We start from the raw sequence: 54,658 nt of genomic DNA, 5'->3' as shown, positions 1-54,658 counted from the left end.
CCCGGGTGGCCGTCGGATCGGCCACGCTGACCGCCATAGCCCCGGCGGAGCAGAACGGGCGCGTGTACGTGTGCATCCGGGCCGAAGAGGTGACGCTGGTACCGGCGCCGCCCGAAGCCACCAGCGCCCGCAACCGCCTGCTGGCGCAGGTCGTGCGCGTCGAACCCGAAGGGGCGCTCGTGCGCGTGGAGCTGGACGCCGGCTTTCCGCTGGTAGCGCTGGTGACGCGCCCGTCGCGCGAAGAACTGCAACTCGAGCCCGGCCGTTTGGTCTGGGCCCTCGTCAAGGCACCGGCCGTCCATCTGGTGCCGCGCTAACGCCGACTGACGGCGCTGTCGGGCAGCGTGGCGCGGATCGTCCCCTCCAGATCGATCGTGTCGCGGATGGACCAGAGCAGCAGTTTGGGCCGCCGCACCTCGAACTGCGAAAGCGCGATCGAGAACGCCCCCGTTGCCTCGAAGCAGTTGCCTTCGATGCGCACCGTCACCGGAATCGTGACCGGATGCGTCTGGCCGTGAAAGGTCAGGTTGCCGCCCACCGTCCAGCTTCCTTCGTAGCCGGAGGCCGTACGCTCCCAGCGCTGCACGGAGATGGCGGTCGATTCAAAGAGCACGTCCGGATAGCGATCGGCCTCGACGGCGTCGAGCATGTTCGCGTCGCGGTTGCTGTTGCCGCTGTCGAAGCTGGCCACCGGCACGCGGATCGTGACGGCCGACCGGGCGGGGTCGGCGGGGTCGCTCAGATCGAGCCGGAGCGTGCCGTGGACCGAGCGGCTCGTGCCCGTCCACCCGTGCAGCGGATGATGGCCGTGGTACTGCAGAATACTCTCGGTGCTGTCGACGGCCACCGTGATCGGCTGTGCATTGAGCCCGCCGACCAGAAATCCCAGCAGAAGCCAGCAAATCGAAAAGCGTCGCATGGTGCCCTCTCTCAGTATGGAAGCAGGATGGCCAGAAACGCGGCCGTGTAGGCCCCGAGCGTGATGCGCCCGACCCAGCGGTGCGTGCGCAGCCGGCGCTCGTAGCTGTCGGGCGTCGGCGCCAGCCGGAGATGACGTCCCAGCCAGGGTTGCAGCATCATCCCGGTAAAATGGATCAACGCCAGCCAGCGGTGCAGCTTGATCGAACTGAAGCCGGGCGTGTAGCGGCGGGCCGGCGGTGCTCCGAGCGACAGGCTGGCCGTGGTCAGGTACAGCCCGAACGTGGCGTAGCCCAGCGTGCGGTGGACGGGCTGCAGGTCCTGGTAGTAGCGCGCCCGGTTGCTGGCCAGCACCTCGCCGAGGATCACCTGCGTGGTCAGCGCCGCAAACGTAACCAGCGCCAGCCGCTGGTGCCAGTGCAGCATCGTGCGGCGAATTTCCAGCTCACGTTTGCGGGTGGCAGGCGCCAGGCCCAGCAATCGCACCAGCCCTTTGCGCCCCCAGAGCAGCCGCGTGTTCAGCGGCATGCCGTCGGGCAGGCTGTCGGTGGGGTCGGGCGCGGCCAGCACCGGCGGTGCATAGGCCGATGCAGGCGCCGGGGGCTCTTTCTGTGAAAACAGCGCCTCCGGCGGATGGTGCGCCAGACCGAGCCGCACCTGCAGGGCCGGTTGGGCCTGCGCCAGCGCCACCGTCAGAACGCTTAGCAGTACTCCCACGACGGCGTATCGCATGCGTCCTCCTTCAGCCTTTGGTGATGCGGACGATGTTGCCGTCACGCGCGACGGTGTACGCTGTGAGGGCGCGTGTTGCCGGTCCACGCACCACCTGGCCGCTGGTGTCGAACTGGGAGCCGTGACACCAGCAGGTGAACCGGTTATCCTGAAATGAACTGATTTCACATCCTTGATGGGTGCAAATGGCCGAAAATGCCCGGATCGTTCCATCCACATTCACCACGAGCATATCGGCTTCATCGATGTGCAGAAAACCTCCCGGTTCGGCTACTTTTCTGGCTTCGCTTCCGGTCAGATCCAGCGTAACCGTATTGCCTTCGATTGTGATGCCGCTGTTTTCTCCGGGCGACGGTGGGCCGGGCGGCTGGTCGCCATTTCCTTCCATGCCACTGGTATCACACCCGACCAGCGAAGCGACCACGGTGCCCAGCGACAGCCCTCCGGCCCATCGTAAAAATTCCCGCCGCGAGGATTTTTCCGGCTTCATGGCCTGCTGCGTTTAGTTTGTGCTGTTTTATATACAGCACCTGACGGTATGCGAATGCCTACCGGTGCTGCTTATCAGTAGGCAACCTGGAGGGTCAGCAGCCACTGGCGGCCGGGCAGCAGGCGGTCGGCAGGGGCCGGCGAGGCCGGGTCGATCAGCATCAGACTCCGGTCGTACACGTCCCGGCGGTCCAGCACGTTGCGCACCAGCAGTTGCAGTTGTAGATGCGTCACGCGAACGCGCCTGTGCCACGACAGCCCCAGATCCAGCCGATAGCGTCCGGGTAGCCGATGTGCCTCCGGTCGGTCCAGGTCGTAGCCGCCGACGACCGGCGTGCCGCCGTAGCGGAGGTAGTCGTAGTACAGACGGCGGAAGGCCCAGCGCCGTCCCCACTGCACCTGTCCGCTACCGAAAAGCGTCAGATCGGCCGGGAGCTCTCGGGAAAGATCCAGCCGAACGCGATGCGGCTCGTTCCAGGGCGCCGGTACCATGCGAAGCGTACCCCGGCTGTCGGGATAGGCTCGAAGAGTCTGGTCATAGCTATAGGCCAGCGTGATCCGATCACGCGTATTCCGGTACCGAAGCCGCAGGCTCAACCCGCGGGCCATGCCCCGGCTGTGCCGCAGGAAGTCACGTTGCGCGAGCGGGATGGCTTCGGGCACGGGCCGGCGGGCTGGCAGTCGGGCCAGAAGGCGCGGATAGTCGACAAGCAGCAGGTGCGGCTGTCCTTTCTGATACAGCGTGGTTTCCAGGGTCCAGCGATCACCCCGGGCCAGCAGCAGCTCGCCCGTCAGATGGTAACTCCAGGGCGGGGCGACCGTGGCGTCGGGCGGCAGCCAGAAGAGCACCGACGGCACGATGGCCGTGGCCCCGACGCTCGTCAACTCGAACTGGTTGACGAACTGGCGATAGACCCCGCCGGCCAGCCGCACCGCCAGCGCGAACGGTCCGAATTGCAGATCCCGACGCACGGCCAGTCGCGGCTCGGCATAGACCGTCGCCCGCACGGGCAGCCACGTCAGCCGCACGCCCGGCTCCACGCTCAACCCTTCCACGGGGGTCCATATGGCCGTCAGATAGGAGGCGGGTTGCCAGGCGGTGATCGCATGGCGGAACGGCGCCACGAACACGTTGCCCAGTCGAAAGCGGGCCTGCACCTGCTCCACCACAAGGCCACCCTCCAGTTGCCACCGTGCCGACGGGCTGTAATGCAACGAGGCTTCCAGCGCCAGCTCGCGGATGGTGTTGCGCTCGGACGTGCCCGGCGCCCGGGCCAGTTCCTCGCGCAGCCGGGCTTCGAGCGCCTCCCAGGCGGCCGGGTCACCCAGCGGCGCCGTCCCTTCGCGGGCCCGGTAATGGTAGGTAGATGTGTGCCAGCTTCCCCGGAACTGCACTCCCAGCAACACGCGCGCGCCCAGCAACCGGTCGTAGCGCAGCCGAAATGCCTCGTTGAGCCAGCGATAGGCGTCATCCGTCAGGATGAGCCGGGCCGAATCAGCCCCGGCCGCTGCATAACGGGTCTGCTGACCGGCCTCCAGACGGTTTGTGCCCCGATAGGCGGCCACGTGCAGCGTCTGAAACGGATCGGGCTGCATCCGTCCGGCTACGTGCAGATCCGAAAACGCCGCGCGCGGCGTCCAGTGGTAGGCCTGCAGCCCTTCCCGGGCGATGGGTTCGCCCAGCCAGCGGGCGGCCATGAGCGGGTCGATCGTGTTCCACTGGCGGAGCAGCGTACGCAGGCCCGGTTCCTGATACAGGTCCCAGACGCTGTGCCGGAGAGCCACCAGCGCGGTCGCGTTCTGGTAGCGTCCCCGAAGGCGAACGTTGGCGGCCAGCGGATCGACGCGGGCCACCGCATCAAAAGGCCCCGCCACGTTCAGATCGTGCTCCAGTTCGATCACGCCCGCCAGCTGGCTCCCCAGCGCCACCCCGTAGCCGGCCCGATGGACGGTCAGGCGCCCGATCGCCAGCGGACTGAAGGCGCTCAGGTAGCGCCCCAGGCTGACGGGATTGCGCACAGGCACGCCGTCGATCCGCGTCAGGTGTTCGCCGCTATCGCCGCCCTGCAGGTGCAGTTCGGCCAGCGGATGGGGCACCTGTACGCCCGGCAGGCGCTCGACGGCGTGCAGCAGGTCGCCGGCCGTGCCGGTCTGCTGAAGCTGTTCGGCTGTCAGGTGTACACGGCCCAGTTCGGCCGAAAGCGGCCGCCGGCTCAGCCCGTCGATCACGATGGGCGGCGCTTCCAGCAGCGTGGGCTCCAGCGCAATGCGCACGTGGGCGGGACGGTCCGGATCCACCTGCACGCTGTCAATCCGCGGGCGATACCCCACATACGAAACGACCAGCCGGTGCGGACCGGCCAGCAGGCCGCTGATCGTGAACATTCCCGCTTCGTTCGTGACGGTGCCCGTGCCCGCGTCGGCCAGCAGCACGTGCGCGAACGGCAGCGGCGCGCCCGTCGTCCCGTCAATCACCTGACCTGTCAGCAACCCCAGCCGGGGCGGCAACTCTCGCGCCTCCAGAATGACGTAGGCGCCCGAGGACGATCGGACAAAATCGAGACCCGTACCGGCCAGCAGACAGCGCAGGAGATCTTCGACCGGAGCGTTGCGAAGGGCGCAGGAGGCCGTCTGACCACGCACCAGCTCGGAGGGATAGACCAGGTTGATGCGGGCCGTACGGGCCAGCGCTTCGAGCGCTTCCTGCAGCGGCACGTCGCGCACCACCAGCGTGAAGCGGCCGCCGTCCTGGGCCGCGGCCGCCCCTGCACCTCCGAGCAACACCGCTGCGACGATCAGCGCCCGGAGGATGGCTCGGCCTCGATGACAAACCCACGGCTGATGCGGCGGTAGTGGCATGGCAGCGTCAGACAGAGATCCTGAAGGATGGCCTCAGGACGGGCCTGTTGCTGATACAGCACGGTCACGCGCCGGTCGAGCGACAGCGGCCCCGCTACTTCGATGCGGAGGTTGAAGGTGCGTTCCAGTTCGCGCAGCACGACCCCCACCGGCTCGTCGATCACAACGAACCCGCCGCGCCGCCAGGCCAGCACCTGATCGGGCTCCAGCCGCTCCGGCACAAGCTCGGGTTTCGCACCGATGCGCACGCTCTGGCCCGGCGCTTCCAGCACCAGCGGTTGCCGGGGCGTCCGGATGGATTGTACCCGCACGCGCCCCTCCAGCAGCGTGACGCGGGTTTCGTTCGCTTCGGGCCAGGCACGTACGGTGAAGCGCGTGCCCAGCACCTCCACACGGACCTGGGCGGTCTCGACGGTCAGCGGACGCCCGGGCACCACCTCGAACAGTGCCTCACCCGTCAGATGCACCCGCCGGGGCCGTCGCCAGGGCAGTGTCGCTGCGTACCGCAGCCGGGAGCCCGCCCGCAGCGTGATGGTCGAGCCATCGGCCAGCGTGACGGTCTGAATCGTGCCCGGCGGCACGATCACCGTGCGCGGCCGCAGCAGCGCATACGCGGCGACCAGGCCCAGCACCAGCAGCAGGCCCACCACCGCCGGCCAGCGTCGGCGAAGCAATCGGCGGGGCGGCCGCGCAGGTCGGGGCGCTGCAGCCAGCCGGGCCGACAGCTCCGCCCAGGCCGTCTCGGTAGAAGGCACGCCCTCGACGGGCGGCTCCAGCGTGCCCAGTCGCTCCCAGAGCGCCTCGATCTGGCGGCGTTCCTCCGGGCTCCGTTCCTGCAGGGCTTCCTCCAGCTCCCGGGGCAATCTGGATGCAGGGCGTCCGTTCATGGCATGAGGGCGAGCGCCTGAAGCCGCCGGCGAAGCGTCTCCAGCGCCCGCAACATGTGGTTGTTGACGGTTCGTGGGGAGATACCCATCACCCGGGCGATCTCGCGATGGCTCAGTCCGTGCCAGCGGCTGAGCACCAGCACCTCGCGCTGGCGCTCGGGGAGTTCGTCGAGCCAGTGCGCCAGCAGGGCTTCTAGCTGGTGCGACGCCACATGATCGTCCGGCGACAGCGGCTCGACCGGCGGCGTCTTTGGCAATTGCTCGGCGCGCTTGCGGGCCCGGCGGCGCTCGTCGCGCAGGTGGCGCAACGCCCGGTTGCGGGCCATGCGATAGAGATAGGGCCGCAGTGGTTGCCCCGGATCGAGCGTGGTCCGCCGCAGCCACAGGTCCAGAAACACGTCCTGCACCAGGTCGTGCGCCACGGTGGGATCCGCCACGATGGCGCAGACGTAGCGCAGGAGCGGCTCGCGCATGTGGCGAAACAGCTCCTCCAGCGCCGCACGGTCCGAATCAACCAACCGCCGGCAGAGCGTTTGCAGGTCGTCCGTCACCGAAGGCCTCCAAGCGCGCAGGCTTTTCTGCTGCTACAGTACCCGAGCGATGCGTTATGCCTACCCGGCCTCGGACGCGTCCAGCTCGCGCTCAAGCGCCAGGATCGTGTCGCGCAGCTCGGCCGCCCGCTCGAACTCCAGGTTCTCGGCGGCTTCGAGCATTTCGCGCCGGAGCTGTTCGATCAGTTCGCGCTTCTGCTCGGGCGTCAGCTCCTTCAAGACCGGATCGGCCACGATCGGCGGCACCTCGGGCTCCTCGTAGCGGGGCGAATCGACCAGCGGCCGGTACTTCTCTTCGGCCACGATCGTGCTTTTCAGAATCTCCTCGCGCGACTTGTACACGGTGCGCGGCGTGATGCCGTGCTTGCGGTTGTATTCGAGCTGAATGGCCCGCCGACGGTTCGTCTCGTCGATCATGCGCTGCATGGCCTCGGTGATTTTGTCGGCGTAGAGCAGAATCTTGCCGTTCGCATTGCGGGCCGCCCGCCCCGCCGTCTGGATCAGCGAACGCTCCGAGCGCAGAAAGCCCTCCTTGTCGGCGTCGAGGATGGCCACCAGCGACACCTCGGGCAGGTCGAGTCCCTCGCGGAGCAGGTTGACGCCCACAAGCACGTCGAACTCACCCAGCCGCAGGCCACGCAACAGGTCCACACGCTCGAGCGCGTCAATCTCGGAGTGCAGGTAGCGCACGCGCACGCCGAAGCGGTCCAGGTACTCGGCCAGGTCTTCGGCCATGCGCTTGGTGAGTGTGGTCACCAGCGCCCGCTCGCCACGGGCCACCACCTGACGGATCTCTTCGAGCAGGTCGTCGATCTGGCCTTCGGTGGGCCGCACCTCGACCTCGGGGTCCGGGATGCCCGTGGGACGGATGATCTGTTCGACCACCACGCCGCCGCTCTTTTCCAGCTCATAATCGCCGGGCGTGGCGCTCACGAAGATCACCTGATTGTGCAGCGCTTCGAACTCCTCGAACGTCAGCGGCCGGTTGTCGAGCGCCGAGGGCAGTCGGAAGCCGTGCTCGACCAGCGTCAGCTTGCGGGCCCGGTCGCCGTTGTACATGGCCCGCACCTGGGGAATCGTGACGTGGCTTTCGTCGATGATGAGCAGGTAGTCGTCCGGAAAGTAATCGAACAGGCAGTAGGGCCGCTCGCCGGGCGCCCGACCCGAAAGATGCCGGCTGTAGTTTTCGATGCCCGAGCAGTAGCCGACTTCGCGAAGCATTTCGATGTCGAAGCGCGTCCGCTGCTCTAAGCGCTGGGCTTCGAGCAGTTTGCCCTCGGCCCGCAGGACGGCCAGCCGCCAGCGTAATTCTTCCTCGATCGAGGCGATGGCCCGCTCCAGCCGGTCGCGCGGCGTCACGAAAATCTTCGCCGGATAGATCGTGATGGCCGCCTCTTCGGCCCCCAGCTCGCCCGTGGCGGGATCCAGTCGGGCGATGCGGTCGATCTCGTCGCCCCAGAACTCGATGCGGAAGGCGCTTTCTTCGGCATAGGCCGGGAAGATGTCCACCACGTCGCCACGCACGCGGAACGTGCCCGGCTTGAATTCCACGTCGTTGCGCGTGTAGTAGATGTTGACCAGTCGCCGAAGCAGTTCGTTGCGCTCGATCTGCTGGCCGACGTGCAGCGGCACGATCTGCTCACGGTACTCGTCCGGCGAGCCGATCCCGTAGATGCAGGAGACCGACGCCACCACGATCACGTCGCGCCGACCCGAGACGAGCGCACTGGTGGCCCGCAGGCGCAGCCGATCGATCCGCTCGTTGATGGCCAGGTCCTTTTCGATGTAGGTATCAGTGGCCGGGATGTAGGCCTCGGGCTGGTAGTAGTCGTAGTAGGAAATGAAAAACTCGACCGCGTTGTTGGGGAAAAACTGCTTGAACTCGCCATAGAGTTGCGCGGCCAGCGTCTTGTTGGGACTCATCACCAGCGTCGGCCGCTGCACATTCTGAATGACGTGCGCCAGGGTGAAGGTCTTTCCCGTGCCAGTCGCGCCCAGCAGGGTCTGGTATCTGTCGCCGCGCAGGATGCCTTCGGTCAGCTCCGCGATGGCGCGGGGCTGATCGCCGGTCGGCTCGAACGGCGCCACCAGCTCGAACTTCCGGGTTTCAACCGCTCCCTCCATCTCGTGCCTTCATTTTGCACCGGTCCTTTCCAAGAACCGGAAGTCCCGTCAGAAGTTGCGTTTTCGACAACTTCCGGGCGTATATTGCGCGCGATGGCAGAAGCGCCTACCACATATCGCCCTCGCGAGGGACGCGCCTGGCTCTGGGCCATCCCGCCCCAGCACTACCCGGCCTTTCTGCAGACGGGCACCTTTGCCGTGCACCGGGTAGGGCGGGCTGCGCTCCATCGCCTGCGTCCGGGCGATCGAATCTTCGCCTATCTGTCGGGCTCCAAGGTGCTCGTGGGCATGTTTGAGGTAACGGGCGAGCCCTTCGAAGACCACACGCCGCTGGTGCCGGGCGTGGCCTATCCGCACCGCGTGCGCGTGCGACCGCTGGTGGTGCTCTCCGAAGAAGCCTGGGTGCCGTTCGAGGCATTCGCCGACAAGCTGGAGGTCGTACGCAACTATCCCGACTTTCGGTCGGTCGTGCAGCAGGTGCTGCACCTGCTTCCGCGCGTGGACGAAAAAGTGCTGGAGTTTCTGATCCGGGCGCGGGCGGCCGACCTGGAGCGGGCCATGTCGGCGTTGGAAGAATTGCGCCGGCTCAGGATCGAGCGACCGGCACCGGTCGTGCGCGAAAAACGCGTGCGCTACCGCGCCGAAGCGTTCGACCGGGCCGCCGCGCTCGAAACGCTCCTCAGCCACCTGGAAGGCCGGGGATTCGTCTATGCGCCCTGGATCGTGGCGGCCTACGTGGCGGCGCTTCGCACCAAACCGCTGGTCATCCTGGCGGGACCTACCGGCACGGGGAAATCAAAACTTCCGTTGCTGGTGGCCGAGGCGACCGGCAGCGCGGCACAGCTCATCCCCGTGCGCCCCGACTGGGCTGACAGCGCCGAACTGCTGGGCTACGTGGACCTGCAGGGCCGCTTTCGTCCCGGTGTGTTGCTGCGCCTCATGCGCGAGGCGCAGCAGCAACCCAATCGGTTCTTTGTGGGCGTGCTGGACGAGATGAACCTGGCGCGACCGGAGCAGTACCTGGCCGAAGCGCTCAGCCGCATTGAAGATCGTCGCCCGCTTCCAGAAGGCGGCTGGACCACCGAACCCCTGCTGCAACTGTCGCTCGCTCCGGCCGATCAGGGCTGGGCCCGCGTGGCCTGGACGGCCAACTTCGCGCTGGTGGGCACGGTGAACGTGGACGAAACCACCCACGGCTTCAGCCGCAAGGTGATCGACCGCGCCTTCACGCTGGAGCTGACAGAGATCGACCTGACGGCCACGCCCGTTTCCTCGGTGGTCGAGCCCGAGCCCTGGCCGGTGACGGCCTGGTGGCCCCGTGCGCTCCGCCTGGCCGAGCTACCGACGCCATCCGACGCGGAGCAAAAGCAACTGGATCGCGTGCTGGAGACGCTCCAGACGCTCAACCGATGGCTGCAGCCCGCCGGCTTTCCGGTGGCCTACCGGACGCGCGACGAGGTGGCACTGTTCGTGCTGCACGCCGCTGAAACGCCCGAAGCGTTCCGAACGCGCACCGGCGAACCGGTCGATCCGCTGGACCTGGCGCTCTGGATGAAGGTGCTCCCCCGCCTGCAGGGCAGCTCGCCCACGCTGCGACGGGCCCTCCGGGCCCTGCTGGGCTGGGCCGTCACCGGCGCACCGGCCGAACGCGACGACGAACTGCACGCGCTGCTCGACACCTGGACGGCGGCGGGCTACCCGGACCGCTGGCCGGAAACCGCCTTTCCCATGACGGCCGCCCGCCTGGCGCACATGTGGCTTCGGCTCGAAAGCGAAGGCTTCGCTTCGTTCTGGGAATAATTCATGCGCTACTTCACGATCGAAACCGACCGCGTGCGGCTCACCTGGGAAGGCCCACTCCGGCAACCTTCCGCCCCTCCTTTGACGGTGGAAGCCCGGGCGCTCGATGCAGACGCAGAGCCGACGCTGCACTGCGTCGCCGATGCGCCGGGGCTGATCGAGCAGACGCGCTACCGGCTGCTGCTGGAAAGCCGCGACGGTCGGCCTGTTGCACTTCGTCATGCCAACCCGGCGTTGCTTCGCGACCTGCACGCGCTCGAAGGCGGACGTCTGTGGCACGGCATGGTGCATTTCGGCACGTACGCAGGCCGTACGTCCTTCATCGTGTGGTACGACGAGCGCCCGCACCTGCGGCTGGAGCTGGAGATCTTCCCCACGCGCCTGGCCTACCGGTCCGACTACGAGGCCATGCTGGCCGATCTGGAGACGTGGACCATCGAGCCGGCGCTACGCTTCGGGTCCGGTGTCCGGCAACCCGGTCGGGTGCTGGCCGGACCGCCCGATGAACTTCCGGGCTGGATCGCCCGCCTGGCGGCCGTGCTCGACGCGCTGGAGGTCGCCTTCCGGCGCATCGCACACCGACCGTTGACCGAGGTGCGGATGTCCCGCTGCTGGCAACCCCTGGAGGCGGTGCGGCGGCCGGATGCCGCGCTGCGACGGGCGGTGCAGACCGGCGGCGGTCAGGGACCGGAGGTGCATCTGGCGGGGGTTCGCACCCACCGCCTGCAATGGGCACCCCGGACCGTCGTGACCACCGACACGCCGGAGCACCGGTGGCTGGCCTGGCAACTCGACCACACGCTCCGGCAGGTGCAACGGCTGGCCGATCGCCAGACGCGTCCGGACGCCGCCACGCGCACACGTCGACAGGCCCTCCTGGCGCTGGCCGCCCGGCTGGAGCGGCTGCAGCAGCGCCTTCCTGCGGCCATGCTTCCGCTGCTTCCGCCCCCACCCACGATGCGCCTGCTTCACGCCGAAGGGTACCGTCAGGCCCATCGGATCTTCTGCTGGCTGCGCCGGCGGCTTTCGCTGCTGGGCGGGTTGCTTTCGTTCGAAGTCGGACAGATCCACACGCTCTACGAGTACTGGTGCTACCTGACGCTGGTCCGGTTGCTGAGTCGGATGACCGGCCGGTCGCTTCTGCTGCACCGGCTGTTCACACTGTCGGACGACGGGCTGCAGCTTCGCCCGGTGCGCGGCCGTCCGCTGTCGTTTCCTCTTTCGGACGGCGGACGCCTTCGCCTCGTGTACAACCCGCGCTGGGGTGCTCGCGCTTTGCTTGTCCCCCAGCAACCCGACCTGCTGCTGTCCCGCTTTCGGCCCGATGCTCCGCCCGTCCACTACGTGCTCGACGCAAAGTATCGGCTCGATGCCTCGCCGGCTTACGTACGTCGCTACGGGGTGCCCGGACCGCCAACAGACGCGCTGAACGACCTGCACCGCTACCGCGACGCGCTCTCGAGTTACTTCACCCGCCAGGGCAAGGGCACGATAGCTCAGGCGCTGGCCCTCTACCCGTACCGCAACGGCGAAGCCGGTCGCTTCGCCGAAAGCCGTCTGGCCCGTGCCCTTGCCGAAGACGGCGTCGGCGCCCTCCCTCTCCTTCCCGACGCCACCGAGCACCTGGAGCACTGGCTGCGGCACGTGCTTGCATGACCATTACAACACCATTCCTCCCTCCGCGAGCTTCTCTCTCACGAAATGCCGAACGTTCTCCGCCAGTTCAATAGCCCGGATGGTTTCCTCTACGGAGGGCATGTAAAACTCCTCACCATATCGCAAACTGGTTGCGTAGGGTGTCAATTCATCAACGCCCCATGCCATTAACCGGGCAAAGTCAGGATCGATACTTGCACACAGCGCAATCAACACAGCCAGGCGGTGCGTTCTGGGATAGGGATTTCCATGCCAGATGAGAAATGCTTTGAGATATTTTTCCACGCATTGTTGCATATGGAAACAGACCATATCCGTGGCCGGATTTTCCATGGCCATCTCATCTTTTCAGATCTTCAGATCGTGCTCTGCTTTTTGAATCCAGTTTCTGACAGCCCGCTCATTCACAGGGCGACACCTTCTTTAAGCACATAATAGGTGAGATACCCGGGGTCTTCGGCACGCTCCCGAACGGTCTGTTCCGCCTGCACAAACACATCGGCCACGATACCTTCCTGAGCCAGCCGCCAGCAGATTTTTGAAGCAATGGCATTTCGTTGATGAAAGCCCGGATCCCTGTCTATAACGACATACAGATCCCAGTCGCTATCCGGATGTGCATCGCCACGCGCGCGGCTTCCGAAAAGCAATACGCGAACAAGGCGACATCCGGCCCGCGTCACCTCATCCTGAATGACCCGGTAAATGCTTTCCCGAGGGGCCTCCATTGTGCACCTTGTAGGTCCTGGATTCAGAAAGATACGGTTATTTTCCGACCGGTTCCTTCAGTTCACACCGGGCGGCGTTCAGCGGGATCAGGTAGGCGGCACCGGGAGCGCCTTCGCGCGGCACACCGATGAGCGCAAGGTCTCCGTGCAGGCTCAGCGCGGCGCCGAAGGCTTTTTCGCCGGGGTCGATGCGTCGCCAGAAACACCAGCGATCGGCCGTGTGCACGAAGACGTACACCACCTGGTCCACGTTGAAGTCGAGGCCGAGCTGTTCGTCGAAGCCCGAGACGAGCGCCCGGCGACCGTCGAAAGCCAGCGCGGCCCCGAAGCCGCCGTTCGGGTACGGTTGCGGAGGATCGAGCGTGGCCACGAGCGTCCAGCGTCCATCAGGCAGGCGGCGGTAGTGGCGGACGCGCCCGCCGCTGTGGCGTCCGCCCAGGCGCTCACCCACCAGCAGCTCGCCGCCGGTCAGCGCCAGCGCCGGGTTGAAGTCCCGGATGCCCGCAAGCGTCGTGTCGCGCCGCCAGCTTCCGTCGGGCTGGCGCACGAACAGCAGCACAGCACTTGATCGATCGTAGCGGTACGACGGAGCGGCCAGCGCCACCACATCGCCGTCGAGCGCCACGGCTCCGCCGGGCCAGGGGCCGCCGGGTGCGAGCGTGTCGGTCAGCGTGGCCTCCAGCTTCCAGAAGCCATCCGGCTGCTGTACGAACACGTACGCCGCGCCCGGTCGTTGCCGGGCCGGATCGCCCCAGGTGCTGACGACGGCCCGGGGGCCGTCGAGCGCCACGGCCGCACCGAAGGCGCCTGTGGGGGCGTCCGGTGGGGCCGTCAGGCGGGCAGTCTGGTGCCAGCGCCCGCCGGCGCCGCGCTCGAACACATAGGCGGCGTCGGCCACTTCGGTGCGGTAGGGTTGTCCGGCCGCCACGGCCAGGATCCGATCGCCGTCGAGCGCCACCGCGCGGCCGAAATGGCGCCCGGACGCACAGTCGTCCGGCTGGAGCACGGCCGCCAGCGTCCACGCCTCGTTTCGGCGTTCGTACACGTACACCGCGCCCGAAGCCGGTCCGCACCCGCGCACGCCCCCGGCACCCACCACCGCCCGGTCCGGTCCCAGCGCCACCGCCTCGCCGAAGGCGTTGTCCGCCGACGTGTCGGGCACCGGCAGCGGCCAGAGTGGCACCAGTTGCGCCTGCGCCGAGCAGGCCCCCAGTACCAGGCTCAGCCCCAGCAGAAAGGGTTTCATTCCGGGCGTGCGAGCAGGGTTTGTAGGTCCAGCATGGCCACGGCCGAAACCGCTGCCTCGAAGGCGCCTTCGGCACAGAGTCCCTGGATGCGGGCGTCCTCGTAGGCCCGGCGCATCGTCTCCAGGCAGATCCGGCGCACCTGCTCGGCCAGCCGCTGACGTTCGTCGCGTGGTTCCATTACGCTGCAACAAAAAAATTCGACCGTCCATATCTGGACGGTCGAATCTCAAAATAGATTCGGGAAATCACCCTCAGAAAATGCCCCGGCGGTCGCGTTCGGCGTGCGTGAGCCAGTCGCGGGGCACGACGACGTTCAGCTCCAGCACTTCTTCGGGCGTCAGTTCGGGCAGGCGTTCGACCAGTCCCAGGAAGCGGTCGCGCTCGGCGCGGTCGATGATCTCTTCGGTCAGCGTGTCGAACTTGCGGATGTAGTCCGGACGGCGGAACGGCCGCGCGCCGTTCGGATGCGCATTGGCCACGTCGATCTCGTCGACCAGCTTGCTCCCGTCTTCGAACGTGATCTCCACGCGCCCGCCGAAGGCTTTTTTCGACGGATCCGGATGGTGGTAGCGGGCCGTCCATTCGGGATCCTCGACGGTCCGGATCTTCCGCCATAGCCGCACCGTGTCGGGTCGCCGGGCTCGCTCGGGCGCGTAGCTGCGCTCGTGGTGCCAGGTGCCGTCCTGCAACGCCACGGCGAAGATGTACATGATGCTGTGGTCGAGCGTCTCGCGGCTGGCGTTCGGATCGTACTTCTGCGGATCGCCCGAGCCGGAGCCGATCACGTAGTGCGTGTGGTGGCTCGTGTAGATGACGATTTCCTTGATCTTCTCGAAGTCGTCGATCTTTTCCCGCATGCGGAAGGCCAGGTCGATCAGCGCCTGCGCCTGATACTCGGCGGAGTGTTCTTTCGTGTAGGATTCCAGAATCTGGCGGCGCGGCTCGCCCGGCTCGGGCAGCCAGACCTCATAGACGGCGTCGGGGCCGTCGAGCATCCAGGCGATCACGCTGTCTTCGCCCTCGTAGATCGGCGAAGGGGACGTCTCGCCGCGCATGGCCCGGTCGATGGCCTCCACGGCCTGCTTGCCCGCAAAGGCTGGCGCATAGGCCTTCCAGCTCGAGATCTCGCCCTTGCGCGACTGGCGGGTCTGGAACGACACGTGCACGGCCTGCTGCACCGCCTGGTAGATGATCTCGGTGGGGAGTCCGAGCAGCGCGCCGATGCCCACGGTGGCCGCCGGCGCCAGGTGCGCGATGTGGTCTTTTTTGTGTTTGTGCAGGCAGATGGACTTCACCAGACTGATATGCACCTCGTAGGCCGCCAGGATGCCGCGCAGCACATCGGCCCCGCTGCGTCCGGTCTGCTGCGCCACGGCCAGAATGGGCGGGATGTTGTCGGCCGGATGCGAGTAGTCGGCGGCCAGGAACGTATCGTGGAAGTCCAGCTCGCGCACGGCCACGCCGTTGGCCCAGGCGGCCCACTCGCAACTGAACCGCTGCGTCGAAGGCAGCCCGAAGAGCGTGGCGCCTTCGGGATTGGGATGCGCCAGCGCCTGCGTGCGGGCGTTGGCGACCGGCCGCCGGTTCAGCGCGGCCACGGCCACCGCCGCGTTGTCGATGATCCGGTTGATCACCATCTCGGCGGCCTCTTCGTCGATGGGCGCCTCGTCGGTGGCCACCCGGGCCAGTTTCCAGGCCAGCTGCTCCTCGCGCGGCAGATGCTCCTTCGAAGAATAGACGCGGACAATATGCTTCTGCATGGGAATGCTCCAGGTTGGTCGACTTTTTCGGAATGAACGACAAACTACAAATCCTTTCTGAAAAAGGGACGCAATTCGGCAGAGACTTTATAAATCGTCCAGCAGGGCCCGCACGCCGGCTTCGAACAGACGGGCACCGCCCTGCGACGGATGGCGCACGTACGTGCAGCGCACGCCCAGCGACTGCAGCGCAAACTCGGCTTTTCGACCGATGGCGATTACCTGCGCGGGTTTCAGCGCTTCGATCAGGTCGGCCACCAGCGGCAGCCAGTCGCGTACCTCGCGCTGCGTGGGCGTGCGAATCGACAGCGGCGCCCCGGGCCGGTGGGGATGCAACGGCACGGTGCTCCAGGTGAAAAAGCGTGGGAAGTACGGCCGCATGACGCGCCAGTAGATGCGGGCGCTGTACTCGCGGTGCGGGCGTTCGGACAGGCCGGACGCCTCGCCCGCAAGCGGAAAGTCGGGGTCCAGCAGCTGCGCCTCGCTCGTGAGCGGCACGCCGGAAAACCGGCAGCCCCAGGGACCCGGCGCTTCGGCCAGCAGAAAGACCGGCGGGGGCGTCTCGTAGGCGGCCAGATAACGCCACAGGTTGCGTCGCCGGATGGCCGGCGCTTCGGGCCGATCCAGCTCGGGATGTCGATCGCGGTACAGGTTGAACAGCCGATCGCTTGAGGGGGCCGGAAACAACCGACGCTCGAACGCCGCCCAGACCCTGCGAAACGGTTCGATCAACGTCTCCCTCACCGCTGTCCTTCGTCCCGGTGTTCATACAGGTAGAAGGCAGCCACGACCAGCGCGTGGTTGATCTCGCCCCGGCGAATGCGCGCCGGAATCTCGGCCGGATCGAGCAGCACGACCTCGATCTCCTCGGCGTCGTCGAGCTGCTGGGGACCGACCGGCCGGACGTTTTCGGCCAGAAACGTGTGGCAGCGGTTCGTCAGAATGGCCGGGTTGGGGGCCACCGCGCCCAGATAGACGAAGCGTTCGGCCTCGTAGCCGGTCTCTTCGCGCAACTCGCGCCGGGCAGCTTCCAGCGGCGATGGATCGTCCGGATCCACCGCCCCGCCCGGAATCTCCAGCGAGACCTCCCGGGTGCCGTAGCGGTACTGGCGCACGAACACCATCTTACCGTCCGGCGTGATCGGAATCACGTTGACCCAGTCGATGGCCTCCAGCAGATAGAAATCGTAAGGACGAGGCGCGCGGGGCGGCTGCACCTGTTCGCGCCAGATGCGAAACACCTTGTAATCGGCCAGCACCTCGCGGTGCAGACACTTCCAGGGACCGGGCATGTCAGCGTTTGCGGGCTGGTATCAGCGACAGAATGCCGGAATGGACAAGCGTCTGGAGGAGTTCCAGAAAGTCGTCCCGTTCGAGCCAGGGTCGAAGTGTTTCGGCGCTCAGCGGCCGGCGGCCTGTCAGCAGGGGGGCCACGTCGGCCAGCTCGGGCGGCAACTCGTAGGCCTCGCCCGAGGCGAACAGTGTGGCCGATCCGTCCGCGTGGCGCACGTAGGCCAGCTCCGGGATCGCATTGCGCCGAAGCGTCGCCCCCTGCTGCAGCCGCCGGCGCAGTTGCGCTGCAGAAAGCGGGCGTTCGGGCGACTCCGGCAGCAGGCCCCGTCGGGGCTCGGTGATGATGCAGCCGAACCAGCGGGCCAGCCGGGCCCGATCGTCGATCAGTTCCCGGAGCAGCGTCTGAATCTGATCGAGCGCTTCCGGCGTGATCTCGCCAGGTTCGTCGGCGGGCCTCAGATCGGGATCGGCATAGCGCCGGCCGCCGTCCAGCCACGTGGCCATGCGGGGCATGGCTTCGGCCAGCTCGGCCTGATCGGGCGCCCGAAAGCCGATCGAGAACGTCATGCAGTCCTCCAGGGCCACGCCGTAATGCGGGGTGCGGGGCGGCAGGTAGAGCACGTCGCCGGGCTCCAGAATCCATTCGGCATCGGGTTCGAAGTGGGCCAGCAGACGCACCTCCAGTCCCGGCACCAGCTCCTCGCGTTCGACAGGCCGATGGTTGATCTGCCAGCGGCGACGCCCCCAGGCCTGCACCAGAAACACGTCGTAGTTGTCGATATGCGCTCCGACCGTTCCGCCCTCGGGCGCGTAGCTGACCATGATGTCGTCCAGGCGCCAGTTGGGAATGAAGCGCACCGTTTCGAGCAGCGCGGCCACCTCCGGCACCAGCCGATCGACCTCCTGCACCAGCAGCGTCCAGTGCGTGGGTGGCAGCGCGGCAAAATCCTCGGGCGCGAACGGCCCGTAGCGCACCTCCCAGGGATAGGCTCCGCCTTTTTCCAGAATCAGCCGGGCCGCCACCCCTTCCTCACAGGCCAGTCCGGCCAGCTCCTCGGGCGTGATGGGCGACCGAAAGCCCGGCAGCGCCTGCCGGATCAAAAGCGGCCGTTTCTGCCAGTAGTTCGCCAGGAATTCCTCGGGCGCCAGGCCACCCAGGATTGTCTCGGGAAGCTGCATGATTTGCGTGAATTGTTATCCATGATGGAAGAAGCCGCAACCTTACAGCAGCCCTGAACCGGCGAGCTCGGCCAGGTGCTGTAGCAGCGCCTGCAGGGTTGGATAGCGCACGCGGCGACAGGCTTCCTCCAGCGGAAACCAGCACACCTCCCGGATGTCCTCGGCGGCCTGGGGGATAAACGTCGTGGCCGTGGTCTCCATCAGAAACCACCAGGTGGGTTTGACGGCGTAATGACCGTCGAGCGGGTAGGCGTGGATCGTGCGGCCCAGCGGCTTCCGGAGCTGGAGCGTCTCGGGCGAGATGCCCAGCTCCTCGCTCACCTCCCGACGGGCGCAGGCTTCCGGCGACTCGCCCGGATCACACTTGCCCTTGGGCAGATCCCAGTGCCCCCGCCGGTGGATGAGCAGTACCTCGGGCACCTCCGCGCTCCGCACCACGACACCGCCCGCGGCCGGTACGGTGATCGGGGGACGATAGGGCGACCGGTTGCGAACGGCCGAGGCCGTCAATGAGCGTTGCAGCCGCCAGCTTTCGCCATAGTGCACGGCTCCGCCGGGCGGCACCTCCACCACCCACAGTCTCCCTTCCGGGCACGCCGCGGCGGCCTGCTCCGGCGTCTCCCAGAGCGGCGTGCCTTCAGGCAGCTCCAGATTTTCTTCCGAGGAACAGGCTACAAAAACCTGAGCCGCTTCGCGGGACAACAGTAAAGGCGGCACCGTCTGTATGCGCATTTTCAAAGACGAAAAGCTATGCCCAGCCCGCCCACCAGGAGCGGCGGGCCGCCTAGCGGTGCAAAAAGCGTGAGTTCCGGCCGAATACGCACGTGATCGCCCAGCCGCCCGCCGATGGTCAGTCCCACCAGCGAGCCGGTGCCCACTTCGTCCGAATTGCTGGTACCGATCGTCACGACGATCATGCGCGCCCCGGCATACAGCCGGGGGAAACCGACCCAGACGGCCGGGTACAGGCCTATCGAGGAAAACATGTCGTCGTCCACTTCCAGCGCGTAATACGAGACGCCCATGCCCAGCGACACCAGCGGATGGGCGGCAACAAGCTGATATTTTCCTTCCACCATAAGGGCCCCCATCGCCACCCCTTCGGTTGCCAGAAAGCCCGTCGTGCGCACCCCCAGTTCCAGCCGGGGAGCCATCCCCCTGCGGCCGTAGAGTTCGAACATCCCGATACCGCCGCCCCTTCCCCCAGCGATCCGCCTCCTACAATTCCCACCCCCACTTCGGCCTTTCCCTCCGGCAGCACATCGGGTCCTTGAAAGGCGCCCAGCGAAATACATCCGGGCAGCAGCCATCCCAGGATGACCGTCAGCAATACGGGCCGCATCCAGGTCGGATTTTCTAAGGCACCGAGCTCAGCTTTCCACGCGCTTGATGGTGCAACCGATCGAGCGCGTGGTGGCCACCGGAATGGGCTTGCCGGCCACCATGGCCTCCATGGCATCCAGCAGATAATGATGCTTCACGGCCTCAGGGTTGCGCGCATTGTCATCGATGGCCCCCCGATAGACCAGCACCAGATCTTTGTTAAACAGAAACACATGGGGTGTGCGTGTCGCCCCGAAAGCATCGGCCAACTTCGAGCCTTCATCCAGCACGTAAGGGAAGGTGTAGCCTTTCTCTTTGGCCCGTCGCTGCATGTCCTCGAAACCATCGCCACGGTCACGATAGGCTTCGTTGGGATTCACGGCGATCATGCCGATTCCCAGTTCTTTCGCCTTCTGCGCGACGATCAGGTAGCGATCTTCCCAGGCGGCTACCCAGGGACAGGTGTTGCACGAAAAGATTACCAGCAGTCCGTTCTCTCCGGCCACGTCTTTCAGGGAAAGCATCTTTCCGGAGACGTCGCGCATCTTCAGATCGACCAGGGGCGCTTTGGCGCCGATCTCCAGCTCCTTTTCCGGGCCGGGCAGCACAAAGGCCAGTCCGAGCAGACCGACCAGGCATAACCGTGTGGACAGGCGCATCATGGCAGGCAGAGTTTGGTGAGTGGTTACGGGGGTATCGTTGTTCAATATAAACACAAACAACCTTCACGGCTCCAGCGTCCAGGGAAGCCATTCGATTTCCACCTCCAGTCCGGCCGGTGCTTCGTCGAGCGCCTCGGGCAGGTGAATCAGACAGTTGGCCCGCACCATCGAATGGTACAGGTTGGAGCCCTGGGGTCCGGTGTCGCGCACCAGAAGGCGGCCATCGCCTCCCGGACGGGCCACGCCGCGCACGTAGAAGTGCAGCCCGGCCTTCTTCGGTGTGGGCGCCTCCAGCACGGCCGGGAATCGCGGTCGCAACACCTCCTGCTGTCCCTGCATGCGGCGAAGCGCCGGCGCCACGTACTGATCGAAGCAGAGCGCCGACGAAACCGGATTGCCCGGCAGACCAAAGACCGGTTTGCCCTCCAGCAGGCCGAAGGCCATCGGTTTGCCGGGCCGCTGGCGGATCTTCCAGAAAAGCCACTGCGTGCCGCGGCCGTCGAGCACCTGCCGGACCAGATCGTACAGCCCCACCGAGACGCCCCCGGAAAACACGAGCACGTCGGCTTCGAGTGCCTGTTCGACGGCCTGCTCCAGCGCAGCGCGATCATCGGGCACCCGCAGCGGCCCCACCACCTCGGCCCCGAGCCACCGGGCCTGGGCGGCCAGACCGGGTCCGGCCGAATCGCGGATGTGTCCCGGCGTGAGCGGCTGGCCCGCGTCGATGAGTTCGTCGCCGGTCGCGACGATCGCCACGCGGGGCCGCCGGAATACCGGCACCTCGGCCACGCCCAGCGTGGCCAGCATGGCCACCACTGGCGGCGTGATGCGCTGGCCCACTTCGAAGAACCGCTCGCCGGCCCGTACGTCCTGCCCGGCCGGACGGATGTTCTCGCCGGCGGCCGGCGCCTGCAAAATGCGCACGGTGCCGTTCGCCCCGGCTTCGGTCCACTCGACGGGCACGACCGCCTCGGCCCAGGCCGGCACCGGCGCACCCGTCATGATCCGGATGCAGGCGCCCGGCGGAATCGACGCGGGTGGTAGTTGCCCGGCCCCCACGTCGGCCACGACCCGAAGCGTCGCAGGCACCTGCTGCACATCGGCCAGCCGCACGGCGTAGCCGTCCATGGCCGCATTTGGAAACGGCGGGATGTCGTCGCGGCTGACCACGGCCTCGGCCAGCCGCCGTCCCAGCGCCTCGGCCAGCGACACGCGCTCGACCGGCAGCGGCGTAACCTGCTCCAGAATGATGCTTCGGGCTTCTTCGACCGAAATAAATTCGCGCATGATTTTCGGTGGACTTTACAGAAAAAGCCGATCTTACGAAAGATAAAGTTACAACCCACAGCCAGTGTTTACGCCGCCATGATCCGCTACGATCTTTCCACCGCCCTGCCCTTCCTCGAAGCGCACGATCTGGAGGCCGTCCGTCCGCGGGCGGAAGCAGCCCATCGGATGCTGCTGGAACGCACCGGTCCCGGCCATGAAATGCTCGGCTGGCGCGACCTGCTGCTGCAGCCGGACGACGCCCTGCTGGAAGACATCGACGCCACGGCCGCCGAGATTCGCGAGCAGGCCGACGTCTTCCTGTGTCTGGGTATCGGCGGTTCCTATCTGGGCGCCCGGGCCGTCATCGAGGCGCTCGCCCCGCAATTCCGGCCCCCTGTCGATCCCGAAACCGGCCGCCCGATCACCCCGGAGGTGCTGTTTGCCGGACACCACCTGAGCGGCCGCTATCTGAAAGAATTGCTGGCCTATCTGGAAGGCAAGTCGGTCTATGTCAACGTCATCTCCAAAAGCGGCACCACGCTGGAGACCATGCTAGCCTTTCGCGTGCTGCGTCCCTGGCTGGAAGCCCGCTTTCCGGACGCCGCCCGCCGCATCATCGTCACCACCGATCCGGCCCGCGGCCGCCTGCACGACATGGCTGAAACGTTCGGCTACCGACGTTATGCCATCCCGCCCGGCGTCGGCGGCCGCTTCTCGGTGCTGACGCCCGTCGGACTGCTCCCCATCGCGGTGGCCGGCATCGACATTCGCTCGCTGTTCTACGGCGCCGTCGAGATGTGCGAGCGCCTGACCGGCGCTTCCGACAACCCGGCCCTCGATTACGCCGCGCTGCGCTATCTCTTTCACGAACGCGGCTACGCCATCGAACTGCTGGCCGTCTTTGAACCGCGGCTGAGCGGCATCGGCGCCTGGTGGCAGCAACTCTTCGGCGAAAGCGAAGGCAAAGCGGGCAAAGGTCTCTACCCCGATGCCATCCAGTACTCCACCGACCTGCATTCACTGGGCCAGTACGTGCAGGAAGGCCGCCGGCACCTGATCGAAACGTTCCTTATGGTGGAACGCGAACCCGAACCGCTGACCATTCCGGATACCGGCGACGATCGCGACAGCCTGGCCTACCTGGCCGGCCGTACGGTGCAGGAAGTCAACCGCAAAGCCTACGAAGGCACGCGCAAGGCCCACGCCGACGGCGGCGTGCCCGTCTCGACCGTCTGGCTCGAACGCCTGGCACCCGGATCACTCGGCGCCTGTCTTTACTTCTTCATGCACGCGGTGGCCATCAGCGGCTATCTGCTCGAAGTCAATCCCTTCGACCAGCCCGGCGTCGAGGCCTACAAGCGCGAAATGTACCGCCTGCTCAGCAAACCGTGAGTTTTTATCCACGCTGTGGATTACCTGTGGATTGCCGGGGATAACCCGGGGGATAATTCGGGGAAAAAATCCACCGTGTGGACAGCCGTGGATAACTACCCCCGTTCTCCCCGGGTTTTCCCCACACTTCCACAATGTGGACAACGGTGGATAACGAGACGCTGAACCAGAGTCGTTAGCTGTGGATTGCTGTGGAAACGTGGATTGTTTCTCCGAAACCGGCCTGGATTCCCCAGATGTGACGATTTGGTTACTCGGCCGCTGTGCATAACGTTGTGGAATACCCCCGGTTTTTATCCACAACAACTTTTTTCACGGTGCACAACTTCGAAATCCACATTTCCACAGCCTTCTACAAACCAACACGACGACATTTTTTAAACAAATCCATTGTGGATGAATGAAACACCGGCGCCCCTTCCTGTTTGTCCGGAACCGGGAAAACTCGTACTTTTAGCCACACAACCGGAACCAAGCTGTTCAGACTCCATGATCCGGCGTATTCTTGTCGCTCTCGATCCCGATACGGACACCGGCATTGCCGTCCGGTATGCCGCCGAGCTTGCCCGTCAGCACGATGCCAGCGTCACTGGCCTGGCCGTCGTGGACACCGGCCATATCGAAGCCAGTGCGCGAGGCGGCGGCATCGGCAGCATGTACTACGCCGAAAAGCTGCGTGAGCAGATGACGGAAGAAGCCCGGGCCGTGGCCCGTCGGCTGATCGAGGAATTCGACGACGTGGCCGAAAAAGAAGGGCTCCGGCATCGCAATACAGTGGCCGAGGGCGTGCCTTTCCGCCGCATCCTGGAGGATATGAAAGTGCACGATCTGCTCGTCGTGGGAAAGGAGCCGCACTTCTTCTACAGCCATCCGGAGGAAAAAACCAGGACGCTGGTGCGGGTGGTTCGGGAAAGCGTCGGCCCTTCGTTCATCGTAGGCACCGAATACCGACCCATCCAACGGGTCCTGATCGCCTATGACGGCAGCGATACGGCCGCCCGTACGATGCAGCGCTTCGCCCAGCTCAGGCCTTTCGGTACCGAAGTAAGCGTGGAAGTGCTGACCGTCTACGACGATGAAGAGGCCGAAACCCGACTGATGCTCTCGCTCGTGCAGGAATACCTGCAGGAGCACGGGTTCAAGGTGACTACGACGGCTCGAAAGGGTGATAACCCGGAAGAAGCGATCGTAGCGTTTGCACAGGAAATTGAGGCCGACCTGATCGTCGCTGGCGCCTATGCGACTACCGGTCTGAAGAAGTTGCTGTTCGGGTCTTCGACTTCGGCGCTGATCGAAAAGACGACGGTGCCGCTGTTTCTGTATCACTGAGCCCTGCGCCAGGCGACCGGCCAGATCCGCCGACCGTCGCTGCGAAGCCAGAGCGCGCCGGAATCGGCCGTGATCCACAGCCGGGCCCCCTGACGCTCCCACCGGACCCGGACCGAATCGTCGACGCTCCGCCAGCCGCTGCTGATCACGGCCCGGGCGGGGTGTGTGCGTTCCGGAATCACCTGCTGGACCAGTTCCAGCGTGGAACTGGTGCGGGAGCCGTGGTGGGCCACCTTGACCACGTCGCTTTCCAGCAGATTGCCATAGGCCCGTACGAGCTGGCGTTCCAGTTCGCGTTCTGCGTCGCCCAGAAACAGCCAGCGCGTCTGACCGAAAACCATCCGGAGCACCACGGAACGTTCGTTGTCGGGGAGGTCCCCGGCGTTCGGCGCGGGTGCCAGCACCTGGAGCACCAGCGCGGGATCCAGACGAACGGTATCGCCGGCCTGAAGGGATCGGCGCGGAAGCCGGAGGCTGTCGATCAGATGCGCGATTTCCCGCGAGAGCGCCGAGGAGTCGGCCGTGCCGCTATCGAGCACACGGCCGACTTCAAGTCGGCGAAGCAGCAGCGGGAGGCCGCCGGCGTGATCGGCATCGGGGTGTGTGATCAGCACAGCGTCGAGTCGATCGATACCGTATCGGCGCAGAAAGGGCAGCACGCTCCTTTCGGCGGCCACACGACCGGCATAGCGGCCGCCCGTATCGATCAGCAGGTGCCGGCCGCCGGGCGCGCGAATCAGTACGGCATCGCCATGGCCCACGTCGAAAAACAGCACGTCCAGATGGGGCGACGTGGGTGGTGTTGTCCAGAGACCGAGACCCAGCACCCCGAGCAGGACCGTTCCGGACCATCGACGTCCCCGGGAAGAACTGCTCAGAATTCCCAGCAGGACAGGAGGTGTGATCAGCACCCACCAGGGCGGTTCGGGCACGTGCCACACGAAGGGACGGAGCAGGCGGAGTCCCAGTTCGCCGAGTTGCAGCAACAGATGGGCGCACAGCGTGGCCGCATGTCCAAAAAGCCCGGCCAGCGTCGGGCTGAACGGCGCGCTCAGCACGGTGAGCAGACCGCCCGCCAGCGCGCCTGCGGCCAGCGGGATGCCCGGAAGGTTCAGCGGCAGCCCGGCCAGCGACACGTAGCCGAAGTGGTAGAGCACAAAGGGCGCCGTGGCCAGCGTGGCCGTCAGCGTCACCAGCAGCGTACCGGTCAGATAGCGAAATGTGGGCTGACGAAAGAACAGGGCGGGAAGGCGTTGCTGCAGGGGCAGCCAGCCCAGCAGCAGTCCGATCACGGCGGCAAACGAGAGCTGGAAGCCCGGCTCGAAGAGCTGCGCCGGATCGGCCAGCAGCAGCACGACGGCCGCGGCGCCCAGCGCGTTCAGGGGGTGTGGGGGCGTCTGAAACAGCGTTGCGCCCAGAAACAGCGCGGCCATCACCAGGGCGCGGACGGCCGAGGCCGGAGCGCCCGCCAGCAGCACATAGCCGCTCAGTACGAGCAGCGTCAGCACGGTGCGCGTCCACTCCATCACCCACCAGCTCAATCCCAGTCGGAGCAGCAGCGGACGAAGCAGGCCGTAGAGCACCAGTCCCACCAGCAGCACGTGCAGCCCCGAGATGGCCAGCAGGTGGGCCAGACCGGCGCGGCCGAGTCGATTCCGAACGTCTGCGGAAAGCCCTGAGCGGTCGCCCAGCAGTAGGGCCTGCACGACGTGCCGGGCTTCGGGTCGGGGCATGTACTGCTGCAGCACGGCTGCGACCGAATCCCGGAGTGAGGCCAGCCGATCCGCAAAGCAGCGACGGACGTCAAGTACCTGAACGAGCCGGGGATCGTCCACCACCAGGCGCGCGACCACGCCCTGTCGCCGCCACTGCGTGGTGCGGTCTGGCAGTCCGGGGTTGCGGGGGGCGCGGAGCGGCTCCAGGCGTCCCCCCAGCAGTGCCCGGTATCCACATCGGAGCGTCGGCAGGCTGTCGGCTACCAGGCGCACGTCGAGCAACACGTGGGCGCGCAGCGTGTCGGGACCGATCAGCAGCAGATGCGTCCGCGCCGGAAAACGCAGGCCGTACGCGGTCGCTTCGGGCGTTTTCTGAACTCCGGCCAGCACGACCGCCGTCGTGTCGAGCGGAAAAGGAGGCGGCGGTGCCATCTGAAGCCGGTGGCGGGCGGCCCCCACAAGTAGCACGCTCAGCAGCAGCGGGACCGGCCACAACGGGACCGAGCCCCGACGTTTTCGATCCACCAGAAGGAAGACAAGCGCCAGCGTTGCCGTACAACCGGCGCCGAGCAGCCACCAGCCGGCCGGTATCGGCCAGGCGTCGGCCGCCAGAATCCCGAGGACCAGGCCGAGCGCCGTCCAGAAAAGCGGTGCGGTGCGAAGCGGCGGCATGAGACCGAGCGGCTTCCTGTCCGAAAAGACACCGGATTCCGAAAGCTGCAACCGACAAGCCTGCGTGAATCCCGGTCCGGTGCAGAACCTTCTGGCGCCTTGCGAATTGGACCAGCGCTCGATGACGAAGAAGCAGTCCTTTGACACGCGGGAAGATGCACAGCCGAAGGGAAGTTCGGGAACGGGTACTGCAGGCGCTGTACGCCTACGAGGTGGGGCACGACACGGCCGAGCACGTGATCGACACTGTGCTGCGGTCCGCGCTGAAGGACGACCGGGAGGCGCTCCGGTTTGCCACCCAGCTTTTTCTCCGGACGATCAACTACAGCGAGGAAGCCGATCGCCTCATTGCCGATCATGTGAAAAACTGGGACCTGACGCGTATTGCCCTGATCGACCGGCTGCTGCTGCGCATGGCCATTTGCGAATTGCTCGCGTTTGAAGATATTCCCCCGAAGGTTTCCATCAACGAAGCCATCGAGCTGGCCAAGAAGTACAGCACCGAGAAAAGCGGCCAGTTCGTCAACGGCGTGCTCGATGCCGTGGTGCTGGACCTGCAACGCCAGGGACGCTTGAAGAAGTCGGGACGCGGGCTGATCGGCATGGAGACGCTGCTGCAACGCCTGGCCGAACAGCAATCGTCGAAGTCGTAGCCCATCATGGCGCTGATAGCCATCGGCGATATTCACGGCTGTGCCCGCACGCTGGACGCACTCCTTGAGTGCCTGGCGCCCACGCGCGACGACCTGCTCGTCTTCATCGGCGACTACATCGACCGCGGTCCCGACGCCCGGGGCGTCATCGAACGGCTGCTCCGGCTGCGCGAGGAGATCCCCTGCGTCTTTTTGCGGGGCAACCACGAGGCCCTGATGCTCAACTACCTGGATCGTGGCGAGGCCGATCTCTGGTTCATCAACGGCGGACTCACCACGCTCAATAGCTATCGGAACGATGGGATTCGCATTCCCGAGGAGCACGAGGCGTTCATCCGCGAGACGCTGCTTTATTACGACACGCCGGAGTTCTTCTTCGTCCACGGCGGGCTGAAGCCCGATCTGACCATCGCCGAAAACCTGCGTCGCTTTGCCCATACCGATCTGTTTCTCTGGGAGCGGGAGCACCTGAACGCCCCCCGCTTCGCCTGGGAAAAGCCTGTCGTGTGCGGCCACACGCCCGTGCCCGAGCCCATCAACCGGGAGAAACTCATCGCCATCGACACCGGCTGCGTCTATCCCCATCCGGGGCTGGGCCGCCTGACGGCCGTCCGGCTCCCGGAGCGTACGTTCATCTCGATCCCACGCCAGGATCTGATCTGAATTGTTCAGAAAACGAACCACAGCCCGGCCCGGAAGAACGGTCGGTGTAGGCCGGCCTCGCCGAAGAAAAACCGACGGGTGCCGAAGGCCGACACGAACCGGAAAAAAGGTTCCAGAAACAGGCCGAACTGCTGGTTTTTCTGGGCGCGCGTTTCGCCTGGCGTGAAGAGCAGGCCCGGTCCCAGCCGCAGGCCCACATCGAGATCGTAGAGGATCGGCGCGTTGCCCATCGTGCGGATCAGCCCGGTGATCCGGAAGGCCGAACCAAAAGCCAGCGAGAGCTGCGTGTTGCCCTCGCCTCCGGCAAAGGACGGGGCGGTGTCCAGGTAAAAAATGCCTTCCAGCGTGTAGATGCTCCGGGGCGAGATGTAACCGAGCTGCACACCCAGTCCAGGCGCGGCGGCCAGACCGGCCTGCAGCACGCGTCCCCGATCGGGCGGAACGGGCTGCGCCACCGCCGAGCAGGAAAGGGCCAGCAGCAGTGCGATCAGCGTGGCACGTGCGCGGTGCATGTTCACCGAGCGGTTGCGGAACAATTCAGGCGTTGTCCGATTTGGGCCGGCTGGCTTTTACCGGAAAGCTTCCGCGAAAGTTGTACCATCCCTGAAACGAAAAGGATACAATGCCGCTGCGCTGTGGAATTGTCGGGCTACCGAACGTTGGAAAATCGACGCTGTTCAACGCGCTCAGCCGGGCCGGCGCCGAGTCGGCCAACTATCCGTTCTGCACCATCGAGCCGAACGTGGGCGTGGTGCCGGTGCCGGACGAGCGGCTGGAGCGGCTGGCCGAGCTGGCCGGTTCGGCCAGAGTGACCCCCACCACCATCGAATTCGTGGACATTGCGGGCCTGGTGGCCGGCGCGTCGAAGGGCGAAGGGCTGGGCAACCAGTTTCTGGCGCATATCCGCGAGGTGGATGCCATCCTGCACGTGGTACGCTGCTTCGAGGATCCGAACATCGTGCACGTGAGCGGCTCGGTCGATCCGGCCCGCGACATCGAAATCATCCAGACCGAACTGCTGCTGAAGGATCTGGAGACCGTCGAGCGCCGGATCGAACGGACGGCCCGCGCCGCCAAAAGCGGCGACAAGAAGCTGCGTGAGGAGCTGGCCTTCTACGAGCGTCTGCGTGACCATCTGAGCAGCGGGGCTCCGGCGCGCCTGTTCACGGTGAGCGATCTGGAAGCGCCCTGGCTGCGCTCGCTCTTTCTGCTCACCGTGAAGCCGGTGCTGTACGTGGCCAACGTGGCCGAGTCGGATCTACCCGAGGGCGAAGGCAATCCGCACGTGGCCACGGTCCGGGAAATTGCCGCAAAGGAAGGTGCGCAGGTCGTGGTGATCTGTGCGGAGCTGGAGGCCCAGCTGGCCGAACTGGACGAAGAAGAACGGCGGGCCTTCCTGAAAGAACTGGGACTGGAGCGCCCCGGACTGGAACGGCTGGTGCGGGCCGCCTATGAGCTGCTGGGATTGATCACGTTCTTCACGGTGGGCCCCAAGGAGGCGCGCGCCTGGACGATCCGGCGGGGCACGCGGGCCCAGCAGGCCGCCGGACTTATCCACAGCGACTTCGAGCGCGGCTTCATCCGGGCCGAGACGATCTCCTACGAGGACTACATCCGCTACGGCTCGGAAGCGGCCGCCCGCGAGGCCGGTGCCATGCGCTCGGAAGGGCGCGACTACGTCGTGCAGGACGGCGACGTGATCCTGTTTCGCTTCAACGTCTGACGCCGTAGAGGCGGCCGAACGTCAGGCTGATGACCGGCGTGCCGAAGAATCGCCGGGGCGGTGCGTCGCCTTCCAGTAGCTGAATGGGGTGCGGGAAGTAGTGGAGCGCGTAGCCGAAGCGGAGCCCCTGCGTGGTGCGCAGACTCTGTCCGAAATAGGCGCCCAGCACGATCATGCCGCCGACGCCCGCCCGGAGGTGCCCCTTCGGAAGCCCCTGAAACACGTCGTAGGTGCGCTCGCCGATTTCCGGATCGTAGCGGCGGTTGCCGTTGCGGTCCCGAAAATACGGATAAACCCAGCCCAGCGTCGGTCCCGCCGAGATCTGCAGGTAAGGCCGGAAGTTGTCGGCGATCTGCTCGCGCCAGAGCCGCCGCTGCAGACCGAACTGGATCGGGACAAGCAGCAGGTAGTTGGCCTTGTTCTGGATGTAGCTGGCGCCCGTGAGCGCGTTGTAGAATTTCTGCTCGCGTTCGTCCTTGCCCGATCCCAGGCTGAAGTCGAACAGCAGCCTCAGGTCACGCCCCACGGACCGGTGGTAGTAGCCGCCCAGCCCGAAACCGCTGTTGGTGAGCAGGATCTGAAAGCCGGCGCCCGTGCCGTAGGGGTCCGTGCGACCGGTGTCGGCCGGGAGCTGCGCCCGGGCCGTCCAGCCCGAAAGCAGCAGCAACAACCCGCACATCCAGATGGCACGCATGGCTTCCATGCGGTTTGAAACGGACCAGAAGACCTCTTGGCGGGCCACCTCGTAGCAGAACGACGGTGCCCTTCCCCTGAGCCAGAAAGGGGCGGCGTCGGCCCGAGCCTTCGGGACCGCGACGGAATCCGGGCTGACGAAAAAAGCCCACGCCTTCGGGCCAGCTCCGCCCATCCGGCACCTCGGCCCCTGCAGCGAGGAAGGTCTGCAGGGGATATGTTTCAGCAAACCGTTAGTTTCGCGGGTTGAGCTGGCGCATTTTCTCTCGGAAAAAGCGGCCCTGCGTGGTGGGCTCGAAGTCCCAGTTTTTGATGAGCTGGGGCGACCAGACCGGATCGAACACCCAGGCCGTCCAGGAAATCCCCTTCTTTTCCATGTAGTTGATGATGGTTTCCCCATAGGTTTCGTCGCCGATGACCGGCACGTGCGCGCCGGGCTCATCCGCACTCATAAAGCCCAGCTCGGTCACGAAGACCGGATAGGTGTCGGCCACGAAGCCCCAGTCGTGCTCCCATTTTTCCTCCCACGGGGGTTGCCGTTTCTGCGGGTACGGATGGGCCGTGTAGGCGATGCCCGGGAAGGCGATCGGGCTTTCGCGCACGTAGGTCAGGTCGTAGGCCCAGTCGAAGCCACCCACCAGCGGGATGACCGTGCGGTCGTGCGCGTAGATGATGTAGATGATGTCCTCGACGATCTGTTTGTACTCCTCCCACGACATGCGCCCGAGCGTGCCGTTAAAACGCGTCGGCTCGTTGAATACCTCGTAGAAGGCCACGATCGGGTTGTGACGGAAGTGCTCGGCAATCGTTTTCCAGAAGCGGAAGGTTTCCGTCTTCGTCGTGTTGTACATGGGGTGCTGGAACAACTCGGTGCGGAGGTTGCCGATCGAGTGCCAGTCGATGATCAGATAAAGTCCGAGCTCGTTGGCCCACTCGACGGCCTGATCCAGCAGGTTCAGGTAGGCTTCTTCGCCGCGCACACGCCAGGCCCGGGGGTGCACCGGAATGCGTACGATGTTGACGTTCCAGTCGTTTTTGAGCACTTCGAAGATGCGTCGGCTCCAGCGGCCAAGCCGTTCCAGCCGGTCGGGGTCGGCAATCGACACGCCCCGAAACACGACGGTACGGCCCTGTTCATCCACGAAACGGTTGCCTTCCACGCGAATGAACGGAAGCGAATAGGTCCGGGGCATTTCCTTCGGGGGCGCCTTGGCCGTGGTGTCGATCCGGTCGTCGTAGAAGTTGTCTTTCTGCGGCTGGGCCGCGGCCGAAATCGCCAGCAGAAGCAGCAGCGCCAGAACACGCATGGCTCGCGGGGTATTTTGTCAAAAGATTTTACCTTAACCGCAAAGGTAAAACGAAAGCGGTTCGGGGGGTGCGTGTGCCGCGCGGTGTTGTTACTTTTCCCCGAAAAATCAAATCGTCGAAGGCATGCGGTTTTACGCGGTTGTGCTTTTGATCCTGCTGGCGGGCTGTCGCACGCGTCCGGCGGAAACGCCTGCAGCGGCCGATTCTGTGGCGATTCCCGTGCACACGCGGGCCGATTCGCTGGCGCTGCGTGTCTACCGGGCCTGCGGTGGGCCGGAGGTCTGGCGGGCGTTGCCTTACGTCCGGTTCGACTACGCGGTAGCGCACGACGGCCCCCGGCGCCTGCTGGCACACCACCTCTGGCATCGCCCCAGCGGTCGGTACCGGCTGGAATGGGTGCGGGAGGACGATTCGCTCTACGTGGCGCTGTTCAACGTGCGCACGCGGCGCGGCCAGGTCTACCGCAACGGGCGGCCGCTGGCCGAGGCGGCCAACCGCCGGCTGCTGGAGGAGGCCTACCGTCGCTTTGTCAACGATACGTTCTGGCTGCTGTTGCCCGTGCGGCTTTTCGAGCCGGAGGTGCAGCGCTTCTACGAGGCCGACTCGGCGACGACCACGCACGAGGTACTGCGCCTGGAACTCGCACGGGCCCAGTGGCTTCCGGCCCGGCGCTTCTGGCTCTACGTGGATCGCCAGGAAGGACTGATTGCCGAGCTGGCCTATCCGGCCCGCGACAATCCCGAGGCGTTGCCGGCCCGCTACCGGTGGGAAGGATACAGGACGTGGGAAACTCCTTTCGGGCCGGTGCGTCTGGCAACGCGCAAGGTGTATCGCTATGCGCCGTTAATCATCTTTACGGACAATCTGGCTTTTCCGGACGCATTGCCGGAGGCGCTGTTTACGGACCCGTTGCCCCGCCTGGGCCAACCACTGACGCCGACTTCGGAACGCTGACACGATGGACGTTCGCTTGCTGCTGGCCCGCCGCTACCTGATGGCGCGGCATCAGGTGACGCTGATCGCCGTCATTACCGGCATTTCGGTGCTGGGTGTGGCGGTGGGCGTGGCCGCCCTGATCGTGGTGCTTTCCGTGATGAACGGCTTCTACCGGGTGGTGCGCGATCTGCTGGTGTCGGTCGATCCGCACGTGCGCATTGTGAGCACCACGCCGGGCGGCCTGGCCGTGGACGATTCGCTGGAGCAGTACCTGCGGGGGTTGCCCCATGTGACGGAGGTGACGGCCTACGTGGAGGGCAAGGCGCTGCTGCTCTACGAAGGCGAGGGCGAGGTGAACAAGGTGGTGATCGTGCGGGGCGTCGAGCCCGAGGCGCTGGAGGCGATGGGCGCGGCGCGGGTTTTCGGGAGCGTGGACCTGCAGCGGCGCGAGGGCCGACCGGGCATCTTGGTGGGCATGCCACTGGCCCGCCGGCTGGGACTGCTTCCGGCCAGCTCGACCGACCCGGCCAGTCAGGTTGGGTTGCTCTCGGCACCCGCGCTCGAGCAGTTGCTCACCCAACCGCTGGCGCCACCGCCCCTGATCCGCTTCGAGGTGCGCGGCCTTTACCAGCTGACGTCGGGTTATGACGAAAGCCACGTGTTCGTGGCGCTCGAAGAAGCCCGGCGGCTGTTTCGCATGGGCGATCGGGTCGATGGCATCGCGCTGCGACTGGACGACGTGGCCCACGCGGCCGCCCTCAAGGCGCTCCTGGAGCAGCAGCTCGACACGACCCGTTACCGCGTGCAGACCTGGTACGACCTGCAGCGGGGGCTCTACGACGTAATGCGGCTGGAAAAGTGGGGCGCCTCGCTGATTCTGGCGCTGATCGTGGTGGTGGCCGCCTTCAGCATCGTGGGCGCGCTTACCATGGTGGTCATCGAAAAACGAAGGGACATCGGCGTGCTCCAGGCGATGGGACTTTCCCGGAAGCGGGTGCGTCAGGTGTTCCTGCTGGCGGGTCTGCTGATCGGCGTGGCCGGCGCCGGTCTGGGGCTGTTGCTGGGAGTCGGACTGGCCCTGCTGCAGCAGCACTTCCAGCTGGTTCCGTTGCCGGGTGCCGAGGCCTTCTTGATTCATGCCTATCCGGTGGCCATCGAAATCACGGACCTGCTGGGCATCACGCTGGCGGCGCTGGTGCTCTGCGTGCTGGCGGCGCTCTACCCGGCGGCCCGCGCGGCCGCCATCGAGCCGGCCCAGGCCGTTCATCTGGACATCTGACCAAGCGCCATGCTGCAGAAACTTCCCTCTATGCCCGAGCGGCCGGAACGTCCCCGAACCTTCGGCCTGACGCTCATGCTCGACAAAGGGCTCTCGGTTCGACAGGTGGAAGACGTGCTGGAGGTGGCCGGCCCTTACATCGATCTGGTCAAGCTGGGGTGGGGGACGGCGCTGCTCACGCCCTGTCTGGAACGCAAGCTGGCCTGCTACCGGGCGGCCGGGCTTCCCGTCTATCTGGGCGGGACGCTGTTCGAAGCGTTCTACCTGCGCGGTGAACTGGACGCCTACTGTCGGTTGGTCGAGCGGCTCGGGCTTGCGCACGTGGAGGTATCCGACGGGGTCCTGACCATTCCGCTGGAAGAAAAGCTGCGCGTCATCCGGCAACTGGCCGCGCACTTCGTGGTGCTGAGCGAGGTAGGCTCCAAGGATGCCGAACGCATTCTCCCTCCCTACCGGTGGGTGCAGCAGATTCAGGCCGAACTGGAAGCAGGTAGCTGGAAGGTGATCTGCGAAGCCCGGGAAAGCGGCACGGTGGGACTCTATCGCCCCAGCGGTGAAGTGCGGGCCGGACTGGTCGACGAAATCGTTGCGATGGTTCCACCGGCGCAGCTCATCTTCGAGGCGCCCCGCAAGGTGCAACAGGTCTGGTTCATCCGCCACCTGGGACCCAATGTGAACCTGGGCAACATCGCGCCCGAAGAGGTGCTCCCGCTGGAAACGTTGCGGCGGGGGCTTCGGGCCGATACACTGCTGGACGGCTACCGGCAGGCTTCTTCGACTTCCTGACGCTCGTTTTTGCGAAACCTTTGCGGAAGCCTGGGCTTAGAAGGAAGGCTTTCGCCAGCAGGGCGCATTGCGCCCGCAGGGATCCTTTTACTAAATTATCAAACTCGGAAATTCAGTCGCGCGTTGTCATGGCACGTAGAGATCAGCTGACGGGTAAAGGGCCGGTATCGGGGCATAACGTCTCGCACGCCAACAACAAGACGAAACGGCGTTTTCTCCCCAACCTGCAGAAGAAGCGGTTCTACATTCCGGAGGAGAAGCGCTGGATCACGCTCCGCGTCTCGGCCAAAACGATGAAGACGATCAACAAGAAAGGGCTCAAGGCGGTGCTGGACGAGGCGCGCCGTCAGGGTATCAAAATCTAAAACCGTGAGAGTGAGCGATGGCTAAAAAGGGGAAAGAAGCCCGGGTGCAGGTCATTCTGGAGTGCACGGAAGCGCCGGGCACCTCGCGTTACGTGACCACCAAGAACCGGCGCAACACCCCGGGCCGACTGGAGTTAAGAAAGTACAATCCGGTTCTTCGTCGCCACACTTTGCATCGGGAGGTGAAATAAGCCATGGCCAAGGTCAGCAAGAACCAGCGGACGGACCGCGTCAAGAATCGCCAGCAGGTCAAGATGGCCAAAATTGTGGTGGCCGAGAAGAAGCCGAACGGCCAGTATCGGTTTCGCGAGCGGGTTGTGCCGCTCGAGGCCGTCAACCAGGCGGTTCAGGCCGGTTGATCGGTTGCTGGGAGTTTGGTAGGCGCGCCCCGGGAATCCACTCGGGGCGCTGTCGTGTTCTATGGAACGACTCGGGGCGTAGCGCAGCCCGGTTAGCGCGTCTGCTTTGGGAGCAGAAGGTCGCCGGTTCAAATCCGGCCGCCCCGACCATCGGATAAGCCCCGGTAGCTCAACCGGACAGAGCAGCGGCCTTCTAAGCCGCCGGTTGCAGGTTCGAGTCCTGCCCGGGGCGCCGGCCCGGCTTCGGTCCGGGCTTTTTTGTGTTCAGCGCTGCTTCTTTGGCTCCAGCAACGGACGTATCAACTCCAGCGGGATCGGGAAGACGATCGTCGTATTGTTTTCGGAGCCGACTTCCACGAGCGTCTGCAGAAAGCGCATCTGCATGGCCATGGGGTGCGCCTCGAGCATGGCGGCCGCCTGAGCCAGTTGCTCGGCCGCCTGCAGCTCACCCTGGGCGTGGATCACCTTGGCGCGGCGTTCCCGTTCGCTTTCCGCCTGCTTGGCCATGGCCCGCTTCATGTGTTCGGGCAGATCCACGTGCTTGACCTCCACCAGCGACACTTTGATGCCCCAGGGATCCGACTGCTGGTCGATGACCTCCTGCAACCGACGGTTGATCTTTTCGCGCTCGGCCAGCAGTTCGTCCAGTTCCACCTGTCCCACAATGCTCCGGAGTGAAGTCTGGGAAAGCTGGGTGGTGGCATAGCGGTAATCTTCCACCTCCAGCACGGCCTTCATGGGATCGACCACGCGGAAATAGACCACGGCATTCACGCGCACTGACACGTTGTCGCGCGTGATCACGTCCTGCTCAGGCACGTCGTGTACGAACGTGCGCAGGCTGACGCGCACCATGCGGTCGATCGGCCAGAACACGAACACGATGCCCGGACCCTTCGGCTCGGGGAGGGCCCGGCCCATCCGAAAGATGACGCCGCGCTGATACTCGTACAGAATGCGAATGCAGCTGATGAAATACAGCACGATCAGTCCGATGACGATGCCTGTCGACGAAAGCATGGCCGCACCTCCGGCTGGTTGGTTTTCAGGTTGACGCAATCGGTGAAACCCAGAGGCAGAGTCCCTCCCGGCGTTCGATGCGGACGGGCTGGCCCGCCCGAACCGGGGCCGTGCTACAGGCCCGCCACCACTCGCCGTGAATGAACACGTAGCCCTGGAAGTGATCGCCTTCGGGCACAAAGTCTTCGCGCGCCACGGCCTGCTGGCCGATCAGCGTTTCGTCGCCCACGCGGGCCGGCCGGCGCTGAATGCGCAGCGCATTGCCCAGCAGAAACAGCGCGATCAGTGCCGTGGCCAGCGCCACCGGCACCACCAGGGCGGCCGAAACCTTCGGAAAGCCCATCGGACTTTCCACGAGCATCAATCCACCCAGGATCAGGCACACGACGCCCCCCACGGTCAGCAGGCCAAAACTGGGCACGAAAGCCTCGGCCACGAGCATGCCCAGGCCCAGCACCAGCAGGGCCAGGCCGACGTAGTTGACCGGCAGGATGGAGAGCCCGTAGAAGCCCAGCATCAGAAAGATGGCGCCCAGCGTGCCGGGAATGCCCCAGCCGGGCGTGTAGAGCTCGAACAGCAGTCCGTAGAAGCCCAGCATCAGCAGCAGGAAGGCGATGTTCGGATTGGAAAGCGCCGCCAGGATGCGTTCGCCCCACCAGCGCTCGATCGTGTGCACGGTGGCCCCGGCCGTCTGCAGCGTTACGCTCTGGCCGTCGAGCGCCACGTTCCGGCCGTCCAGCAACACCAGCAGTGAGTCCAGCGAAGGCGCCAGCAGATCGACCACATTCTGGGCCACGGCCTCCCGGGCCGTCAGCGTCTGGCTTTCCGAGACAGCCCGCGCCGCCCAGTCGGCGTTGCGTCCCCGATACTGGGCCAGCGCCCGCGCCCAGGCCACCGCATCGTTCAGGATCTTCTCCGACATGGGATCGACCCGGGCCGTGTCGGGCGGTGCCGCCGGTCCTCCTCCGAGCTGCACGGGATGGGCGGCGCCGATGTGCGTGCCCGGGGCCATGGCGGCCACGTGCGCGGCCAGCGTGATGAACACCCCGGCTGAGGCCGCCCGCGCGCCCGGCGGTGTCACGTAGACGACGATCGGAATCGGACTCCGCAGGAAAAGCTGCACGATGTCGCGCGTGGCCTCGACGAGCCCACCCGGCGTGTCCATTTCGACGACGAGGCAGACCGCCCCGTTTTCCGTGGCCTCACGCAACCCGCGCCGGATGAATCGGAAGGTCGCCGGCGTGATCGGCTCGTCCTCCAGCGCCAGTCGGTAAACCACCGGCGCGGGCGTCTGAGCTGGCATCGGCAGCAGCATCAGCCACAGCAGCAGGGGCCACATGGTAATCAGGCTTTTTTAGGAAAATATGAAAAACGGCGCCGGAAGCCTATGGCCTGTCCCAAAAGCTTTAGACGTTTTCCCGATAAAGATGCGCCGGTGTTATATTTTGTCAATCAATTAGAAAAAAACGAAAAGGCGCATGACGCTGCTGCTGGTCTGGCTGATTTTCACCGGCGTGGCCGGAGAGATCCGGCTCGAAGCCGAAGACGGGGAATTGCTGGGCGTTGCGGTCGATTCGACCCTGACGGGCTATTCAGGACGTGGTTACGTCACCGGCTTCGACGCCCCCGAAGACAGCGTGCGTTTTTCCTTCGAGGCGCCCCGTGGTGTCTATCGCGTGTTTTTCGGCGTGTCCTTCTCCTCACGCTTTGCTTCCTATGCGTTGCGGGTGGACGACTGGCACCAGACCGGTTCACTGATCAAGCGGGGCGGGGGCTTTTTTGAGGCCTCCATCGGCGAGATCTGGCTGGACGAGGGGGCACACACGATGGCGTTTCAGCTCATGAACGGAGCCCTGGACTACGTGCGCCTGGAGCCGGTCTCGTACGGGCCGCCTGCGCGGCCGCCGGCGCAGCTCAGCGATTCGCAGGCGACCGCCTCGGCGCAGGCGCTCTTTGCCTTTCTGCTTTCGGAGTACGGCCGGCATATCCTGGCCGGGCAGCAACAGAATCCCTACCGGCGCGACTTCGACGCGATCAACTATGTTCGCAATGTAACCGGCAAGGAGCCCGCCCTGGTGTCGTTCGACCTGATCGACTACTCGCCCACGCGGGAAGCACACGGGGTCGTGCACTACCAGACGCCCGAGGACTGGATTGCCTGGGCAGGCCGGGACGGCATCGTTTCGCTCATGTGGCACTGGAACGCCCCCACCGACCTGATCGAGGATCCCTCGCAGGACTGCTACTGGTGGTACGGCTTCTACACCCGATGCACGACGTTCGACGTGGCTGCGGCGCTGGCCGACACGAGTTCGGAGCGCTACCGGCTGCTGCTTCGAGACATCGACGTGATTGCCGCCCAGCTTCAGAAATTCCAGCAGGCCGACGTTCCCGTGCTCTGGCGGCCGTTGCACGAGGCCGCCGGCGGCTGGTTCTGGTGGGGTGCGAAGGGCCCCGAGCCCTTCAAACAGCTCTGGCGCCTGCTCTACGAGCGTCTGGTGCACCATCACGGGCTGCACAACCTGATCTGGGTGTATACGCACGAGCCGGGCGCGGCCGAGTGGTATCCGGGCGACGCCTACGTGGACATCGTGGGCCGGGACGTGTACGCCGACGACCCCGACGCGCTCATGCGCGGCGACTGGAACGAGCTGCAGACACTTTTTGGCGGGCGTAAACTGGTGGCGCTGACCGAAACGGGCACGTTGCCGGATGTAGAGGTCATCACCGACTATGGCATCTGGTGGAGTTGGTTTTCGATCTGGACCGATCCGTTTCTGCGCGATGTCGATCCGGATCGCCTGATGCGCGTCTATCACAGCGAGCGCGTGCTGACGCGGGACGAATTGCCCGACTGGCGCAGCTACGTGCTGCATACGACGACCGTGCAGCCCGCGGGCGATCTGGCGCTGGCCGTGTATCCCAATCCGGGTGCCGGCCGGTTGCACGTGGAAGTCGGATTGTCCGTGGCCGCGCCGGTGGTCGTGGAGGTGTTCAACCTGCTGGGCCAGCGGGTCTTCCGGTATCAGGCAGGCATGCAGCCGGCCGGCCTCTGGCGGCGGGCGTTCGCGCTGGAGCTGGCGCCCGGCGTCTATCTGGTCCAGGTGCGGGCCGGGAATCTGGTAGCCCGTCGGCGCTGGGTAAGCGTTCGCTGAGCGGCCGGAACCCGTCGGCGAAATCCTCGTTAGCCGTGCCCCCGATGGATCCGGCGGGTCTGTTCTGTCGTAAGACGGAGCGGAAACGGTGACGTGGCCGAGTGGCTAGGCAGGGGCCTGCAAAGCCCCGTACGGCGGTTCGAATCCGCCCGTCACCTCAAAAAGAAGCCCCGGCGCCCAATGCGTCGGGGCTTTTTCCGTTCAGAAAGGCGCTTCGTCGGGAGGCCCGGAAGGCAGGATGGTCTCATCCGGCGTCTCGGGCAGGGGCGTTCCGGGCTCCGGCTGGTACATCGTCAGGTTCTCGAAGCGGGCGTACTGGTTGATGAAGGCCAGGCGCACGGTGCCGGTCGGGCCGTTGCGCTGCTTGCCGATGATGATCTCGGCGATACCCTCGGTGGAGTTGCCGTTTTCGTCCACCGTAATGCCGTAGCGTTCGGGCCGGTAGATAAATAGTACGACGTCGGCATCCTGCTCGATACTGTTATGGGCGATAATGTCGTTGGCCACGAAGTTGTGCGGCCCGGGAACGGTCAGATCGAACACTTCTTCGACGCCATCCGGCTCGATCGAAACGATAGGATCCCAGTAGACATCGCTTTCTGCTGGCTGACGAAGCTCCGGACAGGTCGCGGCTTCGTCAGGGCGAAGCGCGAGCGCACGACTTAAGTGCTGGTAAACGGTTGCGCTTCTGAAGTCAGTTCCTACCGGTGCAGCGAGTTCCAGGTGTGGTAAAAGGGCGGGTGCGCACCGGATCGCATGAGATGGCAGGGTAGAGCCATCGCCGATGAGATGGCCCAGTAGCGCCAGCTCTGCTTCGGTGAGGGTTGAGGTAGAAGCTGTGGGAATACGGCGGGGTAGCGCCAGGTAGTCGCCTGGCTGAAGTTCGTCCACGCGTTTCCAACCCTGAGGGGTCAGAAAGCGGTGATTGGCCGTGGCCCGGATGCTTCGGCCCAGCTGGGTGGTCAGACGATAGACCGGTTTGATCCCGGTGCAGAATGCCCTGCTGACCCGGGCGCGCTCCAGACGATACGTCTGAGGATTCAGGGCCCACACAGAGAAATTCTGCTGGCCCACCAGCTCGCGAATCGGTACGCGTCGCCCATCGGCCAACGTAATCAGTGTGTCTCCGGCAAGGCACCCGCTTTCGCGTAGATCGGAGAGTTGGGGGCGTTTGTCGCCGCCGCGGGTTTCGACGGCACGGCTGAGCTGGGAGAGGGCCACGACCGGCACGTTCAGCTCCTTGGCCAGCGCCTTGAGCGAGCGGGAGATCTGGGCGATTTCCTGCTCGCGGTTGGCGTTACGCGGCATGTGGGAAGCCTGCATGAGCTGCAGGTAGTCGACGATCACCAGCCCGATGTCGTGCTCGGCCTTCAGGCGGCGGCATTTGGCGCGGAGTTCGAGCACGCCGAGCGAGGGGGTGTCGTCGATGAAGATCGGCGCGTCCGAGAGACGTCCGGCCGCGCGGGCCAGTTTGCGCCAGTCCTCGTCGCGCAGTCGTCCGGTGCGGGCCGCCTGGGCATCGACGCGGGCCTCGGCCGTCAGCAGGCGCTGGGCCAGCTGCTCGGCGCCCATCTCCAGGGAGAAGATGGCCACGCCCGTGCCGTAGTGCGGGTGCAGCGCGGCGTTGCGCGCGCAGCTCAGCGCAAAGGCGGTCTTGCCCATCGACGGACGGGCCGCGATGATGATCAGATCGCCCCGTTGCCAGCCGCCCGTCAGCGCATCGAGCTGGTGGAAGCCGCTGGGGACGCCCGTGATGCCACCGGGTCGACCGTGAATGGCTTCCAGCCGCTCCAGCGTCTCTTTGACGACCTCGTTCATCGAACGGGCGGCCTTACGCAGGTGCACGTCCGACAGCCGGAAGATCTCGGCCTCCACCTCGTCGAGCAGCTCGAAAGCGTCGGCGGCCGGATCGTAGGCGCGGCCGACGAGCAGCGTCATCACCTCGATCATACGGCGCAGGAGCGCCTTCTCGGCGATGATCCGGGCGTGGTATTCGACGTTGGCCGCCGAGGCCACGCGGGTGGTCAGTTCACTCAGGTAGATCGTGTCGCCGGCCTGCTCCAGCTCGCCCGTGCGCCGCAGCTCCTCGGTGACCGTCAGCAGATCGACGCCCCGGTTCTGCTCGAACAGCCGGATGATGGCGCGAAAGATGCGCTGGTGGCGGCCGTCGTAGAAGGCCTCGGGCGTCAGAATCTCCAGCGCCCGGGGGATCGCCTCCGGCTCGATGAGCATGGCGCCGAGCACGGCCTGCTCCAGTTCGACGGCCTGGGGCGGCACGCGTCCGGCCTGTTGGTGCAGCGCATGAATCTGGGCACGCGTGCGGCGTCGCCCGCCGGTCAGTTTCTCCAGCGGGTAGGGCGGCGCTTCCTCTTCGCCAATGCTCAACCGGGGACGCTCCTCAAACTCGGCCATGGTTTTCCTGCAGGTTTCAGCGCGTTGCCGTGCCCATCAGGCGATCGTAGTGGGCGCGCAGTAGCTGGAGATCTTCCCAGGCCAGCCGCTTCCACTGGGGATTGCGCAGCAGAGCGGCCGGGTGGAAGGTGACGACGACCGGCAGCCCGTGAAAGTCGTGCACCTTGCCCCGAAGGGCACGCAGCGAACCGTTCCGGCCCAGCAACGCATTGCCGGCAATGCGCCCCACACACAGGATGATCCGGGGCTTCACCAGCGCGATCTGTTTGTACAGAATGGGCAGGTGCGCTTCGATCTCGTCCGGCTGGGGATCCCGGTTGTGGGGCGGGCGGCTTTTCAGCACGTTCGTGATGTAGACTTCTTCGCGCTCGAAGCCGATGGCTTTGAGCATTTTGTTGAGCAATTGGCCGGCCGGACCCACGAACGGCTCGCCCTGGCGATCTTCTTCGGCCCCGGGCGCCTCGCCGATCACCATGAGATCCGCCTCGGGGTTACCGACGCCGAAGACCGGGTTCGTGCGGCGGGCGTCGATCGGGATCAGGACCGTTTCGGCCACGTAGCGGGCCACTTCGTCGAGCGTGCGCATGGCCCGCAGCGGCGACTCGAGCGGAATCAGCGCCTCGATGCGGGCGTAGGGATCCGTCGGAGCCGATTCCGGCGGGGGCTGCGGCTGGCCGAACAGGTCCTGGTTGCTCGGGGCGTGTTCCGGGGTGGACATGGCGACCGGGGTTTTCCAGAAGCCCAGCGGGCCCAGCAGCGCGTACTCCTGCAGCAGAGCGTCACGGACGGCGTGCAGCAGCTCCTGCATGGACCCTCCCGGGGCAGTACATGAAGACGACACCCCGAAAAGCTACGGGGTTTTTCCGTGTTACACAAGAGAAGATTTCAGCCGGAAGGGATTTCCCGCAGCACGCGGTCGAGAAGCGCTTCGGCCGCTTCGTCTTTGGGCAGGAGGGGCAGCTCTTCCAGGTGGCCGCTTCGGTGCAGCAGTGTCAGGCGGTTGGTCCCGGTGCCGAAGCCGGCGCCTGGTTCGTTCAGGCGGTTGAGTGCGATCCAGTCGAGGTTTTTGCGGCGGAGCTTTTCGCGGGCGTTTTCGAGCGCATTGTCGGTTTCCATGGCAAAGCCCACAAGCACCTGATCGGGACGACGGCGCCGGCCCAGTTCGGCCAGAATGTCGGGCGTGCGTTGCAGGCGGAGCACCAGTTCGTCCGCTTCTTTTTTGAGCTTGGAAGGCGAAGTTTCGACGGGCGCATAGTCGGCCACGGCGGCCGCCATAAAGACGAAATCGGCCGTGTCGGCATGCCGGAGCACGGCTTCGTACATCTCGCGGGCCGAGGTGACGTCGATGCGGGTGACGCCGGGCGGGGTGGGGAGCAGCGTGGGGCCGGTGATGAGCGTCACGCGGGCACCGCGTCGGGCGGCCGCCCGGGCCAGTGCGAAGCCCATGGTGCCGGTGGAGGGGTTTGTCAGGCACCGGACCGGATCGATCATCTCCCGCGTGGGGCCGGCCGTCACCAGCACGTGCTTGCCGGCCAGGGAATGCCGTCGTGCGAGCAGGGCGGCCACATGCGCCGCGATGCGCTCGGGGTCGGGCAGGCGCCCGTCGCCCACGAGCCCGCTGGCCAGCTCGCCGAACTCCGGCGGCAGGATCTCGTAGCCGTACCGGCGCAGTTGCTCCAGATTTCGCTGCGTGGCCGGATGGTGGTACATGTCGTGGTCCATGGCCGGACAGAGCAGCACCGGACAGCGGGCCGAAAGGAGCGTGGCGGCCAGCATGGTGTCGCAGAAGCCGTGCGCCAGCCGGGCCAGCGTCTGCGCCGTGGCGGGCGCCACGACGGCCAGATCGGCCCAGCGTCCGAGATGGACGTGCTTCGTCCAGGAGCCGGGTTCGTTTTCCGGAAAGAGCTCGACGAGCACTTCGCGTTCGGAAAGCGTGCCGAGCGTCAGCGGCGTGATGAAGCGCGTGGCGTCGGGCGTCATGATGACCTGCACCTCGGCACCGGCTTTTTTGAACAGCCGGACCAGCTCGGCCGCCTTGTAGGCGGCAATGCTCCCGGTGACGCCCAGCAACAGATGGCGGCCTGCAAGCGAAGCGAGGGGTTTCGGGACCATAGAGATCGGGGTCAGGGCCGCTCCAGAAACGAGCGCACCAGACGAAGGGTTTCGGCCGCGGCCCGCTCCAGGTCGTCGTTGACCACCACGGCGTCGAAGCGATCGGCCATCGCCAGCTCCATACGGGCGCGCTCCAGACGCTGGCGCAGCGTCGTGTCGTCTTCGGTGCCCCGGTTGCGCAGGCGTTCGGCCAGGGCCTCGAGCGAAGGCGGCTGCACGAAGATGGCGAAAGCCTCGTCGCCGAAGCGTTCCTTGACGCGCAGCGCGCCCTTGACGTCGATGTCGAGCAGCACGGGGTGGTCGCGGCTGGCCTGCTCGATTTCCCGGCGCAGCGTCCCGTAGAAGCGGCCGGGATAGACCTCCTCGTATTCGATCAGTTCGCCCTGCTCGATGAGCCGCCGGAATTCGTCTTCGGACAGGAAGTAGTAATCCACGCCATGGCGCTCGCCGGGACGGGGCGGACGCGTGGTGGCCGATACCGAGAAGCGAAGCTGGGGCAGCGCCTCCTGCAGGCGACGGGCCAGCGTGGTTTTGCCGGCTCCGCTGGGAGCGGTCAGGATGACGATCCGGGGCTCCGGCATGGGCTACTCGATGTTCTGGATCTGCTCGCGGATCTTTTCGACTTCTTCTTTGATCTCGACGGCCAGCAGGGCGATCGTGGCGTCGTTGGCTTTGGCGCCGATCGTGTTGGCCTCGCGGTGCAGCTCCTGGGTCAGGAAGTTCAGGCGGCGGCCGCTGGGCTCCTCGGCCTGCAGCGCCTCGCGGAAGTGCTGCAGGTGGGCCCGGAGCCGAACGCATTCCTCGGTGATGTCGAGCCGATCGGCCAGCAGCACGATTTCGAGTTCGAGCCGATCCGGGTCGATCTGATCGTCCCGCAGCAGTTCCTGCACGCGGGCCCGCAGTTTTTCGCGGGCTTCGACGAGGCGTTCGGGCGCGCGGGCTTCGATGGCTTCGAGGCGGCGGGCGATGGCCTCCAGGCGGGCTTCCAGGTCGGCCTGCAGCAGGGCGCCTTCCTGGCGGCGGGTGGCCTGCAGGGCCTCGATGGCCCGGCTGAGCGCCTCCATCAGCACCTGACGGATGCGGTCGTCCTCTTCCGGCACTTCCGGACGCTCGAAGAGGTCGGGCAGCGTCAGCAGGTGTTCGAGCCGGATCGGGTCGGACAGGCCGGCTTCCGCACGCAGCGCTTCGAGCTGGGCCAGGTACTGACGGGCCGCGTCAAGGTTAAGACGTGGCAGCAGGCCCGCTTCCGGGGGCAGCTTCAGATCGATCTGGGCGGTGATGCGGCCACGGCTGAAGGCCTGGCGGATGGCCGCCAGGACGTCCGGTTCGTACAGCGACGCGATGCGGGGCAGCCGCACCGAGACGTCCAGGTAGCGATTGTTGACCGAGCGCAGCTCGACGGTGGCCGTAAAGCCGTCGCGTTCGGCCTGGCCGCGCCCGAAGCCGGTCATGCTGGCGATCATGGGCCGCAACGTCGGGTTGGTCCAAACGAAAAGCCGGGTTGCCCGTCGGTTTACGGCAACCCGGCCTGGCGGAGAGGGTGGGATTCGAACCCACGGTACCGGTGAACGGTACACACGCTCTCCAGGCGTGCCCCTTCGACCGCTCGGGCACCTCTCCGCAAGCGCCCTACTTTATGGCATCGGTCGGCCGGGAGTTCCGGGCCTCCCGTCAGACTTCCATGATTTCGGCCTCCTTGCGCTCCAGAAGGTGATTGATCTTTTCGATGTAGCTGTCGGTGAGTTTCTGGAGTTCCTCCTCGGCGACGTGACAGAGATCTTCCGGAAGATGCTCCTCGTCTTTGGCTTTTTTGATATGGTCTTTGGCGTGTCGCCGGATGTTGCGGATGGCCACGCGGGCTTCTTCGGCCCGGATGCGGGCGGCCCGCACCAGCTCCTTGCGTCGCTCTTCGGAAAGCGGCGGAATCGGAATGCGGATGATGTTGCCGTCGTTGGAGGGGTTGAGTCCCAGGTTGGCGTTGATGATGGCCCGTTCGATGGCACCCAGGGCCGAGCGATCCCAGGGTTGCACGATGAGCAGGTCCGGCTGGGGTGCCGTGATGCTGGCCAGCTGCATGAGCGGCGTCATCGTGCCGTAGTACTCGACGCGCACGTCTTCGAGCATGGCCGGCGTGGCGCGTCCGGCCCGGAGTGCGGCCAGCTCGGTGCGCAGATGCGCAAGCGACTTTTCCATGTGCTCGCGCGCGTCGTCCAGAATCAGCTGCAGGTGTTCGTTCGGTATGGCCACCATGGTCCCGTTCGGGTTGGGTTCGTGATCAGGCCTGAGCGGTTTCGGCAAACGAAGGCGGCGTTTCGGTCCAGTAGACCAGCGTCCCGACCGGCTCGCCGCAGACCACGCGCAACAGGTTGCCGGGTTTGTTCATGTTGAAGACAATGATGGGCAGGCCGGCTTCCCGGCACAGCGTGAAGGCCGTCATGTCCATCACGCGCAGATCCCGCTGGATTACCTCCCGCCCGTGGATGGTGGTGAACAGGCGGGCGTTGGGGTCGTGTTCCGGATCGGCCGAATAGACGCCATCGACGCGCGTGCCCTTGAGCAGCACCTCGGCTTCGATCTCCAGCGCGCGCAAGGCGGCGGCCGTGTCGGTGGTGAAGTACGGATTGCCGGTGCCGGCGCCAAAGATCACCACCCGCCCTTTTTCCAGATGCCGGATGGCCCGGCGACGGATGAACGGCTCGGCGATCTGTTCCATTTTGATGCTCGACTGAAGGCGCGTGTCGAGTCCGGCCTGCTCGAGCGCGTCCTGCAGCGCCATCGCGTTGATCATGGTGGCCAGCATGCCCATGTAGTCGGCATGGGCCCGCTTCATGCCACGCGAGGCGTTCTGCACGCCCCGAAAGATGTTGCCGCCGCCGATGACGATGCCCACGGCCACGCCCAGTTCGACCACCTGGCGGATCTCCCGGGCGTAGGTTTCCAGCACGTGCCAGTCGATGCCGTAGGGCTTGCGGCCCATGAGGGCCTCGCCGCTCAGTTTGAGCAGGATACGGCGGTAACGGGGACGCGGTCGGTTGTTCGACGTGTCCGATTCGCCAGCCATGACTCGGAGGGTCTTGCTTCCGAAAAGTAGGCCCTTTCGGGCAGGGATTCAACGCCCCAGCCGGGGCCAGGAGCCGATCGGCTACAAAAAAGCCCGAACCGTTCGGCTCGGGCTTGTGGGCGTCTTGTGAGTTACTCGCCCAGGGCGTAGCGAACGAACCGGCGCACGTCGATGCCGGCCTGCTGGAGTCGCTCCTGGACCGTGATGGCGGCGTCCTTGATGAACGCCTGCTCCAGCAGCACGTGGTCCTTGTAGAAACGCTCCAGTTTGCCCTGCGCGATGCGATCGATAATGTGCTCGGGCTTGCCCTCGTTGCGGGCGGCCTCGCGGGCGATCTCCAGTTCCTTCTGGCGCACCTCCTCCGGCACCTCTTCACGGCGCACCGCCACGGGATTCATGGCGGCCACCTGCATGGCCACGTCGCGTCCGGCCTCTTCGAGCTGGCCATCGCCGACGACTTCGACCAGCACGGCCAGGCGCGAGCCGGGATGCACATAGGAGATGATCCGGCCGCTGTCGGTGGTCAGCACGTCGAAGCGCCGGATGGCGAGCTTTTCGCCAATCTTGCCGGTCAGGTCGATCAACGCCTCTTCGACGGTGCGGCCGTCGGGGAGCTGGAGCTTCAGCAGTGCCTCCAGGTCGGCCGGGCGCTGCTCGAGGATCAGCTGCGCCACCTGCTGCGCAAACGAGGCAAACTCCTCGTTGCGGGCCACGAAGTCGGTCTCGCAGTTGACCTCGACGATGGCGCCGGCCCGACCGTCTTCGCTCACGGCCGTAACGACCAGGCCTTCCTTGGCCTCGCGGTCGGCTCGCTTGGCCGCGACTTTCTGGCCCTTTTTGCGCAGGATCTCGACGGCGGCTTCAAAGTCGCCGCCTGCCTCTTCCAGCGCCCGTTTACAGTCCATCATGCCGACCCCGGTCATTTCCCGGAGCCGCTTTACGTCCTGAGCAGAAATGCCCATTGTTTATGTCCGTCGTTTATGTTCGGAGAATATCAGGAACCTTTCTTGCGACGCCTGGCGCGCGTCTCCTTGGCGGCTTCGGCATCGGCCGCGCGCTTTTCCCGCTCCGCTTTACGCGAGGCTTCTTCCTGCTCGCGCTGCTTGGCCCCTTCGGTGATCGCGTTGGCGATCACCGAGGTGATCAATTCGATGGAGCGTACGGCGTCGTCGTTGGCCGGGATCGGGTAGTCGATCAGCTCCGGGTCGGCGTTCGTGTCGACGATGGCGATGATGGGGATGCCGAGCTTGCGCGCTTCGCTGACGGCGATATGCTCGCGCACCACGTCGACGATGAACAGCGCGCCCGGGAGCTTGGCCATCTGGGCGATGCCGCCGAGCGTCCGCTCCAGCTTTTCACGCTCGCGGCGCTTCATCAGGCGCTCTTTTTTCTTGAGCTGGTCCAGGATGCCCTCTTCTTCCATCCGGGCCAGCTCTTCCATGCGGCGGATGCTCTGGCGGATCGTCTGGAAGTTGGTCAGCGTGCCGCCCAGCCAGCGTTCGACGACGTAGGGCTGACCGCAGGCTTCCGCGTATTTGCGGACGATGTCGCGGGCCTGCTTCTTGGTGCCGACGAACAGGATCTTCTTACCCTGGCGGGCAAAGCGGGCGGCTGCTTCGGCCGCGCGATCGAGGAGCTGCTGCGTCTGCACCAGGTCGATGATGTGGATCCCGTTGCGCTCCATGAAGATGAAGGGGCGCATTTTGGGATTCCACCGGCTGGTCAGGTGCCCGAAGTGGGCGCCGGCTTTGAGCAGCTCCTCGATGGAGACGCGATGCGTGGGCTGGGTTTCAGGAGCCGATGTTTCGGTCGCGGCTTCGGCCACTTCGGCCGTCGTCTCTTCGGAAGCCGAAGCTTCCGTTTCGGGAACGGGTTGCGTTTCGTGTTCGCTCATGGCTGGTTTCGGGTTGGGCCGCTACCTCCGTCATCTGTCCGGCTCAGCCGCCCGCAGGCGGCCACCCGACCGGACATCGGGAGGTATGGGTGATTGAAAAATTACCGCTTCGAGAACTGGAACCGTTTGCGCGCCTTGGGCTGGCCGTACTTCTTGCGCTCGACCATGCGCGGGTCGCGCGTCAGGAAGCCGGCGTCGCGCAGCGGCTTGCGGAATTCCGGGTTGTAGGCGACCAGCGCCCGGGCAATGCCGTGGCGGATGGCCTCGGCCTGGCCGGTCAGACCGCCGCCCTGTACGTTGACGAGCACGTCGAACTGTCCCGTCGTGCCCGTCACCTCGAAGGGTGCCAGAATCACTTTGCGCCGCCATTCCAGCGGGAAGTATTCTTCAAAAGGACGGCGGTTTACCGTGATCTGGCCGTTGCCCGGCCGCAGGTAAACGCGCGCCGTGGCCGTCTTCCGGCGACCAACCGCAATCCACTGGTTCAGGGTTGCTGTAGCCATAACGTGCCTGCAGGCCTTCGTTACAACGTGAGTTCAATGGGTTTCTGGGCCCCGTGCGGATGCGAGGGCCCCGCGTACACCTTCAGCTTGCGCAGCATGCGCCGCCCGAGCGGTCCCTTGGGCAGCATGCCCTTGACCGCGTGCTCGATCAAAAACTCCGGACGGTGCGTGCGCATGTAGGCCGGCGTGCGCAGCCGCTCACCTCCCGGATACCCGGAGTGCTGGAAGTACTGCTTCTGCAGTTCCTTCTTGCCGGTCAGGCGCACCTTGTCCGCGTTGATCACGATCACAAAGTCGCCCATGTCCACATGGGGCGTGTAGGTGGGCTTGTGCTTGCCCCGCAGGATCGTGGCAATCCGCGAGGCCAGCCGGCCCAGCACCTGACCCTCGGCGTCGATCACGTACCAGTTGCGCGTAACCTCTCCGGGCTTGGCGCTGTAGGTCTTGTAGCTGTTGACATCCATGGCGCTTCGTCGAAAGCCAATAAAAACGTCCGGTCTGGCCGGACGTCGTTTTCAGGAAACGTAGCCGCCAAATTTAGGGTTTCCGCGTGTGTGTGTCAAGATGCACACGCTCCGGGCAAAAGCAGGCCATCTCACGCCGTTTCAGGCAAATGGTTTTCCGGGGGCGTGATTCTTCCTTTATTCTTGACGCAATAATGCTTAGCTTTTAGCAAAGCGGGTCTGGAGAAAAGATGGCCGTTCACGACGAACTGGGCGGGCTGGAGGCCCTGGCGGCGCGCTTGCCGTTCCACCCGGACGATCAGGCTGCGGTGGTGGCCCTCTACGAACGCTGGTGCACCTCCCGGCATCCGAAAGATCTGGCGCTGCTGGAACTCTGGCTTTACTGCTTTGTGGGGCGATACTTTCTGATCCGGATGCTCCGGGAGCCCCACCTGTCGGAAGTGGAACTGGAGCAGCTCATCGGCGACACGTTCCTTCGGCTGCGCCGCCAGCTCGATTCGGTGCGCGAAGTGGAACGCTTCGTGAGCTGGGTGGGCACGGCCTGCCGCAATGCCTTTCTGAACTATCTGCGCGCCCTGCGACGGCGACCCATTCCGGAGCCGTACGACCCTCCTGTCGAAGCGCCGGAGGCGGAAGATCATCTGGCGCGGGGTGATCTTGCCCGGCTGCTTCCGGTCCTTGCGGCCGCCGTCGAGCGCCTTCCGGACTTTCTCCGTGAGGTGGCCCGGCTGGCGCTGCTGGAAGGGCTCACCTATCATGAAATCAGCCGGCGGCTGAAAAGACCGCCGGGTACGGTGCGCGTCTACCTGAGCCGGGCCTTTCGCCGCCTGCGTCAGGACCCGGCGTTGCAGGAATTTCTTTAGACAGAATTGATTCGGGATACGTAAGGTCTGGTATTTTGACGAAAGAGGTAACAGAAAGAACTTTTCGGGTTCTTATTTAACAGATACGACCGTAGAAATGCATAATGAAAGAGACCTTAGGCGATAAAATTCTGCGTTATCCCTGGCTTAGCCGGGAAACGCAGCGGGAAATTGAACAGGAAGCCCTTCGTGATCCTGATTGGCGGGAGTTGCTGGAGGCCGTTCAGTCGATCACGCCCTTGCTGCAATCGCTACCCCTGACGCCGGAGGGTCCCATGTCCGAAGAAATGCTGGCCTTCTATCTGGTTACCCGGCGCCTGTCCGATCGACCGCTTCCGCCGTCGCTGGCCGTGCTCTTTGCCCGTCTGGAAGCGCAACTGGAGGCCGATCCGACGCTGCGTCGTCGCTGCGAGGAAATGGCCCGGCAACTGGACGAGCTGGTCCGGAAATTCGATGCGCCGGCGCATTTCGAGCGCCTCACGGGACGCAGCCTGGAGCGCGAGACCGAGCCAGCCCTTGTCGTGGCCGAGGAGCCCGCGTCCTTTGCCACGCCCGCAGGAGATCGGGCCCCGGTCGGTGCGCCGGACCGACCGGCACGGCGTCTTGCCCGCAGGTCCGCCTGGCGCTGGGTGGAGTGCGGCGCCTTTGTCGTGGTCGTGCTGTCGGTGATTTACGGGGGGCTGTTCTGGTGGAGTCGGGCCTCGCAGTCCGAGCTGGAGCGGCTGGGCTTCATCGCGCCGGCGCAGCTTGAAGTCGAGCAGTATCGGGGCGAAGCGGCGCCGAGTGCCTCCGAGGCCGAACGCACCTATCAGGAGGCACTTCAGGAGATCCGGACGGCTTATCGGTCGTTTCTGGGGCTTTTCCCGCACTACGACACGGAGCGTCTGGCCCGGGCCGAGTCGCTTCTGGTGGCCGTGGTGACGGCCATGCCTGAGTCGTCCCCAATCCGACAGGAGGCGCAGTGGCTGCTGGGGAAAGTCCGGCTCCTGCGCCACGATGTGGACGGCGCGCGCCAGGCCCTCCAGGAGGTGGCCGCGCAGGAAGGGCCCTACACCGAAGCGGCCCAACAGCTCCTGACGCGGCTTCGGTGCCTGGAGACACCGGAGCTGTGCTAATCAGGCGTAGGTGTTCAGCATGACCGGCATGATGAGCATAAGCAGGTCTTCGCCTTCAGCCTGCTCGTGCGGCATGACCACGCCGGCCCGGTTAGGCGAACTGAATTCCAGCACGACCTCGTCGGAGTCCACGTTCCCCAGCACTTCGGTCAGATAGCCCGCATTGAAGCCGATCACCATGGGTTCGCCGTCGTAGGCGCAGGGCACGCGCTCGTAGGCTTCGCTGGCCCGCTCGATGTCCTCGGCCGCAATCTCCACATGGTCCGGCTCGAGCGTCAGCCGCACCTGGTTGGTCGTGCTGGAGGCATACAGGCCCACGCGCTTGACGGCCGACAGAAAGGCGTCCCGGTCCACCACCAGCCGCCGGTCGTTTTCGACGGGGATCACCGCCTCGTAGTTGGGATAGACCTCGTCGATCAGGCGGCTGATGATGCGCACCGGTCCCATCTCGAAGGCCACGTGGCGTTCGTCCACGCGGATCGTGCAGGTGCCGTCGAGCTGGGCGGCCAGCTTGGCCACCAGCGACGTGGCCTTTTCCGGGACGATAAATTCCAGGGGCGTCTCGCTGACCAGCTCGCGCAGGCGGAGACGTACCAGCCGGTGGCCGTCGGTGGCCACCACCCGCCCCTCTTCGGGCTGCACCTGGAAGAAGATGCCCATCATGGCCGGGCGCAGCGTGTCTTTGCTGACGGCGAAAGCCGTCTTCTGGATGGCCCGGCGCAGCAGGGCGGCATCGACGCTCAGGCTATGGGCTTCGTCCAGTTCGGGCAGGGCCGGATAGTCGGCGCCGTCGAAGCCCACCATTTTGTAATGCCCCTGATCGGTGGTCAGCGTCACGTTGAACGACTCGTCGGCGCTGAACTGCACCGGCAGATCCGGAAGTGCCCGGAGCGTCTCCAGCAGCCGACGGGCCGGGACGGCCACGCGGCGCGCTCCTTCCTTGCCGTTCTGAAGCTCCAGTTGAATCGGGAGCCGCTCAACGATCGAGATCTCCAGATCCGTCGCGCTCAGCCGGAGCGCGCCGTCTTCCGCCTCGAACAGGATGCACTCCAGAATGGGCATGGTAGCCTTCGAGGGCACCACACCGGCCACCGCCGTCAGGGCCTTCAGCAGGTCGTTGCTGGATACGGTAAAACGCATGGCTTTCTTAAAAAGCTGGCCAGGGGATGCTGGAATATAGGGAAAAATCGCGGGATGTCAGCGGCTGTAAAGCGAGATTTTGTGCCGCAGCTCTTCGATTATTTCCCGGAACTTCGGATCGGTTTCCATGAGGTTTTCCACGCTCTGGCAGGCGTGAATCACCGTCGAGTGATCGCGGCCACCGAAGTGGAGTCCGATTGACTTCAGCGAGTGCTGCGTGAACTGCTTGCAGAAGTACATGGCCACCTGGCGGGCCTGGACGATCTCGCGCTTGCGCGTCTTGGAGCGGATCAGGTCGGGCGCAATGTCGAAGTATTCGCAGACGAGTTGCTGAATCTGGTCGATGGTCAGTGTAACGCGGCTTTCTTTGATCAGGTCGCGCAGGGCTTCGCGGGCCAGTGCCAGGTCGATGTCCCGGCGCTGATAGGCCGCGTGTGCCACCAGCCGGAGCAGCGCCCCTTCCAGCTCCCGGAAGTTGCTCTTGACGTGATGCGCGATGAACTCGATCACGTCGTCGCCCAGTTCGATGCCTTCGTCCTCGGCCTTGCGGCGCAGAATGGCAATGCGCGTTTCCAGATCCGGCGGCTGCACGTCGGCCATCAGTCCCCACTGGAAGCGCGACAGCAACCGCTCTTCGATGCCGGGGATGTCTTTGGGCGGCCGGTCGGCTGAAAGGACGATCTGCTTGCCCGTCTGGTGCAGCGCATTGAAAATGTGGAAAAACTCCTCCTGGGTCTTCTCCTTGCCGCCGAAAAACTGAATGTCGTCGACGATCAGCAGATCGATGTGCCGGTAGAACAGCGAAAACTCGTTGATCCGGTTGTGCTGGATGGCCTGCACGAACTCGTTCGTGAACTGTTCGCTGGAGACGTAGCGGATCGTTTCGGCCGTGCCGTGCTGGCGGGCATAGTTGCCGATCGCCTGGATCAGGTGCGTCTTGCCCAGCCCCACGCCACCGTAAACCAGGAAGGGGTTGAAGCTGGTCGCGCCCGGCTGTTGCGCAATGGCCAGCGCGGCGCTGCGGGCCAGCCGGTTGCAGTCCCCTTCGATGAAGCGTTCGAAGGTGTACTTCGGATCTAACTGGCTGTCGACCTGAATCTTGCGGATGATGCCGGGAATCGCAAAGGGGTTGGCGGGAACGGGCGGCTCCTGCTCGGCGACTTCTACCGGCGATTCCGGCGTACCGGGCGGTACGGTCGGCGAAACCGGACGTGTGCGGGGCGGCGGCGGGGGTGTCGTCGTCTCCGGAGGATGGGCCGGCATGTTGACCGAGATGCCCTCGAAACCGCTCTGCGGGTCCTCTTTCTCGATCACGATCTTGTAGAACAGACGCCCTCTGGGACCCAGCACCTTGGTGATGGTCTTCCGCAACAGGCTGTAGTAGTGCTCTTCCAGCCACTCGTAATAGAAGCGGCTCGGCAGCTCGACCGTCAGCTTGATCTGGTCGTCTTCTTCGGTCAGGCTGACCGGCTTGATCGGCTCAAACCAGGTCTTGAAGCTCTGCCGGCTGACGTTGTCCCGGATGATTTCCAGACAGGCATGCCAGATCGCCTCCGGTGTTCGCTCCAT

At 65.4% G+C, this 54,658-nt stretch carries 55 protein-coding genes and 4 tRNA genes (1 of these 59 cut by a window edge); 20 read left to right on the top strand and 39 right to left on the bottom strand.

Going from position 1 to position 54,658, the window contains the following annotated elements; genetic code table 11:
* Positions 1-317, top strand: partial view of a molybdenum ABC transporter ATP-binding protein gene (gene modC, locus GYH26_RS00290; protein WP_161540017.1) — the 3' portion only. 769 nt of this gene lie to the left of the window's left edge; the window shows 317 of its 1,086 coding nt (coding positions 770-1,086); its start codon lies beyond the left edge, outside the window; the stop codon is at positions 315-317.
* Here modC and GYH26_RS00285 read toward each other — a convergent pair.
* The 7 genes from GYH26_RS00285 to uvrB all read right to left on the bottom strand — a co-directional run bounded on the left by GYH26_RS00285 (position 314) and on the right by uvrB (position 8,560).
* Entirely contained in the window at positions 314-919 is a 606-nt protein-coding gene (locus tag GYH26_RS00285) for a YceI family protein (protein WP_014065794.1), read from the bottom strand. The genes modC and GYH26_RS00285 overlap by 4 nt on opposite strands.
* Positions 920-930: 11 nt before the next feature.
* Entirely contained in the window at positions 931-1,650 is a 720-nt protein-coding gene (locus tag GYH26_RS00280; protein ID WP_161540016.1) for a hypothetical protein, read from the bottom strand.
* 10 nt (positions 1,651-1,660) lie between these two features.
* Positions 1,661-2,140, bottom strand: coding sequence for a ubiquinol-cytochrome c reductase iron-sulfur subunit (locus tag GYH26_RS00275; RefSeq protein ID WP_161540015.1), 480 nt, complete (start codon positions 2,138-2,140; stop codon positions 1,661-1,663).
* A 74-nt stretch (positions 2,141-2,214) separates the two neighbouring features.
* Positions 2,215-4,998, bottom strand: a complete 2,784-nt coding sequence (locus tag GYH26_RS00270) for a carboxypeptidase-like regulatory domain-containing protein (RefSeq protein WP_242006499.1) — start codon at positions 4,996-4,998, stop codon at positions 2,215-2,217.
* On the bottom strand, positions 4,935-5,885 hold the full coding sequence (locus GYH26_RS00265; RefSeq protein WP_161540014.1) for a FecR family protein: 951 nt from the start codon (positions 5,883-5,885) through the stop codon (positions 4,935-4,937). The genes GYH26_RS00270 and GYH26_RS00265 overlap by 64 nt, the downstream gene beginning before the upstream one ends.
* A complete protein-coding gene (locus GYH26_RS00260) occupies positions 5,882-6,436 on the bottom strand; it encodes an RNA polymerase sigma factor (RefSeq protein ID WP_161540013.1) in 555 nt (184 codons plus the stop codon). The genes GYH26_RS00265 and GYH26_RS00260 overlap by 4 nt, the downstream gene beginning before the upstream one ends.
* A gap of 60 nt (positions 6,437-6,496) precedes the next feature.
* Positions 6,497-8,560 carry an excinuclease ABC subunit UvrB gene (gene uvrB / locus GYH26_RS00255; RefSeq protein WP_161540012.1) on the bottom strand — a complete coding sequence of 688 codons (2,064 nt, stop codon included), beginning with the start codon at positions 8,558-8,560 and terminating at the stop codon, positions 6,497-6,499.
* A 93-nt stretch (positions 8,561-8,653) separates the two neighbouring features.
* Here uvrB and GYH26_RS00250 point away from each other — a divergent pair, with 93 nt between their 5' ends.
* Positions 8,654-10,360 (top strand): McrB family protein, encoded by a 1,707-nt coding sequence (locus GYH26_RS00250; RefSeq protein WP_161540011.1) that lies wholly within the window; start codon positions 8,654-8,656, stop codon positions 10,358-10,360.
* Between the two features lie 3 nt (positions 10,361-10,363).
* Entirely contained in the window at positions 10,364-12,016 is a 1,653-nt protein-coding gene (locus GYH26_RS00245; protein WP_161540010.1) for a DUF2357 domain-containing protein, read from the top strand.
* Between the two features lie 3 nt (positions 12,017-12,019).
* Here GYH26_RS00245 and GYH26_RS00240 read toward each other — a convergent pair whose 3' ends face one another.
* From GYH26_RS00240 to GYH26_RS00185, 12 genes are all read right to left on the bottom strand, one after another.
* Entirely contained in the window at positions 12,020-12,349 is a 330-nt protein-coding gene (locus tag GYH26_RS00240; RefSeq protein WP_196795518.1) for a HEPN domain-containing protein, read from the bottom strand.
* Positions 12,350-12,420: 71 nt separating this feature from the next.
* Entirely contained in the window at positions 12,421-12,744 is a 324-nt protein-coding gene (locus tag GYH26_RS00235) for a nucleotidyltransferase domain-containing protein (RefSeq protein WP_014065785.1), read from the bottom strand.
* Between the two features lie 37 nt (positions 12,745-12,781).
* Positions 12,782-13,990, bottom strand: a complete 1,209-nt coding sequence (locus tag GYH26_RS00230; protein WP_161540009.1) for an FG-GAP repeat protein — start codon at positions 13,988-13,990, stop codon at positions 12,782-12,784.
* On the bottom strand, positions 13,987-14,169 hold the full coding sequence (locus GYH26_RS00225) for a hypothetical protein (protein ID WP_014065783.1): 183 nt from the start codon (positions 14,167-14,169) through the stop codon (positions 13,987-13,989). Before GYH26_RS00225 ends, GYH26_RS00230 begins: the two co-directional genes overlap by 4 nt.
* A gap of 73 nt (positions 14,170-14,242) precedes the next feature.
* Complete coding sequence (locus tag GYH26_RS00220; protein ID WP_161540008.1) at positions 14,243-15,751, bottom strand: MmgE/PrpD family protein; 1,509 nt, start codon at positions 15,749-15,751, stop codon at positions 14,243-14,245.
* A gap of 87 nt (positions 15,752-15,838) precedes the next feature.
* Complete coding sequence (locus GYH26_RS00215; protein ID WP_161540007.1) at positions 15,839-16,495, bottom strand: uracil-DNA glycosylase; 657 nt, start codon at positions 16,493-16,495, stop codon at positions 15,839-15,841.
* Positions 16,492-17,043 carry an NUDIX hydrolase gene (locus tag GYH26_RS00210; RefSeq protein ID WP_161540006.1) on the bottom strand — a complete coding sequence of 184 codons (552 nt, stop codon included), beginning with the start codon at positions 17,041-17,043 and terminating at the stop codon, positions 16,492-16,494. The genes GYH26_RS00215 and GYH26_RS00210 overlap by 4 nt, the downstream gene beginning before the upstream one ends.
* A gap of 1 nt (position 17,044) precedes the next feature.
* A complete protein-coding gene (locus GYH26_RS00205; RefSeq protein WP_161540005.1) occupies positions 17,045-18,223 on the bottom strand; it encodes a cupin domain-containing protein in 1,179 nt (392 codons plus the stop codon).
* Positions 18,224-18,265: 42 nt separating this feature from the next.
* Positions 18,266-18,955, bottom strand: coding sequence for an NUDIX hydrolase (locus GYH26_RS00200; protein WP_161540004.1), 690 nt, complete (start codon positions 18,953-18,955; stop codon positions 18,266-18,268).
* Between the two features lie 2 nt (positions 18,956-18,957).
* Positions 18,958-19,404, bottom strand: a complete 447-nt coding sequence (locus tag GYH26_RS00195) for a hypothetical protein (RefSeq protein WP_014065777.1) — start codon at positions 19,402-19,404, stop codon at positions 18,958-18,960.
* A gap of 189 nt (positions 19,405-19,593) precedes the next feature.
* The gene (locus GYH26_RS00190) at positions 19,594-20,208 is read right to left on the bottom strand and encodes a thioredoxin family protein (RefSeq protein WP_029933199.1); all 615 of its coding nucleotides are present in this window, start codon (positions 20,206-20,208) and stop codon (positions 19,594-19,596) included.
* 63 nt (positions 20,209-20,271) lie between these two features.
* Positions 20,272-21,495, bottom strand: a complete 1,224-nt coding sequence (locus GYH26_RS00185) for a molybdopterin molybdotransferase MoeA (RefSeq protein WP_161540003.1) — start codon at positions 21,493-21,495, stop codon at positions 20,272-20,274.
* 78 nt (positions 21,496-21,573) lie between these two features.
* On the opposite strand from GYH26_RS00185, the gene GYH26_RS00180 reads away from it, so the two are divergent.
* Positions 21,574-22,869 (top strand): glucose-6-phosphate isomerase, encoded by a 1,296-nt coding sequence (locus tag GYH26_RS00180; protein WP_161540002.1) that lies wholly within the window; start codon positions 21,574-21,576, stop codon positions 22,867-22,869.
* Positions 22,870-23,358: 489 nt separating this feature from the next.
* Positions 23,359-24,198 (top strand): universal stress protein, encoded by an 840-nt coding sequence (locus GYH26_RS00175; RefSeq protein ID WP_014065773.1) that lies wholly within the window; start codon positions 23,359-23,361, stop codon positions 24,196-24,198.
* Here the strand turns inward: GYH26_RS00175 and GYH26_RS00170 are convergent.
* On the bottom strand, positions 24,192-26,585 hold the full coding sequence (locus GYH26_RS00170; protein WP_161540001.1) for a DNA internalization-related competence protein ComEC/Rec2: 2,394 nt from the start codon (positions 26,583-26,585) through the stop codon (positions 24,192-24,194). The genes GYH26_RS00175 and GYH26_RS00170 overlap by 7 nt on opposite strands.
* 155 nt (positions 26,586-26,740) lie before the next feature.
* Between GYH26_RS00170 and nusB the strand changes: the two genes are divergently transcribed.
* Positions 26,741-27,238, top strand: coding sequence for a transcription antitermination factor NusB (nusB, locus tag GYH26_RS00165; protein ID WP_161540000.1), 498 nt, complete (start codon positions 26,741-26,743; stop codon positions 27,236-27,238).
* Between the two features lie 6 nt (positions 27,239-27,244).
* Positions 27,245-27,901 carry a metallophosphoesterase family protein gene (locus tag GYH26_RS00160; protein WP_014065771.1) on the top strand — a complete coding sequence of 219 codons (657 nt, stop codon included), beginning with the start codon at positions 27,245-27,247 and terminating at the stop codon, positions 27,899-27,901.
* 5 nt (positions 27,902-27,906) lie between these two features.
* On the opposite strand, the gene GYH26_RS00155 is transcribed toward GYH26_RS00160, so the two are convergent.
* The gene (locus tag GYH26_RS00155) at positions 27,907-28,413 is read right to left on the bottom strand and encodes a hypothetical protein (RefSeq protein WP_161539999.1); all 507 of its coding nucleotides are present in this window, start codon (positions 28,411-28,413) and stop codon (positions 27,907-27,909) included.
* Positions 28,414-28,523: 110 nt separating this feature from the next.
* Between GYH26_RS00155 and ychF the strand changes: the two genes are divergently transcribed.
* On the top strand, positions 28,524-29,624 hold the full coding sequence (gene ychF, locus GYH26_RS00150) for a redox-regulated ATPase YchF (protein ID WP_014065769.1): 1,101 nt from the start codon (positions 28,524-28,526) through the stop codon (positions 29,622-29,624).
* Here ychF and GYH26_RS00145 read toward each other — a convergent pair.
* Together GYH26_RS00145 and GYH26_RS00140 are read right to left on the bottom strand one after the other, a co-directional pair.
* Entirely contained in the window at positions 29,614-30,318 is a 705-nt protein-coding gene (locus GYH26_RS00145) for a hypothetical protein (protein WP_161539998.1), read from the bottom strand. The genes ychF and GYH26_RS00145 overlap by 11 nt on opposite strands.
* Before the next feature lie 232 nt (positions 30,319-30,550).
* Positions 30,551-31,624 (bottom strand): glycoside hydrolase family 5 protein, encoded by a 1,074-nt coding sequence (locus tag GYH26_RS00140; RefSeq protein WP_161539997.1) that lies wholly within the window; start codon positions 31,622-31,624, stop codon positions 30,551-30,553.
* A gap of 124 nt (positions 31,625-31,748) precedes the next feature.
* Between GYH26_RS00140 and GYH26_RS00135 the strand changes: the two genes are divergently transcribed.
* From GYH26_RS00135 to GYH26_RS00105, 8 genes are all read left to right on the top strand, one after another.
* Positions 31,749-32,579, top strand: coding sequence for a hypothetical protein (locus GYH26_RS00135; protein ID WP_161539996.1), 831 nt, complete (start codon positions 31,749-31,751; stop codon positions 32,577-32,579).
* Positions 32,580-32,583: 4 nt separating this feature from the next.
* Positions 32,584-33,840: an ABC transporter permease gene (locus GYH26_RS00130; protein WP_161539995.1), complete on the top strand. Its 1,257-nt coding sequence runs from the start codon at positions 32,584-32,586 to the stop codon at positions 33,838-33,840.
* A gap of 9 nt (positions 33,841-33,849) precedes the next feature.
* A complete protein-coding gene (locus GYH26_RS00125; RefSeq protein WP_161539994.1) occupies positions 33,850-34,626 on the top strand; it encodes a phosphosulfolactate synthase in 777 nt (258 codons plus the stop codon).
* Between the two features lie 128 nt (positions 34,627-34,754).
* On the top strand, positions 34,755-34,991 hold the full coding sequence (gene rpmB, locus GYH26_RS00120) for a 50S ribosomal protein L28 (RefSeq protein WP_012842542.1): 237 nt from the start codon (positions 34,755-34,757) through the stop codon (positions 34,989-34,991).
* A gap of 17 nt (positions 34,992-35,008) precedes the next feature.
* Positions 35,009-35,182, top strand: a complete 174-nt coding sequence (gene rpmG / locus GYH26_RS00115; RefSeq protein ID WP_012842541.1) for a 50S ribosomal protein L33 — start codon at positions 35,009-35,011, stop codon at positions 35,180-35,182.
* A gap of 3 nt (positions 35,183-35,185) precedes the next feature.
* A complete protein-coding gene (locus GYH26_RS15030; protein WP_014065763.1) occupies positions 35,186-35,350 on the top strand; it encodes a hypothetical protein in 165 nt (54 codons plus the stop codon).
* Between the two features lie 72 nt (positions 35,351-35,422).
* A tRNA-Pro gene (locus GYH26_RS00110) sits at positions 35,423-35,500 on the top strand.
* Positions 35,501-35,508: 8 nt separating this feature from the next.
* Positions 35,509-35,582 (top strand) — tRNA-Arg (locus GYH26_RS00105).
* A gap of 32 nt (positions 35,583-35,614) precedes the next feature.
* Here the strand turns inward: GYH26_RS00105 and GYH26_RS00100 are convergent.
* Both GYH26_RS00100 and GYH26_RS00095 read right to left on the bottom strand, forming a co-directional pair.
* Positions 35,615-36,370 (bottom strand): slipin family protein, encoded by a 756-nt coding sequence (locus tag GYH26_RS00100; protein ID WP_161539993.1) that lies wholly within the window; start codon positions 36,368-36,370, stop codon positions 35,615-35,617.
* Positions 36,371-36,395: 25 nt separating this feature from the next.
* Positions 36,396-37,709 carry an NfeD family protein gene (locus GYH26_RS00095; RefSeq protein ID WP_161539992.1) on the bottom strand — a complete coding sequence of 438 codons (1,314 nt, stop codon included), beginning with the start codon at positions 37,707-37,709 and terminating at the stop codon, positions 36,396-36,398.
* Positions 37,710-37,848: 139 nt separating this feature from the next.
* Between GYH26_RS00095 and GYH26_RS00090 the strand changes: the two genes are divergently transcribed.
* Together GYH26_RS00090 and GYH26_RS00085 are read left to right on the top strand one after the other, a co-directional pair.
* The gene (locus GYH26_RS00090) at positions 37,849-39,525 is read left to right on the top strand and encodes a glycosyl hydrolase (protein WP_161539991.1); all 1,677 of its coding nucleotides are present in this window, start codon (positions 37,849-37,851) and stop codon (positions 39,523-39,525) included.
* Positions 39,526-39,612: 87 nt separating this feature from the next.
* Positions 39,613-39,683: transfer RNA gene (locus GYH26_RS00085), tRNA-Cys, on the top strand.
* A gap of 43 nt (positions 39,684-39,726) precedes the next feature.
* Here GYH26_RS00085 and GYH26_RS00080 read toward each other — a convergent pair.
* The 12 genes from GYH26_RS00080 to rplM form a co-directional block, all read right to left on the bottom strand.
* On the bottom strand, positions 39,727-41,937 hold the full coding sequence (locus tag GYH26_RS00080; protein WP_161539990.1) for a replicative DNA helicase: 2,211 nt from the start codon (positions 41,935-41,937) through the stop codon (positions 39,727-39,729).
* Positions 41,938-41,953: 16 nt separating this feature from the next.
* Positions 41,954-42,745: a uracil-DNA glycosylase gene (locus GYH26_RS00075; protein WP_161539989.1), complete on the bottom strand. Its 792-nt coding sequence runs from the start codon at positions 42,743-42,745 to the stop codon at positions 41,954-41,956.
* A 77-nt stretch (positions 42,746-42,822) separates the two neighbouring features.
* Positions 42,823-44,049, bottom strand: coding sequence for a bifunctional phosphopantothenoylcysteine decarboxylase/phosphopantothenate--cysteine ligase CoaBC (gene coaBC, locus GYH26_RS00070; protein WP_161539988.1), 1,227 nt, complete (start codon positions 44,047-44,049; stop codon positions 42,823-42,825).
* A gap of 11 nt (positions 44,050-44,060) precedes the next feature.
* The gene (gmk, locus tag GYH26_RS00065; RefSeq protein ID WP_014065756.1) at positions 44,061-44,630 is read right to left on the bottom strand and encodes a guanylate kinase; all 570 of its coding nucleotides are present in this window, start codon (positions 44,628-44,630) and stop codon (positions 44,061-44,063) included.
* Positions 44,631-44,633: 3 nt separating this feature from the next.
* A complete protein-coding gene (locus GYH26_RS00060; RefSeq protein ID WP_161539987.1) occupies positions 44,634-45,512 on the bottom strand; it encodes a YicC/YloC family endoribonuclease in 879 nt (292 codons plus the stop codon).
* 66 nt (positions 45,513-45,578) lie between these two features.
* Positions 45,579-45,669: transfer RNA gene (locus GYH26_RS00055), tRNA-Ser, on the bottom strand.
* 51 nt (positions 45,670-45,720) lie between these two features.
* Positions 45,721-46,290, bottom strand: a complete 570-nt coding sequence (frr, locus tag GYH26_RS00050; protein WP_174238464.1) for a ribosome recycling factor — start codon at positions 46,288-46,290, stop codon at positions 45,721-45,723.
* Positions 46,291-46,324: 34 nt separating this feature from the next.
* Positions 46,325-47,110: a UMP kinase gene (gene pyrH / locus GYH26_RS00045; protein WP_161539986.1), complete on the bottom strand. Its 786-nt coding sequence runs from the start codon at positions 47,108-47,110 to the stop codon at positions 46,325-46,327.
* Positions 47,111-47,241: 131 nt separating this feature from the next.
* A complete protein-coding gene (tsf, locus tag GYH26_RS00040; protein ID WP_014065753.1) occupies positions 47,242-48,072 on the bottom strand; it encodes a translation elongation factor Ts in 831 nt (276 codons plus the stop codon).
* Between the two features lie 32 nt (positions 48,073-48,104).
* Entirely contained in the window at positions 48,105-49,004 is a 900-nt protein-coding gene (gene rpsB / locus GYH26_RS00035) for a 30S ribosomal protein S2 (RefSeq protein ID WP_242006498.1), read from the bottom strand.
* 101 nt (positions 49,005-49,105) lie between these two features.
* Positions 49,106-49,507: a 30S ribosomal protein S9 gene (gene rpsI, locus GYH26_RS00030; protein WP_014065751.1), complete on the bottom strand. Its 402-nt coding sequence runs from the start codon at positions 49,505-49,507 to the stop codon at positions 49,106-49,108.
* A 20-nt stretch (positions 49,508-49,527) separates the two neighbouring features.
* Positions 49,528-49,971: a 50S ribosomal protein L13 gene (gene rplM, locus GYH26_RS00025; protein ID WP_014065750.1), complete on the bottom strand. Its 444-nt coding sequence runs from the start codon at positions 49,969-49,971 to the stop codon at positions 49,528-49,530.
* Positions 49,972-50,201: 230 nt separating this feature from the next.
* Between rplM and GYH26_RS00020 the strand changes: the two genes are divergently transcribed.
* Together GYH26_RS00020 and GYH26_RS00015 are read left to right on the top strand one after the other, a co-directional pair.
* Positions 50,202-50,834: an RNA polymerase sigma factor gene (locus tag GYH26_RS00020; protein ID WP_161539985.1), complete on the top strand. Its 633-nt coding sequence runs from the start codon at positions 50,202-50,204 to the stop codon at positions 50,832-50,834.
* A gap of 104 nt (positions 50,835-50,938) precedes the next feature.
* Positions 50,939-51,949: a tetratricopeptide repeat protein gene (locus tag GYH26_RS00015; protein WP_161539984.1), complete on the top strand. Its 1,011-nt coding sequence runs from the start codon at positions 50,939-50,941 to the stop codon at positions 51,947-51,949.
* On the opposite strand, the gene dnaN is transcribed toward GYH26_RS00015, so the two are convergent.
* On the bottom strand, positions 51,950-53,089 hold the full coding sequence (gene dnaN, locus GYH26_RS00010; protein ID WP_014065747.1) for a DNA polymerase III subunit beta: 1,140 nt from the start codon (positions 53,087-53,089) through the stop codon (positions 51,950-51,952).
* A gap of 57 nt (positions 53,090-53,146) precedes the next feature.
* The gene (gene dnaA / locus GYH26_RS00005; RefSeq protein WP_014065746.1) at positions 53,147-54,658 is read right to left on the bottom strand and encodes a chromosomal replication initiator protein DnaA; all 1,512 of its coding nucleotides are present in this window, start codon (positions 54,656-54,658) and stop codon (positions 53,147-53,149) included.

Source organism: Rhodothermus marinus (assembly GCF_009936275.1).
In the GTDB taxonomy this organism is placed as follows: Bacteria; Bacteroidota; Rhodothermia; order Rhodothermales; family Rhodothermaceae; genus Rhodothermus; species Rhodothermus marinus_A.
The sequence above is the reverse complement of the archived record's forward strand: the minus strand, read 5'-3'. Positions and strand labels throughout refer to the sequence as shown.

What these genes read in the sequence shown, in the direction of transcription:
- GYH26_RS00285 (WP_014065794.1), bottom strand. Translation starts at nt 919, where the DNA reads ATGCGACGCTTTTCGATTTGCTGGCTTCTGCTGGGATTTCTGGTCGGC.
- GYH26_RS00280 (WP_161540016.1), bottom strand. Translation starts at nt 1,650, where the DNA reads ATGCGATACGCCGTCGTGGGAGTACTGCTAAGCGTTCTGACGGTGGCG.
- GYH26_RS00275 (WP_161540015.1), bottom strand. Translation starts at nt 2,140, where the DNA reads ATGAAGCCGGAAAAATCCTCGCGGCGGGAATTTTTACGATGGGCCGGA.
- GYH26_RS00270 (WP_242006499.1), bottom strand. Translation starts at nt 4,998, where the DNA reads ATGCCACTACCGCCGCATCAGCCGTGGGTTTGTCATCGAGGCCGAGCC.
- GYH26_RS00265 (WP_161540014.1), bottom strand. Translation starts at nt 5,885, where the DNA reads ATGAACGGACGCCCTGCATCCAGATTGCCCCGGGAGCTGGAGGAAGCC.
- uvrB (WP_161540012.1), bottom strand. Translation starts at nt 8,560, where the DNA reads ATGGAGGGAGCGGTTGAAACCCGGAAGTTCGAGCTGGTGGCGCCGTTC.
- GYH26_RS00250 (WP_161540011.1), top strand. Translation starts at nt 8,654, where the DNA reads ATGGCAGAAGCGCCTACCACATATCGCCCTCGCGAGGGACGCGCCTGG.
- GYH26_RS00245 (WP_161540010.1), top strand. Translation starts at nt 10,364, where the DNA reads ATGCGCTACTTCACGATCGAAACCGACCGCGTGCGGCTCACCTGGGAA.
- GYH26_RS00240 (WP_196795518.1), bottom strand. Translation starts at nt 12,349, where the DNA reads ATGGAAAATCCGGCCACGGATATGGTCTGTTTCCATATGCAACAATGC.
- GYH26_RS00235 (WP_014065785.1), bottom strand. Translation starts at nt 12,744, where the DNA reads ATGGAGGCCCCTCGGGAAAGCATTTACCGGGTCATTCAGGATGAGGTG.
- GYH26_RS00230 (WP_161540009.1), bottom strand. Translation starts at nt 13,990, where the DNA reads ATGAAACCCTTTCTGCTGGGGCTGAGCCTGGTACTGGGGGCCTGCTCG.
- GYH26_RS00225 (WP_014065783.1), bottom strand. Translation starts at nt 14,169, where the DNA reads ATGGAACCACGCGACGAACGTCAGCGGCTGGCCGAGCAGGTGCGCCGG.
- GYH26_RS00220 (WP_161540008.1), bottom strand. Translation starts at nt 15,751, where the DNA reads ATGCAGAAGCATATTGTCCGCGTCTATTCTTCGAAGGAGCATCTGCCG.
- GYH26_RS00210 (WP_161540006.1), bottom strand. Translation starts at nt 17,043, where the DNA reads ATGCCCGGTCCCTGGAAGTGTCTGCACCGCGAGGTGCTGGCCGATTAC.
- GYH26_RS00205 (WP_161540005.1), bottom strand. Translation starts at nt 18,223, where the DNA reads ATGCAGCTTCCCGAGACAATCCTGGGTGGCCTGGCGCCCGAGGAATTC.
- GYH26_RS00200 (WP_161540004.1), bottom strand. Translation starts at nt 18,955, where the DNA reads ATGCGCATACAGACGGTGCCGCCTTTACTGTTGTCCCGCGAAGCGGCT.
- GYH26_RS00195 (WP_014065777.1), bottom strand. Translation starts at nt 19,404, where the DNA reads ATGTTCGAACTCTACGGCCGCAGGGGGATGGCTCCCCGGCTGGAACTG.
- GYH26_RS00190 (WP_029933199.1), bottom strand. Translation starts at nt 20,208, where the DNA reads ATGATGCGCCTGTCCACACGGTTATGCCTGGTCGGTCTGCTCGGACTG.
- GYH26_RS00185 (WP_161540003.1), bottom strand. Translation starts at nt 21,495, where the DNA reads ATGCGCGAATTTATTTCGGTCGAAGAAGCCCGAAGCATCATTCTGGAG.
- GYH26_RS00180 (WP_161540002.1), top strand. Translation starts at nt 21,574, where the DNA reads ATGATCCGCTACGATCTTTCCACCGCCCTGCCCTTCCTCGAAGCGCAC.
- GYH26_RS00175 (WP_014065773.1), top strand. Translation starts at nt 23,359, where the DNA reads ATGATCCGGCGTATTCTTGTCGCTCTCGATCCCGATACGGACACCGGC.
- GYH26_RS00170 (WP_161540001.1), bottom strand. Translation starts at nt 26,585, where the DNA reads ATGCCGCCGCTTCGCACCGCACCGCTTTTCTGGACGGCGCTCGGCCTG.
- nusB (WP_161540000.1), top strand. Translation starts at nt 26,741, where the DNA reads ATGCACAGCCGAAGGGAAGTTCGGGAACGGGTACTGCAGGCGCTGTAC.
- GYH26_RS00160 (WP_014065771.1), top strand. Translation starts at nt 27,245, where the DNA reads ATGGCGCTGATAGCCATCGGCGATATTCACGGCTGTGCCCGCACGCTG.
- GYH26_RS00155 (WP_161539999.1), bottom strand. Translation starts at nt 28,413, where the DNA reads ATGCACCGCGCACGTGCCACGCTGATCGCACTGCTGCTGGCCCTTTCC.
- ychF (WP_014065769.1), top strand. Translation starts at nt 28,524, where the DNA reads ATGCCGCTGCGCTGTGGAATTGTCGGGCTACCGAACGTTGGAAAATCG.
- GYH26_RS00145 (WP_161539998.1), bottom strand. Translation starts at nt 30,318, where the DNA reads ATGCGTGCCATCTGGATGTGCGGGTTGTTGCTGCTGCTTTCGGGCTGG.
- GYH26_RS00140 (WP_161539997.1), bottom strand. Translation starts at nt 31,624, where the DNA reads ATGCGTGTTCTGGCGCTGCTGCTTCTGCTGGCGATTTCGGCCGCGGCC.
- GYH26_RS00135 (WP_161539996.1), top strand. Translation starts at nt 31,749, where the DNA reads ATGCGGTTTTACGCGGTTGTGCTTTTGATCCTGCTGGCGGGCTGTCGC.
- GYH26_RS00130 (WP_161539995.1), top strand. Translation starts at nt 32,584, where the DNA reads ATGGACGTTCGCTTGCTGCTGGCCCGCCGCTACCTGATGGCGCGGCAT.
- GYH26_RS00125 (WP_161539994.1), top strand. Translation starts at nt 33,850, where the DNA reads ATGCTGCAGAAACTTCCCTCTATGCCCGAGCGGCCGGAACGTCCCCGA.
- rpmB (WP_012842542.1), top strand. Translation starts at nt 34,755, where the DNA reads ATGGCACGTAGAGATCAGCTGACGGGTAAAGGGCCGGTATCGGGGCAT.
- rpmG (WP_012842541.1), top strand. Translation starts at nt 35,009, where the DNA reads ATGGCTAAAAAGGGGAAAGAAGCCCGGGTGCAGGTCATTCTGGAGTGC.
- GYH26_RS15030 (WP_014065763.1), top strand. Translation starts at nt 35,186, where the DNA reads ATGGCCAAGGTCAGCAAGAACCAGCGGACGGACCGCGTCAAGAATCGC.
- GYH26_RS00100 (WP_161539993.1), bottom strand. Translation starts at nt 36,370, where the DNA reads ATGCTTTCGTCGACAGGCATCGTCATCGGACTGATCGTGCTGTATTTC.
- GYH26_RS00095 (WP_161539992.1), bottom strand. Translation starts at nt 37,709, where the DNA reads ATGTGGCCCCTGCTGCTGTGGCTGATGCTGCTGCCGATGCCAGCTCAG.
- GYH26_RS00090 (WP_161539991.1), top strand. Translation starts at nt 37,849, where the DNA reads ATGACGCTGCTGCTGGTCTGGCTGATTTTCACCGGCGTGGCCGGAGAG.
- GYH26_RS00080 (WP_161539990.1), bottom strand. Translation starts at nt 41,937, where the DNA reads ATGGCCGAGTTTGAGGAGCGTCCCCGGTTGAGCATTGGCGAAGAGGAA.
- GYH26_RS00075 (WP_161539989.1), bottom strand. Translation starts at nt 42,745, where the DNA reads ATGCAGGAGCTGCTGCACGCCGTCCGTGACGCTCTGCTGCAGGAGTAC.
- coaBC (WP_161539988.1), bottom strand. Translation starts at nt 44,049, where the DNA reads ATGGTCCCGAAACCCCTCGCTTCGCTTGCAGGCCGCCATCTGTTGCTG.
- gmk (WP_014065756.1), bottom strand. Translation starts at nt 44,630, where the DNA reads ATGCCGGAGCCCCGGATCGTCATCCTGACCGCTCCCAGCGGAGCCGGC.
- GYH26_RS00060 (WP_161539987.1), bottom strand. Translation starts at nt 45,512, where the DNA reads ATGATCGCCAGCATGACCGGCTTCGGGCGCGGCCAGGCCGAACGCGAC.
- pyrH (WP_161539986.1), bottom strand. Translation starts at nt 47,110, where the DNA reads ATGGCTGGCGAATCGGACACGTCGAACAACCGACCGCGTCCCCGTTAC.
- tsf (WP_014065753.1), bottom strand. Translation starts at nt 48,072, where the DNA reads ATGGGCATTTCTGCTCAGGACGTAAAGCGGCTCCGGGAAATGACCGGG.
- rpsB (WP_242006498.1), bottom strand. Translation starts at nt 49,004, where the DNA reads ATGAGCGAACACGAAACGCAACCCGTTCCCGAAACGGAAGCTTCGGCT.
- rpsI (WP_014065751.1), bottom strand. Translation starts at nt 49,507, where the DNA reads ATGGCTACAGCAACCCTGAACCAGTGGATTGCGGTTGGTCGCCGGAAG.
- rplM (WP_014065750.1), bottom strand. Translation starts at nt 49,971, where the DNA reads ATGGATGTCAACAGCTACAAGACCTACAGCGCCAAGCCCGGAGAGGTT.
- GYH26_RS00020 (WP_161539985.1), top strand. Translation starts at nt 50,202, where the DNA reads ATGGCCGTTCACGACGAACTGGGCGGGCTGGAGGCCCTGGCGGCGCGC.
- GYH26_RS00015 (WP_161539984.1), top strand. Translation starts at nt 50,939, where the DNA reads ATGAAAGAGACCTTAGGCGATAAAATTCTGCGTTATCCCTGGCTTAGC.
- dnaN (WP_014065747.1), bottom strand. Translation starts at nt 53,089, where the DNA reads ATGCGTTTTACCGTATCCAGCAACGACCTGCTGAAGGCCCTGACGGCG.
- dnaA (WP_014065746.1), bottom strand. Translation starts at nt 54,658, where the DNA reads ATGGAGCGAACACCGGAGGCGATCTGGCATGCCTGTCTGGAAATCATC.